The sequence below is a fragment of the Massilia yuzhufengensis genome (genome assembly GCF_900112225.1).
Classification (GTDB): Bacteria; Pseudomonadota; Gammaproteobacteria; order Burkholderiales; family Burkholderiaceae_D; genus Telluria; species Telluria yuzhufengensis.
Map to the genome: position 1 here is coordinate 1 of NZ_FOLD01000013.1, position 57,387 is coordinate 57,387.

A 57,387-nucleotide genomic window follows, 5' to 3' on the forward strand; every position below is an offset into this window, starting at 1 on the left:
ATCGACCCAAAGCCGACGTCCGCAGATAGGCAGAAGCCCATGAGCTCCGCCTGCCCCTAAGCTGCAGCTATTTGCCGCGACTAAGAGGGCGCCATGGTAGCCGCTGGCGTACGCCCCCTGATGCTGGACGGTGAGCGCCTGGTCAAGCGCCTTAGGACCTACCCGCAGATCGTCCGGGAAGTCTCATGAGCGAGTTGGTAACGGTCTACCGTGGTCAGACAGTCCGCACGGTACTGGAACTTGACCCGCCCACCGGGCGAAAATGGCGAACAAGCCTCGGATTGGTTCCCACTATGCATCTGAGCCGTCGAACGTCTCTAAGTGAATGTCCGCATGGTTGGCATCGATTCAAGTTAAGCCTCTCAAGTGAACAAAGCCGTCGCGAAATATTTCGTGCAGTGATAAATTAGCAATGTCATAATGCAAACACGAAATTTCACTTGAATATTGGGGACTAATCCGATGAAAGATCGACGCAATTTTTTGCTAGGTGCTACTGGTGCGATTGGCGCCGCAGCCGTTACTTCGGGGGCCGCATCCGCAGCGGCAAGAAACAAATCCCTTCCACAAATAAAAAGTGCAAAAGGCAGCGACTTTCGGACGATCCGTGAAGAATTGACTAAGTCTTTTGTTGAAGAGGATAAGGATCTCCGCAAGTGGCTACAAGTTTTTGATAAAGACGTGGCTAGTCTTTCTTCGATTGCGGTACGAACGGCTGGACAAAATTGGAACAAGATTGCAGCCAAAGGTGAACCAAAATTCGACCCGAGGCAAGTAGAGCAGAATTTGTCGATCGCCAGTTCGTTGCTTGACGACGCACTTAGATTTCGGAATGAGCTCGCCGCGTTAGAAATTGCGGCTGTGAATGAGGGCCTGCACTATCAGCAAGGACTGCAATCCTTGCAAGTAGCTGAATATGTCATCGCCAACAGCTCATCGGAACCGGCTGCTGAAGCTTTATCCGAAGCTTATCGAATCGCAGCGGGAGTGGAAAACAAAAAAACCGTCGAAAGTGAACGCACGCTAGCCGATGCCGATGCTGCAAAAAATTTCGCCAACTTCAACGCGGTACAACATGATGCTGCGTTGTCGAATATGGTTATCGCAAGGAATAGCTTAAGCGCGCACAAAGCTGAACTTCTCCAACAAGGAAGTGCGAAAAACTTTAAAGAACGTTACTTACGACTACTTCCGTACTACATGGAGAGCTTGGGTGAAGCGTACCAGCGTAGTTATGCTGCGTCCCTTGCATTTACCGAACTGTACGGCCCCAACTCGGAACTCGAACTATTTACTTCGGATACCACGGACGACACTATTCGGAAGTGGTCGGAGAAACAGTTTTTGCTATCACCCTACCGGGAAAAGATTCTTGCAGAATTCAGTCAAGAGCAGGTTACTGCAGGCGACGTCGTTGACGCGCTTGTCGCTTGGTGCAGGAATTCGATCGATTTGATGGAGGCGGCCGCGCAGCACGAGACGGAGTTCACCGTTCTTATACCTTTACGCCAAGAAATTCTTGCCAACCTCGACGGCACACGAAAACCGCTGGTGTCGGCCGCTCAATACACAACAGCCCTAGATGATGGATCGGGCATCTTTGAGTTTAAGCTTACTAAGGAAATGTTGTTCGAGGACTACGGAGGCGAGATATTGGACTTGGATCGCGTTCGGATGATTGGAGTCGGCTTGCTCGTCAGTATGGCCACACCTGGCGAGGAGGCCGTTTTGCAGGTGTATAGTGGAAGAATCACCGTCGCTTCGCTTTCAGTGGCGGGAGCTCCTATTTTTAAACGTCCCCCAGTCACAATCGGTCGCATCAAGCTGGCATCCCAGTCGGGACCAAGCAATGATAGTGACTTAGTATATTCGGACGCCATTCATAACCTTAAACCTGACACGCTATGGAAAATTCGAATTTCCCAAAGGAGTATTCGAGCCCGGCCCCAAGCTATTTTGGCCGCGGCAAAGCGCAGTAAGATTGACGAAGTGTTACTAGCAATTCGCATTCGTGCTTTCATTAAATCGATATAGGCCGGGAGCGAGATAATGAGAATGAAACGAATAATTCGTCCGGGCGGACCGTTGGCAACGGGCCTGTTCTTGGAGGGTGCGCGATCAGGGAATTCGACCGATCGAACGTTGCAAGGCCTCACTTCCATCGGCCTGGGATCCATCATGTTGATTGGAGGTTGCGTTGTGGTGGGGACTGCCACAGGCTTTCCTCTCATCTTGGGCGCAATCTCGCTTAGCGCATCAATGGTGCATATTTTTTCTGGAAATTTATATTTGTCGAATAATATTGGTCAAGAACAATTTGACAAGATCAGCTTTGCGCAGGACCTGATCACTGATCCGTTTTACTCGGCTGTATACGTTGGTTACCGGGCTTTTCGAAGAGAGCACCATCAGAGCCACGAAGCTGCCGAGTTCGTATCGCTCTTCATCAATGGCATATCAGTCGCGCGTAGCTGGCGAGAGTTACGGAATTCCGGTGAGGCGTTTTCGGTCGCGCAGGAATATGAACTAGGATCTTTTCTTGCTAAGTCAACGGCCGCGTTCGACCCGGCCCCACCAGTACAGAAGCAAATTAGCGTTGTGCGTACAAATGAACCGCGACCGGAATCTGATCAGCATCGTAGTTCAGCACGCCAGGCACAACAGGAGATGCTCAGCTCGCGGAGTCCTCCTGCTAGTGAAGCGCTTAGCGGGAGACAGCTTGGTGAACATAAAGCCGGTAAGGGAGAACTTGGCGCGCAAGATGGCAATCGCCGCAACGGCAAGGGAATTCCAGAGTATGATTCCTCTACTATGGGAAAGCTATTGAACGTCGGAAAGCCAAAGCTTAATTAGGAGAAACCTAACCCCTTCCTTGATGGAAATTCAAACGGCTGGCCGAAACCGGTCGTTGAGCTAAGCATAGCAGGTTGCCAGGGCCGAAAATCGCGGACTTTCACGAAGGACCGGATTCGACCCAAAGCCGACACAGTCAGCATTGCAAACTTTCAAGCGCTTCACCATAAGCTCAGCTTTCGACGGTCCAACTATGATAGGCGTCGTTTGTAACGTAGTACAGACGCGCGCAGATAGCCGCACTGAGTAGGACTCAGCGGTTATTACATTCTATCTTGCATCCCCTTCGCTACTATCCAAAACTCGAGCTGCCTACGTCTTTCACCGCGCACCTAGGGTCAGAAAAATGAAAGCTTAGTTGACAGGTGGGCAGCTGTATTTTAACTTTTTTAGCACCTTACTTAGGTCGTCGGGAGTAGCACAGTCCTTAACAGAAGGCGCCGTTAATAACTTGAATATCACCTGCCTGGCCATCTCTTGAATAGAAACGAGGTCCGTTCGCTCAACGTCGGTCTTGCCAGCATGCGCGATACTTGAGCGTATGTCGTAAAGCCGTTTAAACTCGCGTTCGCCACGGGCTCGGGACTCTTCATCTTTGCCAAGCAAAAGGGTTACATTTTCTGTAATTTGAAAAACGATTGAAGGAGCAAAACTACCTTTTTCAGGGGTAAATAGGACTTCTAAAGCAATAGCGGCTTTGATGAATGCGCTCGACGAAACTTTCTCAGCAATTGACTGCCCTACCCAGTCGACTGCTAGCAAAATCTTCTGCATAAGTTTGGTGTTTGACTTCGCCCCTAAATGAGCCCATATCCTGTCGAATCCAACGTCTGACTTGAGGAAATACGGATCATCTATGTCTAGATCGTTAGCAGCAGAATCGCTACCAATTGAAGACGACCACGTCGCCTTACTCATCACTATTGTTTTCTTTGCGATAGGTCCGGGTGATCCGAAGATTGTAGGAGCAAAGACACTTTCAGGCCCCAACATGCAGTAGATCGCGTTTTCAAACTGCTCATAGCGCGCATCTGCTAGTTCTAAAGCAATCAACTGGTCCCGAGCGTCTACAGTACAGCGAATGAGGTAGGGATCAGATGTATCCATTAAGGTGTCATCGATCGTCCCCCTTAGCGCTTCATTGAGCGCAGTCGCATCATTATCAATGTGGTAGATAACGTAACTTCCGAGCACTACCGGACCTGACTCCGCCCTTTTTATTATTCGGTGAATTGGCCGGAACACATCATGTGGAATGAATAGTCGGCCTTTAAGCTCCTGCAGAAACGCAGTCACAGCCTTCCTGTCGACTTGTTGCGATCCAATTACAAAGGGTGCGATAAACTTGATGACTTCTTTTTCAAAATTGATCGGCGAGTAAGTAGTGGTTATGGCTTTTTCACGTTGAAATAGATCGCGGACAGCTGCATAGTAGTCCTGGACATAATCTGGAGGAATAGATATACCGTGTGCATTCCGAGGAAACTTACGTGCTTTAGGAGGAATAAAGCCCTGAACCGCATATCCAATCATGCGGTTCACTAATTCTGCAACGTCAACTTGCTCATTCATGGTTAGCTCTAGCATTTGCAACCTAATAATTGTAAGGTCGTTAGCTAGCCTTAAATCAGCCTCAACGACCGGTCCTGGCCGATTGCGGACGTTATAACAGGTCTGCAATCGGCTGGAAACCACGTCAGAACCGGCCGCTTTACAGTCAAAGGTTGAGCCGCGGCCAGCCTCGTCATGGTCACTACCCTGTCGCGTCGGATCCATGGTTGTATTCGACCGTTTCTAGCTTATGCCCTGTCATTCCTGCTACCGCTTTGCTCGAGCAGCGCTACCAGCACGGTGGCTGCCATCCCCGATCCTGGCAGCCGGTTCCTTACCCAGTCCTGCCGTGCTCCGAAATCGAGCAGCGTGCGGTCACGCAGCAGCACCCCGGCAGCGCGAGCGGATTCGCTCTGCGGACATGCATCAAGCACCATTTCGGCAAGCTCGGCATTGGTTGCAGCATGGGCTTCGATCCACTGTATGGTGAACTCTGGATTGTGCTCCCACATCTGTGATGCAGCGAACCAGCCGATCGTTGTATCAAGCCATCGTACCAGGGACGCTACGGCCTCGCGACCGCAAGCTTTAAACAGCCTATCCGCGCTTTGTATGTCTTCCTCCAGCTCTTCAGGAGCAAGACTGTCGAGAAGCATGCGGCGTACCTTTGGCGGCATCAGCTGCGCATTGCGCACTGCGTAACGCCGTTCCTGCAGGCCAAGCCCCTTGACTGTTACCGCGGCGTCGAGCTGCTCAAGTATCGCGATGCGGACAGGCGAAAACATCGCCCTGATCTGGCCAGTTGAAATCGCTTCTGCCTCATGTGCAATAAGTGAAGGCCACACGTTCGTTGCGCCGGCGCTGCCGTGGTGTTTCAGCTGCGTGAGCAATATCTCTGTCATCGTCTCATCGGCGTGAACAGCTTCCCACCATACAGCCTGGGCTGGCCATGCGCCATAAATGCTGGCAGCCAGCAGAGCACCGTGCCACAGCGATGGCGGATCATCGACTAACACGGTCCGATGGCGGACGACTGCCTGGGCCGCTTTTAAGACACTGGTCCACGCGTCGATGTACGTACTGCCTTCGGAAGGCGGCGTCAGGCTGCGCAGCCAGAAAGGCGTTTCAGGCAGGTCATCGCACCACCCGGCAAAAAGCCAGCCTGCATAGCCGGCCAGTGCGGGCATCTCTGGTTTAGGGCTCAGGCTCCATGCCCAGCACACTGCCAACCATTCGCAGCACTCCGCTGGCATCGACAGCGGGCGAGTCCATGGACCTGGCAGCGTCCACCCATCCACGCCAAGTGGCAGATGCGGTACTACAGCGGATGCAAGCGCATGGACACCATCTGGCACTTGCCTGCCCTGTAACTTACGCCGCCCGACAGTACAGAAGAGCGCCTCTGCCGCAGCCAGCCCGGCAGCGCTCTGGAACCCTCTATGCAGCACGCCCTCGACTGCAGCAAGAAGATCGCCGTCATCGAGCGCATCGAGCGCAGCATCAACTGTGGCCCGCCGCTCCGGATCGAAACATGCCATCCCCCATTTGTCTACTCTACCGCTCGTCATTGTCACAAGAAGATGGTCGCGTACAGCCAGGTCTGCCAGTACCCGTGGCTCAAGGTCGAAACAGCCGTTGGAACTGCGCGCCAGCAGGCCAGCGCCTGACAACAGGCGCAGGCCTGCCGTATCCGGCTGCCTGGCCAGCCGGGTCACCTGCCTATAACGCTCATCCATGTCAGACTCCTCGGCGATCGCGAGCAGGTCGACGCGACTGGGGGGCGCGGGCGCGAGCCCCTCCCAAGCTGCGTAAGGCAGGGCATTGCGCCATGGCTGTGTGAAATCCTCCCATCGGGCACACGCCAGTCTGGCGAATAGTGCTTCCTCGCCCGGCCCCGACAAGGGCATCGCGGTTAGCAGCTGCTGCCCGGCGTTCCGCATGCCGCGGTCAGGAAGTCTTTTTTCCAGACCGTGGTGAGTGACCCGGCATAGCGCCATCAAGTCTGCCGGCGTACGGATCCATTCCTGCAACGGATCGAAACTGTCCAGCCACTCGCCCAGACTGGTGGATGAGAACAGGGTATCGCTGTCATGTCGGGACAGTCTCGCTTCGACCCAGTTCAATAACTTCTGGCGCCACCCGCTGTGAAGTTGCCATTGCACGGGCTGGATCGCGCTACGCAGGCTGCCCGGATTCGTCATGCCGAGAAGCTGGCGGTCCAGTTTTTCGCCTGTCATTCCTTCCCACGACCAGTCTTCGAGCGGATCGGCATCCCTGCGAGACGGGGCCGCGAACGGCGCAATAATCAGTGTTCCTGCATCCTCGGGGCGTCGTGCAAGCGCCAGGAGATCCAGCATGCCGCCATCTGCGCTAACAGCAATCACGATCGGTTCCGCTCCAGCAAGGAGTTCGCCGACGTCAGCCAGCGTATTTTTTACAAGTACCTCATAACGGCCAGTACTGGTCAAGGTAGCGAGCAGGACACTACGCCCGGTCCGGGGCGGAACGTGCAGCCAGACGGTAGACGTTGGCATCCGGTGCAGAGAGCGCGGCCGGTCCTCGAGCCAGAGATCCAGTTCAGCTCTGTCCCGATCCCGGGGCAGCGGGCCCGGGCCGGCGATGTCACAGAATCGTTCACGGCGTGCATCAAGCGGCGGTAGCTCCGGAAAGTCTGAGAACGCAAACAGTCCATCGAAAGCGTCTGGATGAATACCGACATCGGGACCAGAAAGCCCGAGCAAGTCAAGCAGCACTCGTAGCTGCTCCGGACGCTGTAGCCACCAGCCTGTCTTACCCTGGTCGAGCTGGCCAATTTTGGCCCCAAGCGAACGGTAACGCGGCCAGCCATCGCTTATCGGCGTTTCTGTCATCGCCTTCGCAAGTGCATCGAACGAGCTGAACCTGCCCCCGAGGGCTGTACGGATAGGCGTACGCATTTTGTCTCCAGTAAAGGTAGCAGTGTAGTGCAGGATCTGGTCTCTGCAACGCAAAATGCATTGGTGCATTGCGATGCAATTCTGTTGCCCTACATTCTTGTCGTCGCTATGCTGATCTGACGGTGAACCGATTCAAAAGCGGTCAACCCAACCATCTATGGTGCCCCATGTGTCATTTCCGCTGCCATTTCTGTCTGGCGACGCCGTGCAGCACTTTCGCAATGACACAACATTTTTATAGCCTTAACCCGTCAGGAAAGTTACATGCTCATATATTCGACTTCACCCACTCCTTTTCCAAACCCGGTTTCGGTTGACCTTCTTCGCGCTTGGGAACGGTCCGAGAAAAAGCCGGAAGGATGGACGCGGCAGGACGCTGCCCGTGCACTGGACCGGTACGAACGTTTTTTGCGCCTGGCCGCCATGTATCCCGGCGTACCGCATGCGCCCACCAGAGATATCGATGAGATGTGGCATCTGCATATGTTGTCGCCGAGGGCGTACCATGGCGACTGCCTGCGGCTGTTTGGGGAAATCCTTGACCACGACGGTGGCTTCGGCAAGGGCGAAGATGAAGCGGCGCAGCTCCAGGCTGCCTTTGAACAGACCGCACGCAAGTGGCAGGCAATGTATGGCGAACCCTATGCCACGCAAGCAGTGCATGGGTCGACCAACTGCTGGCACGACTGCGTGGGACGCTGCTGGCATGCGTGCTCCAGCAAGAAGGTCCAGCCTTCACTGGCCGCTTGAGTACGTCCGATATGGCCATCGACGGGTTACCCGACATCGCGGTTCGGCTGGCTGAATACGGTTTTGCCGTACTCAAGCCCGGCACAGCCGCAATGGCCGCCATTATCGCGAACCGGTTGGGAGCTGTGCTGGATATGACCGAGGTGCGGGTCGGTAACGGCCTTACCTACCTCAGCTCGGCCGGTAGTATTCCGCCGCATACCGATCATCCCGACGTCCGGTTGATTCTCTGGTTTTGTCACCAGCAGGACGGTAGCGGCGCCGGCGCAAATATACTGGTCGACACGCGGAGCGTCATCCACGCTCTTCACGCGCAGCTCGCAGCAGAACTGGCAGGCGTCGAGCTGCATTGCCCTGGCGTGCAAACTCTCGTGCCGACCGGTACCCATCCACTTTACGATTCGAAGCGAAAGCAAATTTTCTACGCGCCGTGGCTATGCATGCAACCGCGACCTGCATCAGTTCGCGCGTTTGAAGCCGAACTGGGCAAATCGCGTCATCAGCGGCGCATCCTGTTACATGCAGGAGAATCACTGCTCATTGATAACCGGCGCATGCTCCACTCGCGGGATGCCCTCCCAAGAGACAGCCATCGCTGGCTTACCCGGTATTGGATTGGGAAAAAGGAGCTCACCAGACCGCAACAGTGATGTACTGCTGACGGTAGACGTCCTGCCAGGTCCATCGGCAGATGGTTATTGCATGGATGCCTCATTCTGTGCAGACGCATCGGGGTTGTTCTGCTGCGCGAAAACAGCGTTATGACAACGCTCCAACCGGGCATATTGTAGAGTTGGCAATAACCTCCTTTGGCTGGCAACGGCCGCTTAGGGCGGATTGTGGTCGTTCGGCAGAGAATGCTTCTGGCTGATAGCTGACTGTAAGGATAGGTTGCTCCGGCAGAAACTATTCGTTTGTCAGGCATTCTAGATACCAGTATGATCGAACCGACTCTTACACAGGGGCAATTTTGAAAACGAATGACATGCGGATCGCCCTGCTGATCGATTGCGACAACGTGAGCAGTAGCGCCGTGGAGGGTGTGCTTGCCGAGCTCGCCAAGCATGGCACAGTTAACGTGCGGCATGCCCATGGCGACTGGAAGAGTACATACTTGAATGGCTGGGTGGAGAAGCTGCATGCGAACGCAATCCGGCCCCTGCAGCAGTTTGCGTATACGAGCGGAAAGAACGCCACTGACGCCGCGATGATCATTGACGCGATGGACCTACTGTACAGCAAGAACGTTGACGGCTTCGCCTTGATGACGAGCGACAGCGACTTCACCCCGTTGGTCATGCGAATCCTTGAGAGCGGCCTGCCGGTGTTTGGGTTCGGCGAAAGGAAAACACCCTCGGCGTTCGTGCACGCGTGTTCACAATTCATTTATATCGAGAACCTAGTCCCGGCGCCGGAGGTCGACCAGTCGCTGCCGGCCGCGCCTGCAGGCGACAGCTCGCTCATCGAAGACCATGCGCTGATGCAACTGCTGCGCAACGCCGTCGACCAGGTGTCCGAGATCGACGGGTGGTCACACTTGAGCAAGGTAGGGAAATATATTTCGAACACCAGTTCCTTTTCACCGATCAACTACGGTTACAAGAAACTGGGCGAGGTGCTCCGTGCGAGCGGGACGTTCGATATTGAAATGCGAAGCGATAACACCGCAATGTACGTCAAGCCACGTGCGCCGAGAGCAGCGCTTAAGGCTGCGAAGCCTGTCCAGAGACGTTAGTACAGATCAACGCCGCCTTTCTACCATGGGCCGTTGACGGGCAGAACATTACGCTCCTCTGAGGTTTAAGCTTCGATGTGTCTGCTTCTGGCCGATAGCAGACATTAGCAACGACTCAGTTTAACGCGTGATAGCACATAACATTTCACGTGTAGATAAAAAAAGCGGGCCGAAGCCCGCTCTCTATTGATACCGCTTCCCCTACGCGGGACGCTAACGATTAACGCTTATCAATCGCCGGCACATCACGTACTGGCGACCCCACGAACAGCTGACGTGGACGGCCAATCTTCTGCTCTGGATCGGCAATCATCTCATTCCACTGCGCGATCCAGCCGATGGTGCGGGCCATGGCGAAGATGCCGGTGAACAGCGAGACCGGGATGCCCAGTGCCGATTGCACGATGCCCGAGTAGAAGTCGACGTTCGGGTACAGCTTGCGCGAGACGAAGTATTCGTCTTCCAGCGCGATGCGTTCCAGTTCCATCGCCAGCTTGAACAGCGGGTCTTCCTGCAGGCCCAGCTCGGCCAAGACTTCGTGGCAGGTTTCGCGCATCAGTTTTGCACGCGGGTCGAAGTTCTTGTACACGCGGTGACCGAAGCCCATCAGCTTGACGCCCGAGTTCTTGTCCTTGACCTTCTCGATGAAGGCTGGGATGTTCTCGACCGAGCCGATTTCCTTCAGCATGGTCAGTGCGGCTTCGTTGGCGCCGCCGTGGGCAGGGCCCCACAGGCAGGCGATACCGGCAGCGATGCAGGCGAACGGGTTGGCGCCCGACGAACCGGCCAGGCGGACAGTCGAGGTCGATGCGTTCTGCTCGTGGTCGGCGTGCAGGATCAGGATGCGGTCCAGGGCGCGCACCAGCACGTCGTTGACCTTGTACTCTTCGCACGGGTTGGCGAACATCATGTGCATGAAGTTGGCGCTGTACGAGAGGTCGTTCTTCGGGTACATGAACGGCTGGCCGACCGAGTATTTATAGGCCATTGCGACCAGGGTCGGCAGCTTGGCGATCAGGCGGATCGCCGAGATCTCGCGCTGCTTGGCGTCGTTGATGTCGAGCGAGTCGTGGTAGAACGAGGCCAGCGCGCCGACGGTGCCGACCAGCACCGACATCGGGTGCGCGTCGCGGCGGAAGCCGCGGAAGAAGAAGTTCATCTGCTCGTGGATCATCGTGTGCTTGGTCACGGTGTCGTCGAACGTCTTCTTCTGTTCGGCGTTCGGCAGTTCGCCGTTCAGCAGCAGGAAGCAGGTTTCCAGGAAGTCGCAGTTCTCGGCCAGCTGCTCGATCGGGTAGCCGCGGTACAGCAGTTCGCCCTTGTCGCCGTCGATGTAGGTGATGCTCGAGTTACACGCCGCGGTCGACATGAAGCCCGGGTCGTAGGTGAACTTGCCGGTCTGGCCGTACAGCTTGCGGATGTCGATGACGTCTGGGCCGATCGTGCCCTTGTAGATTGGCATGTCGACCGACGGGCTGCCGTCGGAGAACGACAGGGTGGCTTTGGTATCAGAAATATTCATGGCACTTCCTTCTGTGGGAGTGGATCTATAAACAAAAAACGAAAACTTGGCTGACCTACGCCTGTCGCAGGCGCGCCAGCAGGGCGCGCACTTGCGGCTGGTCGACCTCGCCTTCAGGCTCGGTTCGTCCCAGCAACAGGTCCATCAGCGGGTTGTCCGCCAGGTCCAGCAAGCGGGTCAGCGCATCGACGTCCTCGTCGCTCAATTCTTCTTCATGCGCATCGAGGAAGCGCGTGAGGATCAAATCGTTCTCGAGCAGGCCGCGGCGGGAACGCCAGCGCAGGCGGGCGCGGTTCGCAGGGTCGGATTGATGCGTTTTCACTAGAGTCCGTTGTTGGGTCAACATCATACTCCGTAGGCCGGGATTCGGCAGTACGGTACTTTTACTGTATTGGCGGCATCTTCGCAGACGAATGCGGCAAGATGCGTGCGGTTGTTGGACGCGCGCTCGGGGGACCCGACCACCCTAGGTAGGATGTTCGGCTACGCCGGACGTGCGTTCAACTCCCGCCCGAACAGACGGGAAAAACTTAAATCGCCCGACGAACCAGCAATTCCTTGATCTTGCCAATCGCCTTGTTCGGATTCAGGCCCTTCGGGCACACGTCCGTGCAATTCATGATCGAGTGGCAGCGGAACAGGCGGTACGGGTCTTCCAGGTTGTCCAGGCGCTCGTTGGTGGCTTCGTCGCGCGAGTCGGCGATGAAGCGGTAGGCCTGCAGCAGGCCGGCCGGGCCGACGAACTTGTCCGGGTTCCACCAGAACGACGGGCACGAGGTCGAGCAGCAGGCGCACAGGATGCACTCGTACAGGCCGTCGAGCTCTTCGCGCTCTTCCGGCGACTGCAGGCGTTCCTTCTCCGGCTTGATCGAGTCGTTGATCAGGAACGGCTTGATCGAGTGGTACTGCTTGAAGAAGTTGGTCATGTCGACGATCAGGTCGCGCACCACCGGCAGGCCTGGGAGCGGACGCAACACGATCGGCTGGGTCAGTTCGTTCAGGTTGGTGGTGCAGGCCAGGCCGTTCTTGCCATTGATGTTCATGGCGTCCGAACCGCACACGCCTTCGCGGCACGAGCGGCGCAGGCTCAGGGTATCGTCGACGTCCGACTTGATGCGCTGGAGCGCGTCGAGCAGCATCTTGTCGGTGTCTTGCAGCTCGACGGTGACGTCTTGCATGTAAGGCTTCGCATCCTTGTCAGGATCGTAGCGGTAAATCTTCAGTTGGACGGTACGTGCCATTATTTTTACCTGTTCTGGTCAGGCCGGGGCAGATGTCCCGGCCTAGTAAATTACTGGATATTAGAAAGTCCGTGCCTTCGGCTTGAAGGTGTCGACGGTCAGCGGCTTCTGGACCACGGCCTTGTATTCGAGGCGGTTGCTGTCCGAGAACCACAGGGTGTGCTTCATCCAGTTGTCGTCGTCGCGCTTCTCGTAGTCGCTGTGGGCGTGGGCGCCGCGCGATTCCTTGCGGGCGGCGGCCGACACGATGGTCGCCTTCGCGGTCTCGATCAGGTTGTCCAGCTCCAGCGCTTCCACGCGGGCGGTGTTGAACACCTTCGACTTGTCGGTGAACGACACGTGCTTGCGGCGCTCGTCGAGCTTCATGATCTCGGTCACGCCCTGGTTCAGCAGCGCATCGGTACGGAACACGCCGCAGTACTTCTGCATCGTGGCGCGGATGTCGTTGGCGACGTGCTGGACCTTCTCGCCGCCGGTCGAGGTCTCGAGGCGGTTCAGGCGGGCCAGTGCGGCGTCGGCGGCGTCGGCCGGCAGCGGCTTGTTCAGCTTCTGCTTCAGGTTCGACGCGACCACGTGGTTGCCGGCCGCGCGGCCGAACACCAGCAGGTCGAGCAGCGAGTTGGTGCCCAGGCGGTTGGCGCCGTGCACCGACACGCAGGCGCATTCGCCGATCGCGTACAGGCCATTGACGATCTTTTGACCGCCGGTGCCGTCAGGTGCGACCACCTGGCCGTGGATATTGGTCGGGATGCCGCCCATCTGGTAGTGGATGGTCGGGACGACAGGAATCGCTTCCTTGGTCGCGTCGACGTTGGCGAACTTGTGGCCGATTTCCAGGATCGAAGGCAGGCGCTTCTTGATGGTGTCGGCGCCGATGTGGCGCAGGTCCAGCAGCACGTGGTCCTTGTTCGGACCGCAGCCGCGGCCTTCCTTGATTTCCTGGTCCATCGAACGCGACACGAAGTCGCGCGGCGCCAGGTCTTTCAGGGTTGGCGCGTAGCGCTCCATGAAGCGTTCGCCGTCCGAGTTGATCAGGATACCGCCCTCGCCGCGCACACCTTCGGTGATCAGCACGCCCGCGCCGGACACGCCGGTCGGGTGGAACTGCCAGAACTCCATGTCTTGCAGCGGCAGGCCGGCACGCGCCGCCATGCCCATGCCGTCGCCGGTATTGATGAAGGCGTTGGTCGATGCGGCGAAGATGCGGCCGGCGCCGCCAGTGGCGAAGATGGTGGTCTTCGCTTCCAGGATCATGGTGTCGCCGGTTTCCATTTCCAGGGCCAGCACGCCGACCACGTCGCCGTCGGCGTCGCGGATCAGGTCCAGCGCCATCCACTCAACGAAGAAGTGGGTACGGGCGCGCACGTTACGCTGGTACAGCGTGTGCAGCAGCGCGTGGCCGGTGCGGTCGGCCGCGGCGCAGGCGCGCTGGACCGGCTTTTCGCCGAAGTTCGCGGTGTGGCCGCCGAACGGGCGCTGGTAAATGGTGCCGTCGGGATTACGGTCGAACGGCATGCCGAAGTGTTCGAGTTCGTACACGACTTTCGGCGCTTCGCGGCACATGAATTCGATCGCATCCTGGTCGCCCAGGTAATCGCCGCCCTTGACGGTGTCGAACATGTGCCAGTACCAGTCGTCTTCGCTCATGTTGCCGAGCGAGGCGCCGATGCCGCCCTGCGCTGCGACGGTGTGCGAACGGGTCGGGAAGACCTTCGACAGGACCGCGACGTTCAGGCCGGCTTCAGCCAGCTGCAGCGAAGCGCGCATGCCGGAACCGCCGGCGCCAACGATGACCGCGTCAAAACGACGGGTAGGGATTGCAGTTTTGATTGCTGCCACGATTACACGCTCCAGAGAATTTGCACAGTCCACGCGGCGCAGCCGACCAGGAAGAAAATGGTCAACAGTTGCAGCAGCAGGCGCAGGCCGGCCGATTTGACGTAGTCCATCCAGATGTCACGGATGCCGACCCACGCGTGGTAGAACAGGCCGAGGAAGGTCACCAGCGAGAACAGCTTGAACCACTGTTTCGCGAACAGGCCTGCCCAGCCTTCGTAGCTGAAGTCCTGCGCGGTCAGGAAGGAGACCAGCAGCACGATGGTGTAGACGGCCATGACGATGGCGGTGACGCGCTGCGCCAGCCAGTCTTTCACGCCGTAGTGGGCGCCGACGACGAGGCGGCGCGGTCCGATATTATTCTTGGTTGCCATAATTAAAACACTCCGAACATTTTCAGGCCGACCAGCGCGGTCAGCACCAGGCCGATGACCAGCACCCAGCGTGCGGTCTTTTGTGCGGCGTCCTTGTCCAGGGCAAAGTGGTTGTCCATGAACAGGTGGCGCACGCCGGCGGTGAAGTGGTGCAGGTAAGCCCACGACAGGCCCAGCAGGATGATCTTGACGAACACGTTATCGACGATGCCCGCGAAGTGGGCAAACGAGATCTCGGAGCGCAGGCTCTCTTGCAGCAGGTACAGCAGGAACGGCAGCATCAGGAACAATGCGGCGCCGCTGATGCGGTGCAGGATCGACACGATGGCCGATGGTGGCATGCGATATTTACCGGTAATATCGCCAATGCCAATGTTGCGGAACTCCGGCCGCCCTTTTTTTGCAGCTTCTCTCACGGCTTCGGACATGGTACACCTCCCCTTTAAGACACAATTTTTTAATGAACCCTTCATTTTCGCCGATTTTGTGACTGACACCAAACCCCGGTGAAGGATTCCTGCGTCGGGCGGCGAACCGGGTAGTGTTCGGCGCTTTCTCAAAACCAACATATTTTAATCGCTTCATGCGATTGCTGCAGGGCCCTGATCGGTCCGCCACAATGGCGTTGGATCGTCAACGCCGTGTTTTTCTTACGATAATTCGTTCTGGTAATGGTGGCGCAGCGTCGAATAAATACCCCGGCGCAACTCCACCGCCTTGTCGCCATAGGTGTACGACACCCGCTCCGAACACAGCAGCGGCGTGCCGGGCGCCACCTGCAGGTGCTCGCTGGCCGCAGCATCGGCCCCGACCGCGCGGATCTTCTCGGTCGCCCGGATCATGCGGGTGCCGAATTCCGATTCGAACAGGCCGTACATCGGGCCCTTGTATTCCACCAGCCGCTCGGAAGTCAGGCCCTTGAACAGCTGCCCCGGCAGCCACAGCTCCTCGAGGATGGTCGGCTGGCCATCGAAGGATTGCACCCGCTTGATGTACACCACCGCGTCGCCCGATTTCAAATCGAGCAGGCGCGCGACTTCGGCCGGGGCGCGCATGCGCCGCACGTCGAGGAAGCGGTTGTCGGGATGATGAGGAATGCCTTCGTCGGGCATCAGGCGCAGGAAGCGGAAGTGGGCGCGCTCCTCGGCGTGGGTGGCGACAAACGTACCCTTGCCCTGGCGGCGCACCACCAGGTTCTCGGCGGCCAGTTCGTCGATGGCCTTGCGCACCGTGCCCTGGCTGACCTTGAAGCGCCCGGCCAGCTCCACTTCGCTCGGCATCAGCTCGCCCGGCTTCCATTCGCCCGACTGCAGGCTCTGCGTGATGAGGGCCTTGATCTGCTGGTACAGGGGGCGGAACGAAGGCGACTGGCCGGCGTGTGCGGCAGTTGCGGCATCGCTGGCCTGGTTGGGCGGGACGGGGTTCATAGACCACGATTTCACCATAAATGTGCAACTACGTCCAGTGCATACCCCTCAACACATGTGTCTTATATAAGACATATGATATGAATTGACAGATGGAATAGGCGAGGAATAAACTCGCGGTCGGCTGGACCTCCGTGCGTTCTCTCAGACACGCGCGCGATATCCATTTGACAGGGTGCCGCATTTGGTATCATTGCTGTTTTCCCGAATTCGCATCCTCTGCTCGACCGTTTTCTTTCCCACTTTGGAGATTCATCATGGCTAAAACCCCAATGCGCGTCGCCGTCACCGGCGCGGCCGGCCAGATCGGCTATTCCCTGCTGTTCCGCATCGCCAACGGCGACATGCTGGGCAAGGACCAGCCGGTCATCCTTCAGCTGCTCGAAATCGACAACGAAAAAGCACAGAAGGCGCTCAAGGGCGTCATGATGGAAATCGACGACTGCGCATTCCCGCTGCTGGCCGGCATGACCGCGCACAGCGACCCGATGACCGCCTTCAAGGATGTCGACTTCGCCCTGCTGGTCGGCGCACGTCCACGCGGCCCTGGCATGGAACGCAAGGACCTGCTGGAAGCCAACGCCCAGATCTTCACCGTGCAGGGCAAGGCCCTCGACGCCGTCGCTTCGCGCAACGTCAAGGTGCTGGTGGTCGGCAACCCGGCCAACACCAACGCCTACATCGCCATGAAGTCCGCGCCTTCGCTGCCGGCCAAGAACTTCACCGCCATGCTGCGCCTGGACCACAACCGCGCCCTGTCGCAAGTGGCCGCCAAGACCGGCAAGCCGGTGTCGTCGATCGAGAAACTGGCCGTGTGGGGCAACCACTCGCCAACCATGTACGCCGACTACCGCTTCGCCACCATCGACGGCGCATCGGTCAAGGACATGATCAACGACGACGCCTGGAACCGCGACACCTTCCTGCCGACCGTCGGCAAGCGCGGCGCCGCCATCATCGAAGCACGCGGCCTGTCGTCGGCGGCATCGGCTGCCAACGCCGCCATCGACCACATGCACGACTGGCACGTCGGCACCGGCGGCAAGTGGACCACCATGGGCATCCCGTCGGATGGTTCGTACGGCATCCCGCAAGACACCATGTTCGGCTTCCCTGTCACCGTTGAAAACGGCGAATACAAGATCGTCCAGGGCCTGGAGATCGACGAGTTCTCGCAAGAGCGCATCAACCTCACCCTCAAGGAACTGACTGAAGAGCGTGACGGCGTGGCGCACCTGCTGGCCTAAGTTCCACGCGGCAGATGGAGCCTGAACAGCCTCCCGTCCGCCGCACGCGCCGTGCCGCCACCCCCGGCGGCGCGGCTGCATCTGCTTCGAGCGACAAACACATGCATCCTTCCGAGGTTTTATTCCAGGGCAAACGCCAGCCACTCCTCCTCCCCTCCTGCGATCACTACGCCGGTTCGGAGAAGCTGATGCGCAAATCGATGGCCCTGCAACAAGAGCTTGGCCCCCTGTTCGACATCACCTTCGACTGCGAAGACGGCGCCGCCGCAGGCAGCGAAGCCGCGCACGCGGCGCTGGTGGCCATGCTGGTCAACAGCGACGATAACCGCTACAACCGCATCGGCGTGCGCCTGCACGACAGCGGCAGCGAGCACTTCGCCGCCGATGTCGCCACCATCGTCGGCTCGGCCGCCGCGCGCCTGGCCTATGTGGTGCTGCCGAAGGTGGAAAGCGCCGCCGAAGTCATCCGCGCGATCGACCTGATCAACCAGCACGCGGCGCAGTCCGGCCGCACCGACTTGCCGGTGCACGTGCTGGTCGAAACCCACGGCGCCCTGCGCGAAGCCTACGACATCGCCGCCCTGCCCCAGGTCGAATGCCTGTCCTTCGGCATCATGGACTTTGTCTCCGCCCACTATGGCGCGGTGCCGGCCAGCGCCATGCGCACCCCGGGCCAGTTCACCCACCCGCTGGTGGTGCGCGCCAAGCTCGAGATGGTCGCCGCCTGCCACGCGCACGGCAAGGTGGCCTCGCACAACGTCACCACCGACATCAAGGACAGCGCCGTGGTGGCCAACGATGCCCAGCGCGCCGGCGCCGAATTCGGCTTCACCCGCATGTGGAGCATCCACCCTGACCAGATCAAACCCATCCTGAAGGCTTTCACGCCGCGCCTGTCGGAAGTGAACGAAGCCACCAACATCCTGCTCGAAGCGATGACGGCCGGATGGGGACCGATCGCCCAGCATGGCCGCCTGCACGACCGCGCCAGCTACCGTTATTACTGGACGGTGCTGCAGCGTGCGAAGCTGGCCGGCCTCGCGCTGCCGGAAGCCGCGGCGGCAATCGTCAACCAAACGGATTCCAACTGATGTCCCATTACCTCTCCAAATTCCTGGCGGCCGGTGCGTTCGCGCTCGCCGCCGGCAGCATGTGCGCACCCGTGCATGCCGCGCCCGAAACCAAGCACCCGAAAGCCGAAGCCGTCGTCAAGGCCAAGGCCAAGGCCGACGCCAAGGCGAAAAAGTCGGCCAAGCCGGCCAAGGGCGCTGCCGCTGCCGATGCATCGGTGCGCGCCGCCGCCGCTTTCGATGCCGCCGAAGAAACCGAACCGGACATCACCGACACCATCACCACCGAGTACGCCTGCGAGCTCAATAACAAGGTCACGATCTACACCAACGAGAAAGACCCTGCCAACATCGCGCTGCGCTGGAAGAAGCGGGTGCACCGGCTCACCCGCGTCGGCACCACCACCGGCGCGCTGCGCTTCGAGAACCCGTACTGGGGCCTGATCTGGATCGGCATCCCGTCCAAGGGCATCCTGCTCGATTCGCGCCTGAACCGCCAGCTGGCCAACGAATGCAAGAACGCCGTGCAGGCAGCGCCGGTTACGGCTGCCCTGCCGGAAGAAAAGAAAAGCTGATCCACGGCCTACTGCCCTGGATCGCCTGTTTTTATGGCTGCAACAACGGTATTGAATAACAATATCCCACTGAAGGAGAGCATATGTCTCGCAACACCCTGAACACTCTGAAGGAATTCCCGGCCGGCGCCGGCCAGACCGGCCAGTACTACTCGCTGCCAGCCCTGGGTGAAGCCCTCGGTGTGAACCTGTCGCGCCTGCCGGTGTCGATCCGTATCGTCCTCGAGGCCGTGCTGCGCAACTGCGACGGCAAGAAGGTCACCGAAGAGCACATCAAGCAGCTCGCCAACTGGGGCCCGACCGCCGAACGCACCGACGAGATTCCGTTCGTCGTGGCGCGCGTCGTGCTGCAGGACTTCACCGGCGTGCCGCTGCTGGCCGACCTGGCCGCGATGCGCAACGTCGCCGCCCGCAACGGCGCCGATCCGAAGAAGATCGAGCCGCTGGTGCCGGTCGACCTGGTGGTCGACCACTCGGTCACCATCGACCACTTCCGCGAGCCAAATGCACTCGACCTGAACATGAAGCTGGAATTCTCGCGCAATAACGAGCGCTACCAGTTCATGAAGTGGGGCATGCAAGCCTTCGACACCTTCGGCGTCGTGCCGCCGGGCTTCGGCATCGTCCACCAGGTCAACCTGGAATACCTGGCGCGCGGCGTCATGAAGCAGGGCGACGTGTACTACCCTGACACCCTGGTGGGCACCGACTCGCACACCACCATGATCAACGGCGTGGGCGTCGTCGGCTGGGGCGTGGGCGGTATCGAAGCCGAAGCCGGCATGCTGGGACAGCCGGTCTACTTCCTGACCCCGGACGTCATCGGCGTCAACCTGAAAGGCAAGCTGCGCGAAGGCTGCACCGCGACCGACCTGGTGCTGACCGTCACCGAACTGCTGCGCCGCGAAAAAGTCGTGGGCAAGTTCGTCGAGTTCTTCGGCGAAGGCACCCGCTCGCTGTCGACCACCGACCGCGCCACCATCGGCAACATGGCGCCTGAATACGGCGCGACCATGGGCTTCTTCCCAGTGGACGAAGCCACCGTCGACTACTTCCGCGGCACCGGCCGTACCGAAGAAGAACTGGCTGCCTTCGAAGCCTACTACAAGGCGCAGGGCATGTTCGGCGTGCCGCAGGAAGGCGAGATCGACTTCACCCGCGTCGTCGAACTCGACCTGTCGACCGTGACGCCATCGCTGGCTGGTCCGAAGCGCCCGCAAGACCGTATTGAACTGGGCCACGTGAAGAACACCTTCGCCGACCTGTTCAGCAAGCCAACCACCCAGAACGGCTTCAACAAGAACCCGGACGACCTGAACAAGGTCTACGAGACCACCAACGGCGTGCGCGTGAAGAACGGCGACGTCCTGATCGCCGCCATCACCTCGTGCACCAACACCTCGAACCCGAGCGTGCTGCTGGCTGCCGGCCTGCTGGCCAAGAAAGCCGTCGAGCGCGGCCTGACGGTGGCCCCGCACATCAAGTCCTCGCTGGCCCCTGGCTCGCGCGTGGTCACCGAGTACCTGACCGCCGCCGGCCTGCTGCCTTACCTGGACAAGCTGGGCTTCGGCGTGACCGCCTACGGCTGCACCACCTGCATCGGCAATGCCGGCGACCTGACCCCGGAACTGAACGCCGCGATCACCGAGAACGACATCGTCGCCTCGGCTGTCCTGTCGGGCAACCGTAACTTCGAAGCGCGTATTCACCCGAACATCCGCTCGAACTTCCTGGCTTCGCCACCGCTGGTCGTCGCCTACGCGATCGCCGGCAACATGACGCGCGACCTGATGACCGAGCCAGTGGGCAAGGACACCAACGGTGTCGACGTCTACCTGGGCGACATCTGGCCAACCTCGCAGGAAATCGGCGAACTGATGCGCTTCGCGATGAACTCGGAAGTCTTCAAGAAGAACTACGCCGACGTCAAGGGCAACCCGGGCGAACTGTGGGAGCGCGTGACCACCACCGAAGGCCAGGTCTACAACTGGCCTGAATCGACCTACATCGCCGAGCCGCCGTTCTTCGCCGACTTCACGATGACCCCGAAGGCAGCTGCTACCGGCATCCAGGGCGCGCGCGCACTGGGCGTGTTCGGCGACTCGATCACCACCGACCACATCTCGCCGGCCGGTTCGATCAAGGAAGACGGTCCTGCGGGCCAGTGGCTCAAGGCGCACGGCGTCCTGAAGGCCGACTTCAACTCGTACGGCTCGCGCCGCGGCAACCACGAGATCATGATGCGCGGCACCTTCGCCAACGTGCGTATCAAGAACCGCATGATCCCGGCCAAGGCCGACGGTTCGGCAGTCGAGGGTGGCATCACCCTGCACCAGCCGACCGGCGAACAGCTGTCGATCTATGACGCGGCCATGAAGTACGTGGCAGCGGGCACCCCGACCATGATCTTCGGCGGCGAAGAATACGGCACCGGCTCGTCGCGCGACTGGGCGGCCAAGGGCACCCAGCTGCTGGGCGTGAAGGCCGTGATCGTGCGCTCGTTCGAGCGCATCCACCGCTCGAACCTGGTGGGCATGGGCGTGCTGCCGCTGCAGTTCATCGGCAACGACAGCGTCGATTCGCTCGGCATCACCGGCCGTGAAACCTACGACCTGAAAGGCCTGGAAGGCGAGATCAAGCCGCAACAACTGGCCACCCTCGTGATCCACCGTGAAGACGGCACGTCGCAGGACGTGCAGGTGCTGCTGCGTATCGACACCCCGATCGAAGTCGACTACTACAAGCATGGCGGCATCCTGCCGTTCGTGCTGCGCCAGCTGCTGGCTGCGTAATCGTGCCCGGCCCGCTCAGGCGGGCTGGTAGCGAATAAAAGGCCGGGCCCCTCGCGGGGCCCGGCCTTTTGCTTTGGTACGGCCAACTATGCGACGAGCTAATTGCAATGTCGGTAAGATTATAGGAACAACATCACTTCCAAGGACACACCATGTCATCCGCAGTCACGGCCAACCCGCCCTACCGCAACGCGCCGGGGGTACTTCATACGATCCTGCTCGCAGGGAGCGTCTCCCTATTCCTGGGTGCATTGCTCAGCGATGTCGCCTACTACAACACCCAGCAAATCCAGTGGAGTAATTTCGCTTCCTGGCTGATCGCCGGCGCCATGGTGTTCTGCGGGCTGGCGCTGGTGTTCGCGCTGGTGAACCTGGTCCGCGCCAAGCGCAAGGCAGGTCATCCCCTCTCCTACTTCCTGGCGCTGCTTCTCACCTTCGTGCTGGGCCTGGTCAACGCCTTCACGCATGCCAAGGACGCCTGGGCCGCCATGCCGGCCGGCCTGATCCTGTCGGTCATCGTCTTCGTCCTGATCCTGGTCTCGGCCTGGTTGGGCCTGGGTCCACGTTCCGGAGGTGCCGCATGAAACAGATCAGCACACTGACCATCCTTGGCGCGGCCCTGCTGCTGGGCGCCTGCTCCGAAAAAGGGGCCCCTACCCAGGACCGCGGCGCCGATCCCAAGCTTCCGGCGCCACAAGGCAGCCTGCTGCCGAGCATGAAGATCGCCGAGCCGACCGCCTGGGGCACGCAAAAGCCCACCGTGCCGGAAGGCTTCACAGTGTCCGCGATCGCCACCGACCTCGCGATCCCGCGCCAGACCCTGGTGCTGCCGAACGGCGACATCCTGGTGGCCGAAGGCCGTGGCGGCAGCGCCGCCAAGCTCAAGCCGAAGGATGTCATCGCCGGCTACATCAAGGCCAAGGGCAATACCAAGGTCAAGGGCGGCAACCGCCTGACCCTGCTGCGCGACGCCGACGGCGACGGCGTGTACGAACTCAAGACCGTGTTCGCGGAAAACCTGAATGCGCCTTATGGCCTGGCCTTTGCCGACAACAAGCTGTATGTGGCCAACCAGGATGAACTGGTCAGCTTCGACTACCAGGAAGGCCAGACCAAGGCCGCCGGCAAGCCGGCCAGCGTGGCCAAGCTGCCGTCGGCCATCAACCACCACTGGACCAAGGCGCTGACGATCAGCGCGGACGGGCGCTTCGCCTATGTCGGCATCGGCTCGAACAGCAACATCACCGAGCGCGGCATGGAAGCGGAAGTCGACCGCGCCATGGTGTGGCAGATCGACGTGAAGACCGGCGCCTATAAACCGTATGCCACCGGCCTGCGCAACCCGACGGCGCTGGCGATGCAGCCGGAGACCGGCACCCTGTATGCGGTCGTGAACGAGCGCGACGAACTGGGGCCGGACCTGGTGCCGGACTACCTGACCTCGGTGCGCGAAGGCGGCTTCTACGGCTGGCCGTACAGCTACTGGGGCCAGAACGCCGACCCGCGCGTCAAGCCGCAAGACCCGGCCAAGGTCGCCGCCGCCATCAAGCCCGACTACAGCCTGGGCTCGCACGTCGCCGCGCTGGGGCTGGATTTCTCGCGGCCGGCCATGGGTGACAAGTTCGCCAATGGGGTCTTCGTCGGCGAGCATGGCAGCTGGAACCGCCCGAATCCGGTCGGCTACAAGGTGATCTTCGTGCCCTTCGCGAATGGGAAACCGTCCGGCGAGCCGGTGGACTTCGCGACCGGCTTCCGGGATACCGAAGGCAAGACCCGTGGGCGGCCGGTGGGCGTGACAGTGGATCCACGCGGGGCGCTGATCATTGCCGATGACCTGGCCAATACGATCTGGCGCGTGGTGCGCACCAAGTAGTTATCAATAAAATAAGCGTTTAGGTACGACAACGCACGGAAGAGACTGGTAGCAAGGAGGATGATGGATTCATCGGGAGAGCAAACAGCACACCAGGTTTGCAGCTCCCCCACCAAAGTGGAAGGTCACATCATGTTATATACCATTGCTATCATTCTCCTCGTCCTGTGGCTGCTGGGTATGGTCACTTCCTTCGCCGCCGGCGGCCTGATCCACATCCTGCTGGTGGTTGCGATCGTCGTGATCCTGATCCGCGTGTTCAGCGGGCGAAAAGTGCTCTGACGAAGGCCAGTTCATAATTGAAAGGCCGGAACCCTGAGGGTTCCGGCCTTTTGTTTTGGTATTTGCACGTGGTGAGGGGCGTCGGCGGCTGCGACACCGCTAGCATCAGCCCGTCGTACCGGCGAAGGCCGGTACGACGGGGATGTGCGAGGATTTCAGGCCACGGGCTTGTGAGCCTCGAAATGCAAGCGGTCATACCACACGCCCCCCAGCTCGAAACTCCGGCGCGAGTGCCCGAACTGCACGAACCCGTTACGCAATAACACCCGCGCCGACGCCACATTATCAACCCGACAGTCCGCCTCGATCCGCACCAGCCCCAGCTTCCCGAACGCGATCTCCAGCATCTGCCGCACCGCCTCGCTCGCGTAGCCCTTGCCGCAGGCCGCCTGCCCGATCCGGTAGCCCAGCACCGCGCTGTGATAATGCGCCCGCTTCACCACACTCAAATTCACGCGCCCGGCGATCTCCCCTGCCCCGTCCAGCACCACATACTGGAAGCCCGTGCCCGCAAACACGTCCGCCATCGCCTGCCCCACCGCCAGCCCCACGCCCTCCAGCGAATAGTAAGACGCCGGCCGCGCATTGATCGTGGCTTCGAAAAACGCGCGATTCGCCAGCTCGAACCCAAGCAGCGCGGCGATGTGGCCGTGCGAAGGCGGTACCAGCGTGATCACATCTCCACCCACATCCGCAGCAGGTTGTGATAATGCCCGGTGATGCCGACGGTCGCCTCGTTCTCGCCGTGCGCGGCGCGCAGTTTCTGGATGTTGGTGTCGAGCTCGAACAGCATGGCGCGCTTGGCGTCGTCGCGCACCATGCTCTGGGTCCACAGGAAGGACGCGACCCGCTCGCCGCGCGTCACCGGCAGCACCTGGTGCAGGCTCCCCGATGGGTACACGATGGCGTCGCCGGCCGGCAGCTTGACCTCGTGGGTGCCGTAGGCATCGACCACCACCAGTTCGCCGCCGTCGTAGTCTTCGGGATCGCTCAAGAAAACAGTGGTCGACACGTCCGCCCGCACCGGCGGCAGGCCGCCGCGCTGGGCGCGCACGGCGCCGTCGATGTGCAGGCCGTAGTGCTCTCCCCCGCCGTAGGCGTTGAAGTAGGGCGCCAGCACGCGCAGCGGCAGCACGCTGGAGAAGAACAGCGGGTTCGCCATCAGGGCGGCGCTCACCTGCTGCCCCAGTTCCACCGCCAGCGGCGAGCCTTCCTTGAGCTGGCGGTTGCGCTTGACCTGGGCGCCTTGTGGGCCCACGCTCTCGCGGCCGTCCACCCATTCGGGCGCGCCTTCCATGCACGCGCGGATGCTTGCGACCTGTTCGCGCGTCAGCACACCGGGGATATGCAGCATCATGGTTCGTTTCCCTTCTCGACGAAAAAAACCCTCCTGATCATATCAGGAGGGTGAATCCGGTTGCCCGGCGGGGGTGGTACCCGGTGAATCAGAACTTGAGGTTGGCCATCAACGACGCCGAGCGGCCCGCGCCCACGCCCGCGTAGTGCGGCGAGGAGACGCGATCGAAGTAGAGCTTGTCGGTCAGGTTCTGGATGTTGAGCTGGAACGATACGCTCGGGTTGAGCGTATAGCTCGCCATCGCGTCGAAGCGCGTGTAGCTTGGCGAATACTTGGTGTTGTTCACGTTGGCGAACTGGCGATCCACGAAGTTGGCGCCGGCACCAAAAGTGAAAGCCTTGTTGAGCGCGTAGGTGCTCCACAGCGAGGCGCTGTGCTTCGGCGTGGTCGGGAAGGCGTTGCCATTGAACGGGGACGCGGTCCAGCGCGGCGCGGTTGCGGTGCCGGTGTTGACGAAGCCGTTGTCGGCGATCACGCCATGCAGGTAGGTGTAGCCACCGAACACGGTCCATGCGTTCGTGATGCGGCCCGACAGGCCGAACTCGACGCCTTCGAGCTCCTTGCGGCCCACGTTCTGGGTGCTGCCGTCCGGCGCGGTGACGCGGGCGTTGTCCATGTCGCTCTTGAACACGGCGGCGCTGGCCGACAGGCGCCCGCCCGGCAGCACTTCCCACTTGGTGCCCAGCTCGATGCTGCGGCTGGTCTGCGGCTGCAGGTTCTGGATCGCCACGGTGAGCGCGTCCAGGCCGTCGCCGCCGTCGTTGCCCGGCGGCGTCGCTGAAGTGGCCCACGAGACGTAGATGCTGCCGTTGGCTTTCGGCTTGTACACCAGGCCGGCCTGGTAGGTGTCGAACTTCGATTCCACGCGGGCACGGACGGTGGCGACGCTCCCCACCGCCGGGGTCACCAAGGTGCTCGAGAAATCGTCCCAGCGCGCGCCGATGTTCAGCAGCCACTGCGGGGTGAACTCGATGGTGTCGAAGCCGTACACGGCGCGGGTGCGGGTCTCGACCGTGGTGAGGGTTGGCGACTGGCTGCGGGTGGTGACCCACGGGTCGTTCGGGTTCGGGTTGACCAGGGTGGTGCAGTTGTACAGGGTGGCCGCGCCCGCGGTCGGGCAGGTGAAGGTGCCGGTGAGCGGGTTGTTGGTGCCCGGGCTGAACACGAAGCTGCCGCGGTCGGTGTCCTCGCGCGAGAACTCCACGCCCACGTTGAAGCTGTGCTTGATGCCGGCGGTATTCCAGTTGCCGCTCAAGCTGGTGGAGTTGGCCAGGGTCCTGGTGTCGACCACGCGGGTATTGGCGCGGCGCCACACGGTGCCGTACAGGACCGAGTTGCCCTTGGAGTCGTCGGGCTGGGTGTAGATGTAGTCCTGGCCGGTCTTGCCCCAGCGGGTCGCGTTGCGGATGGCCAGGTTCGGGCTGAACTCGTGGCGCAGGTCGACGGTGGCGACATCGGTCTGGGTGTCGCGGAAATCGCGGTTCTTCAGGCCGTAGAAGGCTTCGCGGTCGACGGTGAAGGGGGTGCCGCCGCCGTTTTTGGCGACATTCGCGCCGGTGGTGATCGGGTTGTTGAACGGGATGCCGGTGTCCGGGATCTCGCTGCTTTTCAGGTGGTAATAGCTCAGGATCGCGCTGGTCGGGCGGTTCAGGCCGAAGGTGATGCTCGGCGCGATGCCCCAGCGCTCGCCGCCCACCACGTCGCGTCCGGCCACGTCGTTGTTGTGCACCATCGTGTTGAGCCGGAAGGCGGTGTTCTCGCCGATCACGCGGTTGATGTCGGTGGTGACGCGCGCGTACTTGTCGGTGCCCAGGCCCGCCGTGGCGTTGCTGAAGTTGGTGTCGCGCGCGGTCTTGGTGACGATATTGATGCCGCCGCCGGCCGACGAGCGGCCGCCCAGCGCCGAATTCGGGCCCTTGACCACTTCGATCTGCTCGATCGCGAAGATTTCGCGCGACTGCGAGCCCGAATCGCGGATGCCGTCGATATAGGTGTCGGTCTGGGCGTTATAGCCGCGGATGAACAGGTTGTCGCCCACCGGGTTGCCGCCTTCGGAAGCGCCGATGGTGATGCCCGGCACGGTGCGCAGCGCATCGGTCAGCGACACGGCGCCGGTTTGCGAAATGGTTTCCGAAGTCACCACGGTGACTGATTTCGGGGTGTCGAGCAGCGGTGCGGTGAATTTGTCCGAAGCCGAGCGGACCGGACCCTGCACGGCGCGGTCGGGGCCGGCATTGATGACCACTTTCGGCAACTGGGCGCCTTCGGCCAGTTCCGGCGCGGCATCGGCAGCACCCGCGGCGTAGGCCATCGGCATGGCCAGCGAGGCCAGCACGGCCAGGGCCGGGGCCGACAGGGCGGGCGCGGAAGGACGTGCGTGTTTCTTGCTCTTGATGAAGGTGCTGCCTGGCTGCGCGGTGATCGTGGTCATATTCTTCTTGGTGGGGGGAAGGCCAGCTTGCTGCTGTCAATCTGAATTTTAATGAGAACGATTCGCATTATGGTTTCTATTCAGGTTTTTTGCAAGTCTCATCCATTCCCTCCTCCGCCAGGGCCGCCTTGTGCTCATGGCATGTGGCCGAATCAACTACAATACCGGCGATAAGGGTTTATCATGACCCTGATCCACTATTTGAACAAAGAGCCCCCAGCGCCATGCGTCGTCCTACCAAAGATTCAACTCCCAAACTCTCCGCCGAAAGCCAGCGCCTCGTCAGCATTGCGCAAGCCATCATGCAGGCCGCCAGCCGCGTCGAGGAAAGGACCTGGGAGCGCCAGCTGGATACGCAACTGCAAAAACTGCTCAAGACCAACCACCAGGACAGCATCGACAGCGCGCTGAACGCCCTCTTCAAGGACGATCTCGCCGCCTACGACGTGCTGATGGATGGCGTCGAGGCCGTGAGCGAATCTGCCACCATGGTGGAGCAGCAGGACGGCGCCGAAGTCACTTGGCAGGCGCTGCTGGTCGCCGCGCCGGTGCTGGCCTGGACCCGTTTCAATATCGCCTCTGGCACCATCCCGGCCGACGTGCTGACGACGCTGCAGGCGCACTTCTCGGCCCACCTGCTGGCCGACGGCACCCGCATCTCGATGGCGCCCACCCTGTATTCGATCGACCAGCTGCCGCGCACCCATGCCGAAACTTACGCGCTGACCCACAAGCTGGCCGCGGCCGCGCACAAGGGCGGCTCGGTGAAGCCGGCTGCGCGCGTGGAAGAAACCGCGCCCTTCCTGGCCGACACGCGTTACCTGCTGGTGGCCATCGTCGCCCCGGTCGGCGCGCCCATGTTCCGCTGGCAGGAACCGCAGCACCACATCCACTTCGCCGAAGAGCGCAACCGCGCCCTCGAGCAGTGGCGCGCGCAAGGCACCGCCAACATCGCGCGCATGATGCCGGGCTGCGGCGTCGAGCTGCTGCTGCCGGAAGCGTATTACGTGGCCTGCCGCGAAGCCGATAAGCTGATCCGCCCGATCTCGATCCGCGCCGCCGTCCACTACCTCACCCACACGCTGGGTGTGGAACCGTCCGACCTGCGCGCCGTCATCGCCGGCTTCGGCGAGGAATCGGCCGACATCCAGATCGACGAATACCGCGTGTCGTTCACGATGCGCCAGGACAGCGACGTGTTCTATGGCATCGTCTGGCCGCTGTACGGCCAGGAAGACGAAAACGGCACGCCGATGGAAGGCCCGTTCGCCACCGCGCCGGCGCCGCTCACGCCCATCAACGAGATCGTCGCCCACCTGAACGAAGCCGGCGTCGCGCACATCAAGCGCATCGGCGAGCGCTACCCGGCCGAATACTGCGACGACTGCGGCTCGCCGCTGTTCGCCGACCCGACCGGCGAACTGGTGCACGCTGAAATGCCGGAAGACACGCCGACCGGCACCGAGCACTTCCACTAAAGCGCCAACGCAGGCGATTGAACCGTCGTCCCGGCGGTTTAAACGCGGCCAGCGCGCCGGCCGCCCAACAAAAACGCCGGCGCGAGGCCGGCGTTTTCCATGGCGTTTCAGCTCGCTTTAGAAGCGGAAGTTGGCCGTGAGGCTGGCCGAACGCGGCGCGCCCGGGGTGTAGCGGTAGCCGCTCTTGTTGATGCTGGCGACATAGTGCTCGTCGGCGATGTTGTAGACGTTCAGGCGCAGGTCGACGTTCGGGCTGATGCGGTACGACGCCATCGCATCGAACACCCAGTACGATTCGGTGTACTTCGGCGTGCCGATGGCGCCGTCGGTACCGCGCTTGAGCTCGTCGCTGAAGCGGGCCCCGCCGCCAATCTTGAAGCTGCTGTTCACGTCATACGCCGTCCACAGCGTGAACGAGGACTTCGGCGTGTAGGTCAGGCTGTTCTCGCCGGAGGCCGTGATCATCCTGCCTTCGTCGACGCTGGTGTCCATGTACAGGTAGCCCGCGCTCACCAGCCAGTTGCTGGCCAGTGCGCCGGTCACGCCCAGCTCGACGCCCTGCACTTTCTTGCGGCCGGTCTGGTACCACTGCAGGTCCACCGGATCCTGTTCGACCTCGTTCTTCACTTCGGTACGGAACAAGGCTGCCGACAGCGCCAGCTTCTGGCGCAGCAAGTCGAGCTTGCCGCCGATCTCGGCGGTCGTCGATTCCTGCGGATCGTAGGACGGGTTCTGGGCGCTGTTGGCGTTGCCCGAGACGGCGAAGCTGGCGCCCGGCGGCTGCTTCGAGCTGGCCACCATCGCATACACGCTGCTGTCCTTGGTCGGCTTGTACAGGATCGACGCCTTGCCGTTGACCAGGGTCTTGCCGACATTGAAGCGGGTCGGGACCAGCACGTTATTGGTCAGCGCCACCACGTTGTAGGCGCCGCGGAAGCGGTCCACGCGCACGCCGCCATTGAAGATCCAGCGCTCGCCGAGCTTGATGGTGTCGAAGGCGTACAGGCTCTGGGTGTCGACCTCGCCCTCGTTGTAGGCGCCGGTGCGGGCCATGGTCTGGCCGGTGACAGGGTCGGCCGGGTTCGGACGGTACAGGTTGGCCGCCGGCATGGTGCCCAGGCCGGTGCGTCCATAGGTGACCTGGGTCTCGTTGACGAATTCCAGGCCGGTGACCAGGGTGTGCGACAGCGCACCGGTCTCGAAGTCGGCGGTGAGGGTGGTCTGGTTGGTCAGGATCTTGTTTTCCTGGTCCTTGACGGTACGGGTGCTGCGCGCCACGGTCCAGGTGGAAGGATCGGCTACCACCGGGGTGCGGAAGTTGGCGGCGCTTGTCAGCCAGGCCGTCAGCAGGTAGTCCTGCTTGGTGCGGCCATAGCGGCTGATGTTGGACAGGCGCAGGTTTGGGGCGAAGGCATGCTCGATGCGCGCAGTGGCCATGTCGGCCTTGATCTTGTCGTAGTCGCTGTTCGAACCGTAGAAATTCTTCGGGTCGACCGCCGCAGCGCCGGCCAGGAACGGACGGGAGGCGTCGGGGCTGGTGTAGCCGGGCAGGCCGATGGTCGGCACGCCGCCGTCGGGCACGTTGTCCTGGTCCACGTGCAGGTAGTCGACGTGCACGCGGGTCGGGCCGTTCAGGCCGAAGCCCAGGCTTGGCGCCACCGCCCAGCGCTGGTGATTCACCACGTCGCGGCCCGGGTTGCCGGCATCCTGCGCCATCACGTTCAGGCGCAGCGCGATGCCGCGCTCGGCGTTCAGTACCGTGTTCAGGTCGCCAGTGACGCGTTTTTGCGAGGCGCTGCCGCCGGTAAGCGCGGCCGATGCCGCCTGGCCCATGTGCGCTGTCTTGCTCACCAGGTTGACCGAGCCGGTCGGCGAACCGCGGCCGTTGTCGGTGCCCGCCGGGCCTTTCACGACATCGATTTGTTCGAGATTGAAAACGTCGCGCGAGATCGAGCCGACGTCGCGGGCGCCGTCCACGAAGATGCTGCCCGAGGTGTCGAAGCCGCGCATGAAGATCGCGTCGCCGGTATTGGTGTTGCCGTTCTCGCCCAGGAAGAAGGCGCCGACACCCGGGGTGTTGCGCAAGGCTTCGGTCAGGGTCAGGGCGCCCTGCTGCTCGAACAATTCCTTCTTGATGACCTGCACGGTCTGCGCGGTATCGACCAGCTTCTCGGTGTACTTCGGCGACGAGGCATGCTCGGCCTTGAATGCGTTTTCCGCCTTGCCGACAATCTCGACCTTCGACGCGGGAGGCGCGTCCCCTGCCGCGTTGTCCACCTCGTTCGCATGCGCTGCGAAGGGCAGCAGGACGGTGGCCAAGGCGGCGCCCATCAGTTGCGATTGCGTGTGTTTACGGCTTGTTATTGTTTTCATACGAAGCTGGTCCTTGATAGTCAGAAAGTTGGGGCAGGTCCTCAATGAAAATTATTGTAAAGAAAACCTTCAGACATGTAAACAAGAATCATTCTTATTCGCGTTAACATTCGCATTGACAATGCGGCCTGCTCACGCAGGGCGCGACGCGGCAGCCGGTAGCGGCAAGCCCGGCGTGGGAGGGGTTTTGAGGAGATGAAATGCGCGCGGCAACCGATGCTGCCGCCGCGCCGACGGCCTGCGAGCGCAGGCCGGATTGCCTTAGCGGCGGATGCTGGCGATAACTTTGGTGGCGAACTCGGCAGCGTTGCCGGCATGCCAGCGCCACACGATGACCAGGTCGTGATCGGGCGAAACGACGATGGTATTGTTGCCGGCGCCCAGGGCCGCATAGGCATTGCTTGGGAGCCCAGGCAAATTCTTGCCCTTGGTATTGAGCCACCACAGGTAACCGTAGTCCGGCCCGTTGGCGCTCGGGCTCAAGGCGGCCTTGACGTAGGACGGCGGCAGCAGCTGCTTGCCGTTCCACGCCCCGCCCTGCAGCCACAGGTAGCCGAAGCGCGCCATGTCCCAGGAGTTGATCCACATACCGCCGCCCCAGCGCGTGCCGCCGCTGACCGACGGCAGCTGCTTGCCGTTCAGTTCCACGTAACTGTTATGGTAGGGCACCCACTTCCAGCTGTTCGAAGCGCCGATCGGGTTCATCACCTGTTGCTGGAACACCTCCGGCACCGACTGGCCGAACACGTGGGTGAGCGACAGCGCGAAGCGGTTGATGCGCACGTCGTTGTATTCGTAGAAGCTGCCCGGTTTCTGCAGCGCGCGCGGCTTGCGCTGGCCCGCGCCGAAGGCCGCCTTGCCGATGAAGTCGGCGTTCTTGCCCCACATGCTGCCTTCCCACTCCGACTCCTGCTGCAGGTGCTGCTGCCAGGTGATGGCGGCATTCTGGGGCGAGGCGTAGCCGCCGTCGGTGACGCGCCTGCCAACCGGCTCGTCGACCGCGAAGCGGCCATCGCGCACGGCCACGCCGGCCACCGTGGCCAGGATGCTCTTGGCCACCGAATAGGTCGGGTCGACAAAGGCGGTATCGCCGAATTCAGCCACCACGTAACCCTTGTAGATCACCAGCCCGTTGGTGCGCGCGCGCTGGGTCGGCATCGAGCCCAGGCGGCTGCCGAAGGTGGCTTCCTGGTCCGAGAAATCGACCGCGCGGGTGGTTTCGCGCGACTGGGCGAACTGCACGGCGGCGCTCAGGGCCGCAGGGTCGAGGCCAAGTTCGGCGGGCGACTTGCGGGCCCAGTCGCCTTGCGGCGGGAAGTAGGTGGCAGGCTGGGCGGCGATGGCGGCCGCCGGCGCCAGGATGGACAGGCACAGGGCCAGCACGCTGCGGCGCGAAACAAGGGTCATGGAGTGGTCCACTGTGAATACGGCAAACGGATCAGGCTGGAGTTGTAGTAGCGCTTCTCGCCGGTGACTTCCTGGCCGATCCAGTCGGGCTTCTGGAAGGCGGCATCTTCGGACGGCAGCTCGATCTCGGCCACCACCAGGCCCGCGTTCTCGCCCAGGAATTCATCGACTTCCCAAATAAAGCCGGCGTGCTCGATGCGGCGGCGGTATTTCTCGACCAGCGGACGCTCGCACAGGCCGTCCAGCAGTTCCTCGGCCTCCTGCAGCGGGATCGGGTATTCCCATTCGCCGCGGGTGGCCCCGGTGTTCTTGCCCTTGATGGTGAGCACGCCGGCGCCGCCCTCGATGCGCACGCGCACCGTGCGCGCCGGGTCGGCGTTCAGGTAGCCCTGGCGCAGCAGGACCGGCGCGCCGAGCGCGCGCCAGCCCTCGCCTGCCAGCAGGAATTTACGCTCGATCTCGACGCCCACCTGCGCGCCTCAATCGAGCGACTGCAGGATCGGCTGCAGGATCGCCGCGCCCAGCGCCGCGCTCCTCGCACCATTCCAGCCGGCGTGCGGGTCGGGCAGGTTGGCGTTGTCCTTGAACGGCATTTCCAGGGTCAGCGCCAGGCACTTGAAGGTGTGCCCGATGTACTTCGAGGCCAGGGTCAGCAGTTCTTCGTTGTACTTGCTGGCCGCGTAGCCGTAGACGTTCTGGAAGTCCGGGCTGGCCGCCATGTACTGCGCAATGAAGGCGCCCTGGCGGGCCTGGCGCTGCGGCGTGAAGTCGGCCAGCATCTCGTTGCCGGCCACGAAGTTGTAGGGCAGCGCTTCATCGCCGTGGATGTCGAAGAACATGTCGACGCCGGTCTCGTGGATCTTTTCCTTCACGCACAGCACTTCCGGGCTGCGCTCGGGCGACGGCGTCATCCACTCGCGGTTCAGGTTGGCGCCGGCCGCGTTGGTGCGCAGGTTGCCGCGCACCGAGCCGTCCGGATTCATGTTCGGCACGATGTAGAACACCGCGCGGTTCAAGAGCTTGCGCGCGACCGGGTTGGCGCTGTCGAGCAGCGCATCCATCATGCCCTCGACGAACCACTCAGCCATGGTCTCGCCCGGGTGCTGGCGGGCGATCACCCAGATTTTCTTTTCCGCCTGCGGGTTGCCAATCACGACCAGGTTCATGTCGCGGCCGTCGACCGTGCTGCCGATGTCGTGCACGCGCGCGATCGGGTTCTCGGCCACTTCGCCCAGCAGGCGCAGGTGGCGCTCCCAGGTGTAGGGCTCGAAGTAGGCGTAGTAGATGCTGTCGAGTTCAGGCGTGTGGGTCACCGTCATGACCTGGCCATCGAAGCTGGTCGGCACGCGGAACCAGTTCTCGGTATCGTAGCTGGCGGCGACCTGGTAGTCCTCGAAGCCCTTCGGGTAGGTGGCCTGCCCGGCGTTGAGGAAGCGGATGGTGCAGGCTCGGCCGCGCGCGCCCTGCAGGCGGAAATGGAACCATTGGTGGATGTCGGCGTGCGAATCCTTGCGCAGGTTCAGGTCGATCTGCTTGGGGCTGCTCGCGGCGACCACGTCGATGGCGCCGGAATCGAAGCACTGGCTGATTTTGATGGGCATGGCGGATCCTTGTTGGCCGGTCAGGAAAAAAATGGTCCGGACCAGGCCCTGCCCGCCCCGGCATTGCGCGCTTGCTTATTCTGCGTCGAGGTCGATCAGGTCCTTGGCGTACATGGCCATGACCTGGCGCATCAGCTCCACATTGCTGCGGTCGAGGACGACGGTCAGGTCCTCTTTGCTGTCGAGGGCAAAGCTCATGCGGATCGCGCCCTTGAGTTCCTTGCACTTCACGTATTCGGCGCGCGGGGTGTAGGGATTGTCCCAATCCTGCTGGGTGATCTCCGGTGGGGCCGGCGGGGCCTGCAGCTGCGGATCGCGGTTGACCGGCAGGTGGCGCAGCAGCCAGAACACGATGAAGGCCGGGACGTAGATGCACAGGTCGCTGGCGCCCTGGTTGGAAAACTTGACCAGCAACAGGTTACCGACCCGGTCGCACGACATGGACAAGCTCTTGACTTGACGAATTACCGCTGGTTTCACGACGATGATCCTAGGGAAAAAAGGTTGAAAAAGGCGCAGCGATTCTACCGCATCCCACCGCCCAGTTGTACGGTATCAAAAACAAAACGGGAAGCCCAAGGCTTCCCGTGCATACACGCAACGGCGCCTCCCGGCCTGCAGGAGGCGCTATTCGACGATGCCAGTGGCTTGCCGTGGCGGCCCGCCCTGGCGGATTACTCCTTGGCGCCGCGCTCGGTCTTGCTCGATGCGCGCGATGGGCCGCCCGACCCTGCGCTGGCGGACTGGCGGTTACCGTGGCTCATGCTGCCGGCCCGGCGGGCTTCTTCCGACGTGAATTCGTGGGCGGTACCCTTGGCGTGGGCGGCCTTGCCGCCCTGGCTGGCGATTTCACGCTGGCGTGCAGGATCCATCGAGGCAAAGCCCCGGTTGCGGGTGCCGCTGCTCTGGCTGTTTCCGCCCTGGGCGTTGCTTTGTTTATTCCCTTGATTGCTTGAGGCCATGATCATCTTCTCCCTTGTACCCTTGTGAACCACCGCGTCCTGCGGCAGGCTGCTACCAATCACCCTCGATGCCCGATGAGTGACCTGCAAAGGCATAGTAGGTAGCGCTGTTGAATGCCGGTATAGGACGCTATCAGATGACTTTGTAGGACTTCACGCGACAGAAAATGCACTTACGAAATTTTACTTCCGGTAGTCAATAAAACTTGCTGGAACCCGTCCTACACGCGCTCCCTACGTCTTCCTATACTGGGTACTGCAGGGCGCACGCATCATGGCAATATCAGGCGGTGCTTGCGCCGCTGTCCCGTACCAGCATGTGAGAGGAGTCGATCATGGATGCGAACCAACGCAGCGAAGTCAACAACCAGAACAATAACGGCGCGAACGAAAAAGGCAGGCCCGGCGCGCAGGGCATCACCGGCAGCGGCCCGCTGGACCATACCTATCCGAAAGGGGCCGGCTCGCAGCAGGCCGGCCGTGGCGAGGATGGCCTGCAGGGGGCGCAGGATCCGTCGCGCATGGGCCGGCAGCAGGTGGCGGCGGAAGACGGCGGCCAGGCCGGGATGGAAGCGGGCCTGGCGCATCCGGTCGGGTCCGACCTGCCGGGTGGCTCGATGCAGAGCCAGCAGACCGGCGGTTCCGGGCCGCAGCAGGGCATCACCGACAGCCACCAGCGCCAGATGGAACAGCATTCCGGCGCCTGGGGCCTGCTGGAGCAGCCGGTCGGCCGCCGCGACCGCCACTCCGGCACCGACGTCCATACGCTCCCGCCCAGCCAGCAGGGTAATAGCCAGGCTGCAAGGACGCTGAACCCGCAGGATCCGCGCCACCCTGAACTGCAAGCCGCCGAGGGCAACCGGCAACGCCTTGCGCCCGACGGCCAGGGTACCGGCATGGCCATCGGCCCCACCAGCAAACAGGAGAAACCATGAACGAACAGAAAAGTACCGACCGCAGCGGCTCGCAGACCGACCCGGCCGCGCGCGACACCGGCAGCCAGGACATCCACCAGTCGAACGACGTGGCCGGCGGCCTGCCGCGCAGCCCGGGCGGCAGCGGCCCGCGCTCCGAAGGCCAGGAGTGGACGCCGGGTCAAAGCGTGAAGGACGACAAGAACCCGGTGCACGAATCGAATGACGTGGCGGGTGGATTGCCGAAGAGCCCGGCCGGCGCGAACAAGCTGGCGGGGGACCGCAAGATGGATGACGATACCGGCTTCTCGCGCGGGTAGCTGCAATGAATGACACCTAGGGCGGGCGGGTCTTCCCGCCCGCGCGTTCACATCCCGTATGAATTGACGCGCCGCGATCGTGCCGATGTTGCTTGAACGCGCGGCCGGCAAAGCCGGCCAACCTACTTGATCCATCTCCAAGCCGCAGCACCTCAACGGAACCCATCCGTTCCCGCCCTACTCCAACCGCACTGAACACGGCCGTTTTCCGCACTTCGCGGAGACGCCGTTGCAGAAGCGGAGGCGGGTATGCCAGCAACTACGGATGAGGCAAAGCTCTTGGTATCGGTGGTGGTGCCGGCCTGTGGCCGCATGGATCTGCTCGACCGCAGCCTGGACGCGCTGGTGCGCCAGCATCTGGAACCGCAGCAGTTCGAGATCATCGTCGTCGACGACGAGCCCAACCACAATACCCTGCACCTGGTGGCCGGCTGGCGCACCCGCACACTGGAACGCGGGCCGCGCCTGTCCTACGTCGCCAACCCGGGGCCGAGCGGCCCGGCCTCGGCCCGCAACCGCGGCTGGCGCGCGGCGCGCGCTCCCATCGTCGCCTTCACCAGCGACGACGCCGTGCCCGAACCAGGCTGGCTGGCGGCCGGCCTGGCGGCCTTCCGCGACGATACCGACGTGGTGTGCGGCCCCATCCTCACGCCGGTCCCGGCCCGCCCTACCGAGCACCAGCGCAGCGCGCGCGGGCACGAGGCGGCCGACTTCACCAGCGCCAACTGTTTCTTCCGCAAGCCGGTGCTGGAGCGGCTCGACGGCTTCGACGAGCGCTTCAGCGTGCCGCGCGGCACCGACGCCGACATGCACTTCCGGCTGCTCGAACACGGCGTGCCCATCGCCAGGGCGCCGCAGGCGCTGGTGGTGCACCCGGTGCGGCCGGCGCCCTGGGGCGCCAGCCTGCTGCAGATCCGCCACGCCGTGTTCGACGCGCTCCTGTACAAGAAGCATCCGGCCCTGTACCGGCAAAAGGTCGAGCCCCATCCGCGCCGCGACCACTACCTGATCGTCGGCGTGCTGCTGCTCACGCTGGCGGCGCTGCTCGCTGGCCAGCCCATCGTGGCCGGCCTGGGATGCGCCGCCTGGCTGCTGCTCACGGCGCGCCTGTGCGCGCACCGGCTGCGCGGCGCCGCCCACACCCCCGCGCACGTGGCCGACATGGTCGTCACCTCGGCCCTGCTGCCGCCGCTCACCGTGTTCTGGCGCCTGGCCGGGGCGGTGCGCTACCGCGTCCGCTTCGCGTAAAACGCCCATGTGCATCGCCACCCAGGAGCGGCCATGAAACTCGACCAGGCAGCCGGCGCCGGCCCCTTCCCGCCCGCGCCCGGGGCGGCCGCGGGCGCGCCTGGCCTGGCCGCCATCGGCGCGTCCCGCATCGTGCGCACCGGCGGCCGGCACCGCCGCATCGCCATCATCAGCGACCACGCATCGCCGCTGGCCGCGCCCGGCTACGGCGACAGCGGCGGCCAGAACGTCTACGTGGCCCAGCTCGCCCGCGAACTGGCGCGCGCCGGGCACCTGGTCGACGTCTTCACGCGCCGCGACGCGCCCGAGCAGCGCCAGGTCCTGCCCTGGATCGACCGCATCCGCGTCATCCACGTGCCGGCCGGGCCGCCGTGCTACGTGCCGCGCGAGGACATGCTCCCTTACGTCGACGATTTCGCCCGCTTCGTCGCGCGCTTCGCGCGGCGCCAGTGCGCCCCCTACGATATCGCGCACGCCAATTTCTTCACCTCCGGCATGGTGGCCCGGCACCTGAAGGGCGCGCTGGGCCTGCCCTTCGTGCTCACCTTCCACGCGCTGGGCCGGGTGCGCCGGCTGGCGCAGGGCGCGGCCGACACCTTCCCCATCGCCCGCATGCGCATCGAAGCCTCCCTCATGCGCGCGGCCGACCGCATCATTGCCGAATGCCCGCAAGACCGCTACGACATGGAACGCCTGTATGGGGCGCCGCTGTCGCGCATCGCCATCGCGCCCTGCGGCTTCGCCCCCGACGAACTATGGCCGGTGCCGATGCGCGAGGCGCGCGCCCGCATCGGCGTCCAGCACGCCCGCTTCGTCGTGCTCCAGCTCGGCCGCATGGCGCCGCGCAAGGGAGTCGACACCGTCATCCAGGGCGTGGCCGTGCTGCGCCACCGCCATGGCGTCGACGCCCAGCTGCTGGTGGTGGGCGGCGACGCCAGCGGCACGGTGCCGAACGACGGCCTTGAGCTGGCGCGGCTGCGCAGCGTGGCGGCCGACCTTGGCGTGGGCGCGCACGTGCGCTTCACCGGCCAGCAGCCGCGCGCCGTGCTGCGCGACTACTACAGCGCCGCCAACGTGTTCGCCAGCACGCCGTGGTACGAGCCCTTCGGCATCACGCCGGTCGAGGCCATGGCCTGCGCCCGGCCCGTCGTCGGCGCCGAAGTGGGCGGCATCAAGAGCACCGTCCACGACAGCGTCACCGGCTTCCTGATCCCGTCGCGCGACCCGGAAGCGCTGGCCGAGCGCCTCGCACGCCTGCACCGCCACCCGGAACTGGCGCGCGCCATGGGCGAGGCCGGGCGCCGCCGCGCCTGCGAACACTTTACGTGGCGCCAGGTCGCCACGCAGCTGGCCGCCATCTACGCCGACGTCCTGAACGCGGCCCCGGCCGCGCCCCACCCCGTCGTCGTTTCCACCTGAGGAGCCCATGCGCACCGCCATCCTGAACCGCCGCCGTGGTCAGCACCGCTGTCCGGCGCCTGCGCGCACGCCCCGGGCGCCGGCATGAAAGCGATCTTCCTCGACAAGGACGGCACCCTGGTCGACGACCTGCCCTACAACGTCGAACCGCGCCGCATCCGGCTGGTGAGCGGCGCCGGCGCCGCGCTGCGCCTGCTGGCCAGGCTCGACTACCGCTTCTTCGTCATCAGCAACCAGTCCGGCATCGCCCATGGCTGCTTCGGCGAAGACGCCATGGGACCGGTCGCGGACCGGCTGGCCGACCTGCTGTTCCGCGAAAACCTGGCGCTGGACGGCTTCTACTATTGCCCGCACCACCCGCTCGGCACGATCGGCACCTACGCCATGGTCTGCGCCTGCCGCAAGCCCTCGCCCGGAATGCTGATCAAGGCCGCGCATGAGCACGACATCAACCTGCGCGATTCCTGGATGATCGGCGACATCCTGCACGACGTCGAAGCCGGCAACCGCGCGGGCTGCCGCACCCTGCTGATCGACAACGGCAACGAAACCGAATGGCGCCTGGGCCCGCGCCGCGTCCCCACCCGCATGGCGCCCGACCTGTACGCCGCCGCGGTGCTCATTGCCGCCCATGCGGAAATGCGTTGACGACGTGTTCGCGCGCTGGCCGGCCTGGGCCGGAACGCCCACGGCGTGTGCCGCGACACGCCGGCGTCGTGCCAGCGGTGGATGCCGCGCTGCCGCGTTCACGGCATGCGCGATCGCAAAACTAGATGCAAATCTATAACAAAAACCCAAGTTTCCGTACGAGCTCTGATATAATTCCGGGCTAGTCGGGGCGTAGCGCAGCCTGGTAGCGTACGTGCATGGGGTGCACGGGGTCGGAGGTTCGAATCCTCTCGCCCCGACCAACAGAAAAGCATGAGTAGAGGGAGGTTGGGAGCGAAAGCTCTCAACCTCTTTTTATTCGTGCTTCAGGCGGCTCGACCGGCCTCATTTCACAGGGCTATGATTCTGTCGGTTTCGAGACAGTTTCGTGATGCGCGCGCCTGCCTCCCTTGTCCTGGATGGACACTGGCCTAGACTGAATTACCGCGAGGGCAATGCCGGCCTTGCGGCGTCCGACGCCCGCCATGTGGCTGATCCGGCGTGACGCCCGACCAAAGTTGACTGCTTTGTGAAGGAAGGATCATGCGACCACTATCTCTCCTGGTTTGCGCATCGCTGCTCGTGCTTGGCGCTGGCGCCGGTGCGCAGACCCAACCCTATCCCCGGCCCGATACCGCGCCGCTCTCGACCGTGACGGTGACGGCGCCAGCCAAGGCGATCCGGCTCAAGCCCGACGAAGTCAAGCAGATCGCCGGAACCTACGGCCTGGCCAACGGCTGGCAACTGGAAGTACGCGGCAAGCCGGATTACATCGACGCGACCATCGACACCGAAAAACCGATGCGGCTCAAGGCAGTGTCGAAGAATAAGTTTGTTTCCGGCGACGGCAACGTGACCATGGAATTCAACCAGGGCATGGGGACGGATATGAAGCTCAGCTATGTCCCCGACCCCAGCAAGCCATCGATGGTATCGATCCCCGCGCAAAAGGCCAAGCGCTGACAGCGCCGCGCATCGAGCACGGCAACTGGAGCGCCAACCGCCGGTTGGCGTGCTCGCCTGCTTCCCATCACCTGGCGGCGAGGCGCCGCTGCAGCAGCTCCTGTGCCATCGCGAGCGCCTTGTCCTGCGTTGCCGGGATATCAGGCTGGACGCCCACCCCTTCCCAGTTGGTATGGGTGATCGGACTGATCGAACGCGCACTCGGTATCCAGGCCATGAAGTATTCGCTCAGGCGGAAAGGTCGGCTGGGGTGGGCGCCGCCCCAGGTCGGCGCGCCGATCAGCGTGGCGCGTTTCATTGCCTGCATCGTATAGGCGAAATCTTCGCCGGCCGATTTCGTGTCCGGGCCAACCAGGATGACGACGGGCTTCTTGCCGCCATACAGTTTGCCCTCAAGCTTTTCGCTCGTCCACTGCTGCGTCGTGACGCCGGAAGTACGATCCCACAGGTCGTTGACGCGCGTGCGCTGGTCGACGAAGTAACTGACCAGCAGGGCCACCGTTGCCGGCGAGCCGCCGCGATTGTCGCGCAAGTCCACGATGAGGCCGTCGGTGTCGGCGAGCTTGTCCATCGCCGCCGGGTAGCGGTCGGCCATGATGAAAGGCGGAGGAAATTCGCGCAGCTGGAGATAACCAATGTTGGCCTCAAGGTGATCGACCTTTACCGCACCAATTTTCCCCATCGCCAGACCAAGGTTCAGCAGCATGCGCCTGGCAAACGGCGTGCGCTGTTCCCACTCCACTTTGGAGGCCGGAGGTGGCGGCATTGCGCGGTCGTAGGGCACCGGTTCCGGGCTCGATCGCACGGCCATGTGCAGGTCCCGGCTCACCTGCCGCAAGTCTTCGGTGAGCTGCTTCGCGAACGTTTCCCCATCCGTGATCCCATCGTACTTGCCATCACGCAGGTGCTGCAGCAAAGCAGTTTCCATCTGCTTTGCCTTTTCAGGAAAAACATAGTTCGCGTTCAATTGGGCCACCAGGGTAGTGATGACCTCCTTGCGGGTTCCCTTATCGATGACAAGCTCTACCTCTGGCTTGAGATCTTGAAGGAAGGGAATCCAGGTATCCATCGTGTAGACGGCGCCGAATAGCGTGGAAACCAGTAACAGGGGGATGACAATCCATTTTCTTATCATTTGTCTCTCTCATCGCGGCGCGTGGTTTATGTCTCGAAGCAACCATCTCCTCATTGATCAAGCAATGAAGTGGATTGATGGTAGCACGACAATTACCATGTAATAGCAATTTTTCTTGCTAACTATTACCCAGCGCGTATGAGAGAGGGAGGCGCAGCGTACGCCCCTACTTCCAGTCCCCCCGCAAGGCCAGCACCTGCTGCTGCAGGTACTCTGGCGAAGCCACGTCCGGCGCCACCGGCTGCCCTACCGCCAGCGCCAGCTTCGAGCGGATCCCGCGCGCAAACGAGCGCTCGAACACGTTCGTCTTGTCGCGCGTGAACACGCTGCCCCACAGCCCGCGCAGGGCCATCGGGATCACCGGCACCTTGCTGCGTTCGACGATTTTCGAAATGCCGTTGCGGAACTCGTTGATCTCGCCGGTATGGGTCAGTTTCCCTTCCGGGAAGATGCATACCAGCTCCCCCTCATGCAGGGCCTGGGCGATGTCGACGAAGGCGCGCTCCATCAGGAACGGGTCTTCCTTGGCCGGCGCGATCGGGATCGCCTTGGCGGCGCGGAAGATCCAGCCCAGGAAAGGCGTCTTGAAGATGCGGTGGTCCATCACGAAGCGGATCGGGCGCGGGCTGGCCGCACCGATGACCAGGGCGTCCACATAGCTCACGTGGTTGCAGACCAGCACCGCCGGCCCCTGCTCGGGAATGCGGTCGGCGTCGATGGTGCGTACGCGGTAGCCGGTATGGATCAGCATCCAGGCCAGGAAGCGCATCAGGAATTCCGGCACCAGCGAGAAGATGTACACGGCCACGCAGGCGTTGAGCAGCGCCGTGACCAGGAACAGTTCAGGGATCGTAAAGCCCTGGCCCAGCAGCAGGATTGCCACGCCGGCCGCCGCCACCATGAAGATCGCATTCAGGATGTTCATGCCGGCGATGGTGCGCGAGACATGTTTCTGGTCGCAGCGGGTCTGGATCAGGGCGAACAGCGGCACGATGAACAAGCCGCCGAACACGCCGATCAGCACCAGGTCGCCCAGGATGCGCCAGACGCCCGGCAAGGACACCAGGGCGAACGCATCCACCACGGCCGTGTTCGAATACGCCATGCTGGCGAAGTACAGGTCGACGCCGAACACCGACAAGCCGATCGAGCCGAATGGTACCAGGCCGATCTCCACCTTGTGGCCCGACAGCTTTTCGCACAGCAGCGAGCCGGCGCCGATGCCGAGCGAGAACACGGTCAGCAGCAGCACGAAGACGCTGTGGTCGCCGTGCAGGTAATCCTTGGCATACACGGGGAATTGCGACAGCACCAGGGCGCCGTAGAACCAGAACCAGGAATTGCCCAGCATCGACAGGAACACCGTGCGGTTCTGGCTGGAGAACTTCAGGTTGCGCACCGATTCGGCGAACGGGTTGCGGCTGATTTTGAGTTCCGGCGCCGGCGCCGGCGACGGTGGGATGCGCATGCTGGTCAGCAGGCCCAGCACCGCGCAGAACAGGGTCCCGCCCGCCACGAGGTGGATGCCCCAGGGCTGGTAGGCCACCAGCAGCGCGCCCGCCACCTCGCCCAGCAGGATCCCGACAAAGGTCCCCATTTCGATCACACCATTGCCGCCCACCAGTTCCTCCGGCTTGAGCTGCTGTGGCAGGTAGGCATATTTCACCGGGCCGAACAGGGTCGAATGCAGGCCCATGCCCACCACCGCAGCAATCAGGAGCCACAGTGTATGGGTCATCCAGCCGATACCCGCCACGAGCATGATCACGATCTCGAGCAATTTGACGAACCTTGCCAGGCGGGCCTTGTCGAACTTGTCTGCGATCTGGCCCGCGGTCGCGGAAAACAGCACGAAGGGCAGGATGAACAGGCCGGGAATCAGGTTGTTCAGCAGCCCCGGTTCAATCGTCGTCCAGCTCAGCGCATCGTAGGTCAGGATGACCAGCAGCGCGGTCTTGAACAGGTTGTCGTTGAATGCGCCAAGAAACTGGGTCCAGAAAAAGGGGCCGAAGCGGCGTTGCGTCAGCAGGGAAAACTGGCTCGGTTGGCTCGGTTGGCTCATTGCGGTTTGGCTCGTGAACAGGAAGAAGTCGTCATCTATAACAGTAAACGCAAGCGGCACAAAGCCAATTGCCCTCTCTCATCATTGCGTCGCCGATATTAATCCGTAAAGTCGCAGCTGGCGATACCGAATGGGTAAAAGGCATAGACTGCCGCGCCGTTCAAGCGGCATGCCCTGTCAACCGGAAGCATTGATAATCTTGATTGAAGCGGCTCAAGCACCTGTCCAACCAGGTGGTATGGTGCAGCGCAGCGCAGGTAGAATCCCCGGATGACTTCTACTGACTTCCTCCTCCGATACGCCAGCGTCACCACCTCGCTGTTCGACCACATCGAACACGACATGCTGGACCTGTCCTCCGCCTTCATCGACGACGATGATCCTGCCCCCATCCTGCTGCACGATCCCGTGCTGCTGCATGCGCCCTTGCCGCTGGATATCCCGCTGAGTTGACGGCCGCACGGCGCCAGCCCCGCGCGCCCAAAAAAAAATGATTCGAATTCGCGGCAATGGCCGGCAAATTCGAATCATATCGGGCGCCGCAGGCGTGGCAGCTCAGCTCAGGGTTTCGAGGCGGATCCGGGTCACCTTGCCGATCACGGCTGGCAGCGCCTCGATCTTGGTGATCGCCGCATCGATGTTCTTTTCGCGGGTCTGGTGCGTGAGCATGATGATGTCGAGGTTCACCTGGTTGCCCGGCTCCTTCTGCAGCACGGCGTCGATCGAGATGCCGCCGTCGGCCAGGATGCGGGTCAGGTCGGCCATCACGCCGAGCTGGTCCTTCACATACACGCGCAGGTAGTAGCTGGTGGTGATCTCGGCCATCGGCACGATGGCGACATCGGTCATTTCGTTCGGCTGGAAGGCCAGGTGCGGCACCCGGCAGTACGGGTCGACGGTGGCCAGGCGGGTGACGTCGACCAGGTCGGCGATCACCGCCGAGGCGGTCGGTTCCGAGCCGGCACCCTTGCCGTAGTACAGCGACGCGCCGACCGCATCAGCCTGCACCAGCACCGCGTTCATCGCGCCTTCGACGTTGGCGATCAGGCGCGCGGTCGGGATCAGGGTCGGGTGCACGCGCAGCTCGATGCCCTCGCCGCTTTCGGTCTGGGTGCGGCGCGTGATGCCGAGCAGCTTGATGCGGTAGCCCAGTTGTTCGGCGTAACGGATATCGACCGCCTGCAGCTGGCTGATGCCCTCGATATACGCCTTGTCGAATTGCACCGGGATGCCGAAGGCAATCGCCGACATGATGGTGAGCTTGTGCGCGGCGTCCACGCCTTCGATATCGAAGGTCGGGTCGGCCTCGGCATAGCCGAGTTCCTGCGCCTGCTTCAGCACGGTGGCGAAATCCAGGCCCTTGTCGCGCATTTCGGACAGGATGAAGTTGGTGGTGCCGTTGATGATGCCGGCCACCGACTCGATGCGGTTGGCGGTCAGGCCTTCGCGCAGCGCCTTGATGATCGGCACGCCGCCGGCGACGGCCGCCTCGAAGGCCACCATCACGCCCTTTTCCTGGGCCGCGGCGAAGATCTCGTTGCCGTGCAGCGCCAGCAGCGCCTTGTTGGCCGTGACCACGTGCTTGCCGTTGGCAATCGCCTTGAGCACCAGCTCGCGCGGCAGCTCATAGCCGCCGATCAGTTCCACGACAATATCGATGCTCGGATCGTTCACCACCGCGAACGGGTCGGTCACGACGTCCACCTGGCCGCCGGTCAGCTGGCGCGCGCGCTCGGTATTGCGCGCCGCCACCATCACAATCTCGATGCCGCGGCCGGCGCGGCGGCGGATGTCTTCCTGGTTGCGTTGCAGGACGTTGAAGGTGCCGGCACCGACGGTGCCGATGCCCAGGAGGCCAACTCGGATGGGTTTCATGTGGTTCTCGTTCTCTTGAATGTCTGGCCGTCAGCGCGCGTGGCGCCGCCGGTAGCCGTCGAGGAAGCGCGCGATGCGGCCGCAGGCGTCCGTCAGGTCGTCGGAATTAGGCAGGAACACCAGCCGGAAATGGTCCGGGGCGATCCAGTTAAAGCCGGTGCCTTGCACCAGCAGCACTTTTTCCTCGGCCAGCAGTTCGCAGATGAACTGCTGGTCGTCCGTGATCGGGTACATCTTCGGATCGAGGCGCGGGAACATGTACAGCGCCGCTTTTGGCTTGACGCAGGACACACCCGGAATATCGGTAAGCAGTTTGTGCGCGAGGTCGCGCTGCCTCAACAGGCGCCCGCCAGGCCCCACCAGGTCGGCGATGCTCTGGTAGCCGCCCAGCGCGGTCTGAATCGCGTACTGGCCCGGCGCATTGGCGCACAGGCGCATCGAGGCCAGCATGTTCAGGCCCTCGATGTAATCTTTTGCATGGCGCTTCTCGCCCGACACCACCATCCAGCCGGCACGGTAGCCGCAGGAACGGTAGTTCTTCGACAGCCCGTTCAGCGTGACGAACAGCACGTCGTCGGCCAGCGAGGCCAGCGACACGTGTTCTTCGCCGTCGTACAGGGTCTTGTCGTAGATTTCGTCGGCGTAAACGATCAGCTGGTGCTGGCGCGCCAGCTCGATGATTTCCAGCAGCACGTCGCGCGAGTACAGCGCGCCGGTCGGGTTGTTCGGGTTGATGACGACGATCGCGCGCGTGTTCGGCGTGATCTTGCGGCGCATGTCCTCGATGTCGGGCAGCCAGCCGGCGGCTTCGTCGCATACATAGTGGACCGGCGCGCCGCCGGCCAGGCTGACGGCCGCGGTCCAGAGCGGATAATCCGGCGCCGGCACCAGCACCTGGTCGCCGGTATTGAGCAGGCCCTGCATGGCCATGACGATCAGCTCCGACGCGCCATTACCCAGGTAAATGTCGTCGATGCCGACCCCGGCGATGCCCTTGCCCTGGGTGTAGTGCATCACCGCCTTGCGCGGTGCAAACATGCCCTTGGAGTCGGTATAGCCGGCCGCGCCATGCATGTTGCGGATCATGTCGTGCACGATCTCGTCAGGCGGATCGAAGCCGAACACGGCGAGGTTGCCGATGTTGAGCTTGATGATCTTCTGGCCGTCCTCTTCCATGGCGCGGGCCTTTTCCAGGGCCGGCCCACGGATTTCGTAGCAAACGTCGTCCAGCTTGTTCGATTTCAGGATCGGTCGCAAAGTATCCCCTGGTTGGTGCGATGGCAAGTACGGCGATGGTGCGCCCTGCTTTGTTGCAGTGCGAAAAATACCATTCTGCCGAAAGCGTCCAAATTAAGCAACCTCGCCGCTCCGGTTACAATATCCCTGCCCCGACCGACCAACCCTGCCGTTTTTGCGGCTGACCATCTCGCGACACGATGAAGCTCCATTCCGACAATAACCAGCAATACCAGACCGTCACCGGCTACGACGCCAGTGGCGTCGAGATCAATGCCAAGCGCTTCGATTTCAGCCTGACCGTCATGCCCGAGGTCGCGCCGCGACCCTGGAACGTGGCCCGTTTCGAGGACCTCACCGCCGAGCACTTCGAGGAGATCGCGAAAGATGTCCCGGACGTGGTCGTGCTCGGCACCGGCGAGCGCCAGCGTTTCGTGCACCCGAAGCTCGTTGCCAGCCTCTCGAGCAAGCGCATCGGGGTCGACTGCATGGACAGCCACGCCGCCTGCCGCACCTACAACATCCTGATGGGGGAAGGCCGCAAGGTCACGCTGGCCCTGATCATCGAAGGCGCGCCCGGGGCTTGACCGGGGGCACCAGCACATGAATCCTTCGGCATTTGCCTTCATCATCAGCGGCGTCATCCTGAACGCCGCCGCCCAGCTCCTGCTCAAGGCCGGCACCAATGCCCTCGGCGGCGCCATCCACCTGACCCGCGACAACTGGTTCGCGACCGGCCTGAAGGTCGCCACCCAGTGGCCGATCGTGGTCGGCATGCTGTGCTACGGCATTTCGCTGGTGGTCTGGATCATTGGCCTGTCGCGCACCGACGTCACCCTAGCCTACCCGATGCTGTCGCTGGGCTATGTCATCGGGGCCTTTGGCGCCTGGATGTTCCTGGGCGAAGTCATTTCGCCGCAGCGCATGCTGGCGATCGGCGTGATCATGCTCGGTGTGCTGCTGCTGGCGCGCAGCTGATTTCCTACTTATTTCTGTTCTGCATCTTGTAGAATTGCAAACCCGCACCATCTTGCGCCTTATCACCCTGGCCACACGGCACTAGCAAGAGGGCGCGGCGCCGATTATCATTCCGGTATCCGCTCCCTGCCGCGCCAGGGACCCCGGTGGCAGCCGCCGCCCAGACACCGCCAGGAGAGCCCCGTGGCCGACAGCACTACCGCCGCAAGCGTCGAGAATTTTTCCGCCCCCATGACGGGAGGCCTGACTTTCGAGCTGGCCGGCCGTCCGGCGAAGTACACCGTGCTGTACTTTTATCCGAAGGACAACACGCCCGGTTGCACCACCGAGAGCATCGCCTTCCGCGAAGCCTTCCCGGAATTCCAGGCCCTGAACACGGAAATCTACGGCATCAGCCGCGACTCGCTGCGTTCGCACGAGGGCTTCAAGGGCAAGCTCGGCCTGCCCTTCGAACTGATCTCCGACCCGGAAGAAGCCGTCTGCAGCCAGTTCGGTGTCATGAAGATGAAAAACATGTATGGCAAACAGGTGCGGGGGATTGAGCGCAGTACGTTTATCATTGACGCTCAAGGCCGATTGGTGAAAGAATGGCGTGGCGTGAAAGTCAATGACCACGTGACCGAAGTGCTGGAATTTTTGAAGAGCCAGCCCTGAAAACGGATGGCTCCAGCACACCTGGCCTAGTACCAGGCGTGTTTAACTTTGCTGGAAACCTGCCGCTATTTTGAGTCACACCGCATCCCATCCGCATTACCCCCATTCGGCTGACTGCCGGACCGGCATCCTCCGGCTGCAGCCCCTGCCTTGGCAACACCAGCGGCAACCCCCCCAAGTAGCATCGATCCCGCGCAGCAGCGCGCCAGCATTGGCGCCCCTGCGCGGTCTTCCAGACCTTTTTAGAACGAGAACCTGATGCCACTGCCAAAAATGCCCACCAAGCCAGCGACCATGCTGCTGGCAAAAGATTACCCGCAAGCCGAACCAGGCAAGTCGCCCGTTCGCCCGGCGTCCGCCAAGACCGACGCCGACCTCGAAGACCTGATCAGCGGCCAGGCCGTCCCGACGCCAAAGGCCACGAAGGCACGCAAGGCGAAGGCGGCCAACGAACCCGCACCGGTGCAGGCCGTGGCGCCCGCCGAAGCCCGCGACGCCGATGCGCCGCTGGCCAGGGGCCCGTCGCGCAAGCCGAAGCAAGGCCCGATCGCTCCGGCGCCCGCCGCCCGCCTGCTCGAACCCGATGCCGACCAGCCGCATCCGGCCAAGCACAAGCCGGTCGAGGTCAACGTCAAGTCCTCCACCAGCCGCAAGGCCGACCGCAGCGGCACCACCAAGGTGTTCGTGCTCGATACCAATGTGCTGATGCATGACCCGACATCGCTGTTCCGTTTCGAAGAGCACGACGTCTACTTGCCGATGATGACGCTGGAAGAGCTCGACAACCACAAGAAGGGCATGTCGGAAGTCGCGCGCAACGCCCGCCAGGTCTCGCGCACGCTCGACGCCCTGATCGCCAACATCGACGACGACGCCATCGAAGCCGGCATCCCGCTGGCCAAGCTCGGCAACAAGGACGCCAAGGGCCGCCTGTTCTTCCAGACTAAGCTGGATGCGGCGCCGCTGCCGGAAGGCCTGCCATCGGGCAAGGCGGACAACCAGATCCTGGGCGTGGTGCGCGCACTCGAAGAACAGATGGGCGGCCGCGCCATCGTGCTGGTGTCGAAAGACATCAACATGCGCATCAAGGCGCGCGCCCTGGGCCTGCCGGCCGAAGACTACTTCAACGACCATGTGCTGGAAGACACCGACCTGCTGTACTCGGGCATCGTCCAGCTGCCGGACGACTTCTGGACCAAGCACGGCAAGGACATGGAGTCGTGGCAGGAAAACAAGAACGGCAACTCGGCCACCTATTACCGCATGACGGGTCCCCTGATCCCGACCTTGCTGGTGAACCAGTTCGTGTTCATGGAACCGAAGAATGGCGAGTCGCCCTTCTATGGGCAGGTGAAGCAGATCACCGGCAAGACCGCCGTGTTCCAGACCCTGCGCGACTATAGCCACAACAAGAACAATGTGTGGGGCATCACCGCGCGCAACCGCGAGCAGAATTTCGCGCTGAACCTGCTCATGAACCCGGAATGCGATTTCGTCAGCCTGCTGGGCCAGGCCGGTACCGGCAAGACCCTGCTGGCGCTGGCTGCGGGCCTGGCGCAGGTGCTGGAGACCAAGCAGTACAACGAGATCATCGTCACCCGCGTCACGGTGCCGGTGGGCGAAGACATCGGCTTCCTGCCGGGCACCGAGGAAGAGAAGATGTCGCCATGGATGGGCGCGTTCGACGACAACCTGGAAGTGCTGATGAAGGGCGACGGCGATGCCGGCGACTGGGGCCGTGCGGCGACGCAAGACCTGATCCGTTCGCGCATCAAGATCAAGTCGCTGAACTTCATGCGTGGCCGTACGTTTGTCAACAAGTTCCTCATCATCGACGAAGCGCAGAACCTGACGCCGAAGCAGATGAAGACCCTGGTCACGCGCGCCGGTCCCGGCACCAAGATCCTGTGCCTGGGTAACATCGCCCAGATCGACACGCCTTACCTCACCGAAGGCTCGAGCGGCCTGACCTATGTGGTCGACCGCTTCAAGGGCTGGAGCCATGGCGGCCACGTCACCCTGGCGCGCGGCGAACGCTCGCGCCTGGCGGACCACGCCAGCGAGGTGCTGTAAGCGTGCCTGAAACGCTTCGCCCGTCACTGACCTGACAGGCGCTTTCCCAAAACGCTCGCTGAATCCAGCGGGCGTTTTTCATTTCCACCCTCTATTCATCCTGCATGCCCGACTTTCTTCCCCTGCTGCTCCTGAAGCTGCTGCTGGTTCCGATCCTGATCGCCCTGGTCACCCTGGCCGGGCGCCGCTGGGGGCCCGGCATCGCCGGCTGGCTGTCGGCCTTTCCCATCGTCTCGGGCCCGATCCTGCTGGTCATCGCGCTCGAACAGGGCGCCGACTTCGCCGCCACTGCCGCGGCCAATACCCTGCTGGCCGTGTTCGCCATCCTGGTGTTCAGCATCGCCTACGCGCGCTGCGCTCACCTCGGCATGCCGCGCGCCATGACGGCCGCACTGCTCGCCTACGCGGGCGCGGTGCTGTTGCTGCAGTCGGTGACGCTGCCGCTGTGGGCCGGCTTCGCGTTCATCGTCGGGGCGCTGGCGGGCGCGCCTGCGCTGTTCGGGCGCATGCCGGCGCAGGCGGCGGCGGGCAAGCCGGCGCGCGACCTGCCCTGGCGCATGCTGGCCGGCGCCCTGCTGGCGCTGGGCGTCACCTGCGCCGCCGCCACGCTGGGCGCGCGCCTGAGCGGGCTGTTCGCCATGTTCCCGGTGATGAGCACGGTGCTGGTGGGCTTCTCGCACCGCGCCAGCGGGCCGGGCTTCGCAGTCGCGCTGCTGCGCGGCATGGTGAACGGCTATTACGCGTTCGCCGTGTTCTGCGTGGTGCTGTCGCTGCTGCTGCGGGCGCAGCCGATTGGGGTGGCCTTCCTGGTGGCGACGGGTAACGCGCTGGTGGTGCAGCTGGCGGTGAAACACTTCGTCCAGCGCGCAGCCGTTTGGCGCGCCGCAGCGTGCCGTCCGGCGCGACGCGGCTTAGAATAGCCAGGTTCACACCGACCGGAGAGCCCTCATGCCGCACATGCTGTTGATCCACGAACCGACCGGCCAGCGCGCCACCCGCAGCGTGGCCGAAGGCCGCGCCGTCTACGACCGCATGCTGCGCTTCGGCGAGGACCTGCGCAGCCGGGGCCTGCTGCTGGCGGCGGAGTCGCTGGCCTCGCAGGACAGCGCTGCACGCGTGACGGTTGCGGGTGGCGCCAGGGCGCGCGTCGTGGATGGGCCGTTTGCGGAGGCCAAGGAGATGGTGGGGGGCTTCTTTCTGGTGAATGTAGATTCGCGCGAGGAGGCGATTGCGCTGGCGCAGGCGTGTCCGGCGGCGGAGTGGGCGACGGTGGAAGTGCGGGGGCTTGCGCCTTGTTTTGATCGGTAGCGGGTTGCGAGCAAAATTGGGTTCCGGAGAAGGCGGGAATGGTGCCACTGGCATCGTTCCCGCCAAGTTCGTACGCACCCACTAAAATAAATGTGAATCCCCATGTCGATCCGCCACAAGCGCATTCGTCGTATGTAATGGAAGCCCTCAAAAGCTCCCACCCCACGACAAGGAGACCCGACATGCGCTTCATGATCATCGTCAAGGCTACTACCGACACCGAAGCCGGCGTCCTGCCCGGCGAGCCGCTGTTTGCCGCGATGGCCGCCTACCACCAGGAGCTGGCCCGGGCCGGCGTGCTGCTCGACGCCAACGGCCTGCGTCCCAGCAGCGACGGCTGGCGCATCGGCTACCGCGAAGGCCGGCGCAGCGTCGTCGACGGCCCCTTCGCCGAAACCAAGGAACTGATCGCCGGCTACACCCTGATCCAGGTGCGCAGCCGGGAAGAAGCGATGGAATGGGCGCGCCGCTTCCCCGCCCCGCACGGCGAAATGGCGGACGCCGAGATCGAAGTACGCCAGCTCTACGAACCGCACGACCTCCCCTGACGACAAAGGACAGCGCCATGAACCAGCAAATCTACGTCAACCTCCCGGTCAAGGACCTCGAACGCAGCAAGGCCTTTTTTGCGGCGCTCGGCTTCGGCTTCAACCCGCAGTTCAGCAACCAGGACGGCGCCTGCATGATCGTTTCCAACGATATCTACGTCATGCTGCTGGCCGAGCCCTTCTTCCAGACCTTCACCAAGAAACCCATCAGCGACGCGCGCGGCGCCACCGAAGTGCTGCTGTGCCTGTCGTGCGACAGCCGCGCCGCGGTCGACGACATGGCGGGCAAGGCGAAGGCCGCCGGCGGCGCCTGGCCGTTCGAGCCGAAGGACCATGGCTTCATGTACCAGCACGGCTTCGAAGACCCGGACGGCCACATGTGGGAGCTGGTGTACATGGAAAGCATGCCCGAGCAGGCCGCCATGGCCGACGCCCAGGCCTGATGGACGCACAGGTCGAGCGCAGCATCGCCGCCGTCTGGCGCATCGAGTCGGCGAAGATCGTCGCCACGGTGGCGCGGATGGTGCGCGACGTCGGCCTGGCCGAGGAGCTGGCCCAGGATGCGCTGGTGGCCGCCCTCGAGCACTGGCCGCGCGACGGCATCCCGGACAATCCGGCCGCCTGGCTGGTTACCACGGCCAAACACGCCGCGCTCGACCGGCTGCGGCGCGACCGCGTGCTGCAGCAAAAGCTCGTACAGATCGGCCTCGACCTCGAAGCCCAGGAGGCGCTCATCGTGCCCGATTTCGTCGACAGCCTCGATGCGGCGCGCAACGACGTCTTCCAGGACGACCTGCTGCGCCTGATGTTCACCGCCTGCCACCCGGTGCTCTCGCTCGACGCCCGCCTGGCGCTCACGCTCAAGCTGCTCGGCGGCCTGTCGACGCAGGAGATCGCGCGCGCCTTCCTTGTGCCCGAAGCGACCATGGCCCAGCGCATCGTGCGCGCCAAGCGGACCTTGGGCGAAGCCAGGGTGCCCTTCGAGCTGCCGCCCCCGCAGGAACTGGGCGAGCGCCTGGGCGCGGTGCTGGAAGCGGTCTACCTGGTCTTCAACGAAGGCTATACCGCCACCGCCGGCGACGACTGGATGCGCCCGGCCCTGGTGGACGAGGCCCTGCGCCTGGGCCGCATGCTGGCGCAGCTGGCCCCGAACGAGCCGGAGGCCCTCGGCTTGGTCGCGCTGATGGAACTGCAGGCTTCGCGCATGGGCGCGCGGACCGACCCTGAAGGCCGGCCGGTGCTGCTGCTCGACCAGGACCGCGCGCGCTGGGACGGCGTGCTGCTGCGGCGCGGGCTGTCGGCACTGGCGCGCGCCGAAGCGCTTGCCTTGCCGCGCAGCTCCTACCTGCTGCAGGCCGCGATCGCCGCCTGCCACGCGCGCGCGCACGGCTGCGGAAACGGACTGGCGCGCCATCGCCACGCTGTACGCCGAACTGGCGGCGGTGTCGCCTTCACCGGTGGTGGAACTCAATCGCGCGGTGGCGGTGGGCATGGCCGACGGCCCCGCGGCCGGGCTGGCGCTGGCCGACCTGCTGGCGCAGGACGGCAAGCTGCAGGGCTACCACTGGCTGCCCAGCGTGCGCGCCGACCTGCTGGCCAAGCTGGGGCGGCGCGAAGAAGCGCGCCTCGAATTCGAACGCGCCGCCGCCATGACCGCCAACGGCCGCGAACGCGCACTGCTGCTGGAACGGGCGCGCGCCCAGCGCTCATGAGAACAGCCTGCCGGGTGCAGGCTGGGCTCAGCGGACGATGCAATCCACCGTGTCCGGCCGTCCCTCGGGGCCCTGGCTGGCCAGCGGGCCGCCCGGGTTGACGTTGAAGGCGGGCGGCGGCGTGAAGATCAGGCCCGGATTGCTCGGCACCAGTACCGGCGGCCGGCTCGGGTTGGGCACGAAGCCGAACTGGCCGGCCTGGAAGCCCAGCGAGCCGCCGGCGTTGCTGACGACGATCGCGCCGTCGCTGACCTGCACGTACAGCCCCGGCGCCATGACCGGTGCGGCCGGCGGGCCGCCGACAGGCGTTTTCGGCGACGCCGGTCCCGGCGCCGGCACGTACTGCGCCACGAAGGTGGTGCCGCGGATGCCGATGGTGGCGTTCGGGGTCTTGAGCAAGAACTTCTCCTTGTTGCGCTTGCCCATCAGGCCCGTGATCGAGCGCAGGCCGCCCTTGACCAGGCTGTAGCTGGCGTCGTCCCCTTCCGGCTTGCCTTCGTCATAGGCGAAGTTCTCGACCTTGAAGGTGGTGCCGGGGCGCAGCGTGATCTCGCTGTTGTCGACGAACTTGATCTGGGCATAGGTGTTCTTTTCCGAGATCAGCGTATCGCCGCTCTCGACCTCGGAACGCAGGGCCAATACCTTGACGCTGCCGTCGGCCTTCTTGACCATCAGCGGCCCGCTCAGGCGCGCGACCATGCCGGCCACCTGCGCGGCCCAGGCGGGGTTGCCCGCCATGAGCAGCGCCGCGAACAGCAGCGCGCCCGCGACGCCGCGCGGCGGCTTAGTTGCAGTACATTTTTGCGGCTGGTTTTTCATTCTTGACTCCGGTGTTCGTGCTCGTCGCAGGGCCGGCCTTAGACTCGGCCTTGTCCGGCGCGGCGGCGCCGCCCTCGCTGCTGCTGTTGCTGGTACTGCTGGTGCCGCCGCTGCTGGTGGCGGCGGTGCTGGCGCCGGTTGCGGCAGGCGCCGGCGCCGCTGCATTGATCAGCTTCACGGTGGCCTGCTGCGCCTGCGCCACCGGCGCGTTAGACTGCCCGCCATCCTGCACCGGGGCCGGGTTGAACACCACGCACGACTGGTCGAGCGGGTGGGTCGCGCAGAAATCCGGCTTGGGCAGCACGGCCGCGCAGCCTGCGAGCTGCGGATTGGCCGCGCACTGCGACAGTGTCGGCAGCTGCACCGAGCAGCCCTGCAGGGTCGGGCTGCCGATGCACTGCGCCAGCGTCGGCAGCACGGCCTGGCAGCCGGCAGCGCCCTTGTCGGCCACGCACTGCGACAGCGTCGGCAGCTGCGCCGAGCAGCCAGGCGTCGCCGGATTGACGATGCACTGCGCCAGCGTCGGCAGCACGGCCTGGCAACCGGCGGCGCCCTTGTCGGCCACGCACTGCGACAGCGACGGCAGCTGCACGGAGCAGCCGCTCAGCGCCGGGTTTGCGATGCACTGCGACAGGGTCGGCAACTGCACCGAGCAGCCGGCCAGCGCCGGGTTGACGACGCACTGCGCCAGCGTCGGCAGCACGGCCTGGCAGCCGGGCGCGCCCTTGTCGGCCACGCACTGCGGCAGCGATGGCAGCTGCACCGAGCAGCCCGCCAGCGCCGGACTGGCGATGCATTGCGCCAGGGTCGGCAACACCACCTGGCAGCCAGCGGCGGCTTTGTCCATCACGCACTGCGACAGCGTCGGCAAGATGCCGGCGCAGGACGCGTCGCGCGGGTTGACCAGGCAAGCGTTGAAGCTCAGCTGCAGCACCTGGGCGCAGCCTTCGACGCCAGGACTGGCCTTGCAGATCGACAGGGCCGGAAGGCGCGCGGCGCAGCCGGGAGCGCTTGGGTTGACCAAGCAGGCGTCGAATTCGGCGCGCGCCAGCACGGGTGCGCATCCCGGCACGCCGGCGTTGACGCGGCATTCGGCCAGCGGCGGCAGGACCGCGCCGCAGCCCGGTGCTGTCGGGTTGGCGATACAGGCGTCGAGTGCTTCGCGCTCGGCGATCACCGGGGCGCAGCCGTAGGTCGACGGCGCCGTGGTGCACACCGCCAGTGGCGGCAGCGTGGCGGCGCAGCCGGCGCCTTTCGGGTTGGCGATACAGGCGTTGATGGCCTCGCGCTCGGCGATGACCGGCGCGCAGCCCAGCTTCGACGGCGCGGCGGCGCAGGCCTCGTAGCTCGGCAGGGTGGTGCTGCAGCCAGGCGCTTTCGGATTGGCGACGCACTGCAGGATCGCGTTGCGTTCCAGCACCTGGGCGCATTGCGGCCCAGCCGGGTTGGCGGTACAGGTGCGCGTCGCGGTATCGAGCACCGCCGTGCAGCCGGCTGCGCCCGGGTTGGCGATACAGGTACGCGTCGCCGCTTCCAGCACGCCACTGCAGCCCGATGCGCCCGGATTGCTCAGGCAGGTATTCAGCGGCGGCACCGGGTCCGGCCGCGGATCCACGGGCGCGCTGGTGTTCGTGACCGACAGCTTGTCCGGGCCGGAGACCACGATGCTGCCGGCCGGGTAGCTGATGCTGCCGGCGGTGAGGCTGACGTTGCCCGAGGCCGTGGCTACCTGGCCGCCGCTTGCAATGGTCAGTGCGCCGTTGTTCTCGGCGCGCAGGACGATGTTGCCGCTGTTGCTGGAC

The 57,387-nt window shown here is 63.3% G+C and carries 52 protein-coding genes, 1 tRNA gene and 1 pseudogene (1 of these 54 only partly in view); 30 read left to right on the top strand and 24 right to left on the bottom strand.

Annotation, left to right across the window (positions count from 1 at the left end; translation table 11 throughout):
- Positions 1 to 462 precede the first annotated feature (462 nt).
- Both BM031_RS25065 and BM031_RS25070 read left to right on the top strand, forming a co-directional pair.
- A complete protein-coding gene (locus BM031_RS25065; RefSeq protein WP_143084506.1) occupies positions 463 to 2,034 on the top strand; it encodes a hypothetical protein in 1,572 nt (523 codons plus the stop codon).
- 15 nt (positions 2,035 to 2,049) lie between these two features.
- The gene (locus tag BM031_RS25070) at positions 2,050 to 2,853 is read left to right on the top strand and encodes a hypothetical protein (protein ID WP_143084505.1); all 804 of its coding nucleotides are present in this window, start codon (positions 2,050 to 2,052) and stop codon (positions 2,851 to 2,853) included.
- Between the two features lie 354 nt (positions 2,854 to 3,207).
- On the opposite strand, the gene BM031_RS25075 is transcribed toward BM031_RS25070, so the two are convergent.
- Positions 3,208 to 4,425 carry a HEPN domain-containing protein gene (locus BM031_RS25075; RefSeq protein WP_143084576.1) on the bottom strand — a complete coding sequence of 406 codons (1,218 nt, stop codon included), beginning with the start codon at positions 4,423 to 4,425 and terminating at the stop codon, positions 3,208 to 3,210.
- A 227-nt stretch (positions 4,426 to 4,652) separates the two neighbouring features.
- The gene (locus BM031_RS12410) at positions 4,653 to 7,340 is read right to left on the bottom strand and encodes a hypothetical protein (protein ID WP_143084577.1); all 2,688 of its coding nucleotides are present in this window, start codon (positions 7,338 to 7,340) and stop codon (positions 4,653 to 4,655) included.
- 264 nt (positions 7,341 to 7,604) lie between these two features.
- Here BM031_RS12410 and BM031_RS12415 point away from each other — a divergent pair, with 264 nt between their 5' ends.
- The 3 genes from BM031_RS12415 (at position 7,605) to BM031_RS12425 (ending at position 9,825) form a co-directional block, all read left to right on the top strand.
- Complete coding sequence (locus BM031_RS12415; protein WP_091874891.1) at positions 7,605 to 8,090, top strand: glycine-rich domain-containing protein; 486 nt, start codon at positions 7,605 to 7,607, stop codon at positions 8,088 to 8,090.
- A gap of 11 nt (positions 8,091 to 8,101) precedes the next feature.
- Entirely contained in the window at positions 8,102 to 8,740 is a 639-nt protein-coding gene (locus BM031_RS12420; protein WP_091874892.1) for a TauD/TfdA family dioxygenase, read from the top strand.
- A gap of 335 nt (positions 8,741 to 9,075) precedes the next feature.
- The gene (locus BM031_RS12425) at positions 9,076 to 9,825 is read left to right on the top strand and encodes an NYN domain-containing protein (protein WP_091874893.1); all 750 of its coding nucleotides are present in this window, start codon (positions 9,076 to 9,078) and stop codon (positions 9,823 to 9,825) included.
- Between the two features lie 220 nt (positions 9,826 to 10,045).
- Here BM031_RS12425 and gltA read toward each other — a convergent pair whose 3' ends face one another.
- From gltA to BM031_RS12460, 7 genes are all read right to left on the bottom strand, one after another.
- The gene (gene gltA, locus BM031_RS12430) at positions 10,046 to 11,347 is read right to left on the bottom strand and encodes a citrate synthase (RefSeq protein ID WP_091874894.1); all 1,302 of its coding nucleotides are present in this window, start codon (positions 11,345 to 11,347) and stop codon (positions 10,046 to 10,048) included.
- A gap of 55 nt (positions 11,348 to 11,402) precedes the next feature.
- Positions 11,403 to 11,693, bottom strand: a complete 291-nt coding sequence (locus tag BM031_RS12435; RefSeq protein ID WP_091874988.1) for an FAD assembly factor SdhE — start codon at positions 11,691 to 11,693, stop codon at positions 11,403 to 11,405.
- Positions 11,694 to 11,877: 184 nt separating this feature from the next.
- On the bottom strand, positions 11,878 to 12,588 hold the full coding sequence (locus tag BM031_RS12440; protein ID WP_091874895.1) for a succinate dehydrogenase iron-sulfur subunit: 711 nt from the start codon (positions 12,586 to 12,588) through the stop codon (positions 11,878 to 11,880).
- Between the two features lie 60 nt (positions 12,589 to 12,648).
- Positions 12,649 to 14,427 carry a succinate dehydrogenase flavoprotein subunit gene (sdhA, locus tag BM031_RS12445; RefSeq protein ID WP_091874896.1) on the bottom strand — a complete coding sequence of 593 codons (1,779 nt, stop codon included), beginning with the start codon at positions 14,425 to 14,427 and terminating at the stop codon, positions 12,649 to 12,651.
- Positions 14,428 to 14,429: 2 nt separating this feature from the next.
- Positions 14,430 to 14,798 carry a succinate dehydrogenase, hydrophobic membrane anchor protein gene (sdhD, locus tag BM031_RS12450; RefSeq protein ID WP_091874897.1) on the bottom strand — a complete coding sequence of 123 codons (369 nt, stop codon included), beginning with the start codon at positions 14,796 to 14,798 and terminating at the stop codon, positions 14,430 to 14,432.
- Positions 14,799 to 14,800: 2 nt separating this feature from the next.
- The gene (sdhC, locus tag BM031_RS12455; RefSeq protein WP_091874989.1) at positions 14,801 to 15,214 is read right to left on the bottom strand and encodes a succinate dehydrogenase, cytochrome b556 subunit; all 414 of its coding nucleotides are present in this window, start codon (positions 15,212 to 15,214) and stop codon (positions 14,801 to 14,803) included.
- Positions 15,215 to 15,448: 234 nt separating this feature from the next.
- Positions 15,449 to 16,225: a GntR family transcriptional regulator gene (locus BM031_RS12460; RefSeq protein ID WP_091874898.1), complete on the bottom strand. Its 777-nt coding sequence runs from the start codon at positions 16,223 to 16,225 to the stop codon at positions 15,449 to 15,451.
- A 257-nt stretch (positions 16,226 to 16,482) separates the two neighbouring features.
- Between BM031_RS12460 and BM031_RS12465 the strand changes: the two genes are divergently transcribed.
- The 7 genes from BM031_RS12465 (at position 16,483) to BM031_RS12495 (ending at position 24,064) form a co-directional block, all read left to right on the top strand.
- Complete coding sequence (locus tag BM031_RS12465) at positions 16,483 to 17,472, top strand: malate dehydrogenase (protein ID WP_091874899.1); 990 nt, start codon at positions 16,483 to 16,485, stop codon at positions 17,470 to 17,472.
- A gap of 101 nt (positions 17,473 to 17,573) precedes the next feature.
- On the top strand, positions 17,574 to 18,563 hold the full coding sequence (locus tag BM031_RS12470) for an HpcH/HpaI aldolase/citrate lyase family protein (RefSeq protein WP_091874900.1): 990 nt from the start codon (positions 17,574 to 17,576) through the stop codon (positions 18,561 to 18,563).
- On the top strand, positions 18,563 to 19,117 hold the full coding sequence (locus tag BM031_RS12475; protein ID WP_091874901.1) for a hypothetical protein: 555 nt from the start codon (positions 18,563 to 18,565) through the stop codon (positions 19,115 to 19,117). The genes BM031_RS12470 and BM031_RS12475 overlap by 1 nt, the downstream gene beginning before the upstream one ends.
- A gap of 83 nt (positions 19,118 to 19,200) precedes the next feature.
- A complete protein-coding gene (gene acnA, locus BM031_RS12480; protein ID WP_091874902.1) occupies positions 19,201 to 21,909 on the top strand; it encodes an aconitate hydratase AcnA in 2,709 nt (902 codons plus the stop codon).
- Positions 21,910 to 22,061: 152 nt separating this feature from the next.
- Positions 22,062 to 22,493, top strand: a complete 432-nt coding sequence (locus BM031_RS12485) for a DUF2231 domain-containing protein (protein ID WP_091874903.1) — start codon at positions 22,062 to 22,064, stop codon at positions 22,491 to 22,493.
- A complete protein-coding gene (locus BM031_RS12490; protein ID WP_091874904.1) occupies positions 22,490 to 23,782 on the top strand; it encodes a PQQ-dependent sugar dehydrogenase in 1,293 nt (430 codons plus the stop codon). The genes BM031_RS12485 and BM031_RS12490 overlap by 4 nt, the downstream gene beginning before the upstream one ends.
- A gap of 132 nt (positions 23,783 to 23,914) precedes the next feature.
- Positions 23,915 to 24,064, top strand: coding sequence for a lmo0937 family membrane protein (locus BM031_RS12495; RefSeq protein ID WP_143084579.1), 150 nt, complete (start codon positions 23,915 to 23,917; stop codon positions 24,062 to 24,064).
- 155 nt (positions 24,065 to 24,219) lie between these two features.
- On the opposite strand, the gene BM031_RS12500 is transcribed toward BM031_RS12495, so the two are convergent.
- From BM031_RS12500 to BM031_RS12510, 3 genes are all read right to left on the bottom strand, one after another.
- Positions 24,220 to 24,741 (bottom strand): GNAT family N-acetyltransferase, encoded by a 522-nt coding sequence (locus tag BM031_RS12500; RefSeq protein WP_091874906.1) that lies wholly within the window; start codon positions 24,739 to 24,741, stop codon positions 24,220 to 24,222.
- Complete coding sequence (locus tag BM031_RS12505) at positions 24,738 to 25,421, bottom strand: Fe2+-dependent dioxygenase (RefSeq protein WP_091874907.1); 684 nt, start codon at positions 25,419 to 25,421, stop codon at positions 24,738 to 24,740. Before BM031_RS12505 ends, BM031_RS12500 begins: the two co-directional genes overlap by 4 nt.
- 88 nt (positions 25,422 to 25,509) lie before the next feature.
- Complete coding sequence (locus tag BM031_RS12510; protein WP_177207743.1) at positions 25,510 to 27,852, bottom strand: TonB-dependent receptor; 2,343 nt, start codon at positions 27,850 to 27,852, stop codon at positions 25,510 to 25,512.
- Between the two features lie 224 nt (positions 27,853 to 28,076).
- Between BM031_RS12510 and BM031_RS12515 the strand changes: the two genes are divergently transcribed.
- Positions 28,077 to 29,330, top strand: coding sequence for a DUF2863 family protein (locus BM031_RS12515; RefSeq protein ID WP_091874908.1), 1,254 nt, complete (start codon positions 28,077 to 28,079; stop codon positions 29,328 to 29,330).
- 117 nt (positions 29,331 to 29,447) lie between these two features.
- On the opposite strand, the gene BM031_RS12520 is transcribed toward BM031_RS12515, so the two are convergent.
- The 6 genes from BM031_RS12520 to BM031_RS12545 form a co-directional block, all read right to left on the bottom strand.
- Entirely contained in the window at positions 29,448 to 31,703 is a 2,256-nt protein-coding gene (locus tag BM031_RS12520) for a catecholate siderophore receptor Fiu (protein ID WP_091874909.1), read from the bottom strand.
- 261 nt (positions 31,704 to 31,964) lie between these two features.
- Entirely contained in the window at positions 31,965 to 33,110 is a 1,146-nt protein-coding gene (locus BM031_RS12525; RefSeq protein ID WP_091874910.1) for a serine hydrolase domain-containing protein, read from the bottom strand.
- The gene (locus BM031_RS12530; RefSeq protein WP_091874911.1) at positions 33,107 to 33,580 is read right to left on the bottom strand and encodes a CYTH domain-containing protein; all 474 of its coding nucleotides are present in this window, start codon (positions 33,578 to 33,580) and stop codon (positions 33,107 to 33,109) included. The genes BM031_RS12525 and BM031_RS12530 overlap by 4 nt, the downstream gene beginning before the upstream one ends.
- 9 nt (positions 33,581 to 33,589) lie before the next feature.
- On the bottom strand, positions 33,590 to 34,711 hold the full coding sequence (locus tag BM031_RS12535) for a M14 family metallopeptidase (protein ID WP_091874912.1): 1,122 nt from the start codon (positions 34,709 to 34,711) through the stop codon (positions 33,590 to 33,592).
- A 75-nt stretch (positions 34,712 to 34,786) separates the two neighbouring features.
- Positions 34,787 to 35,152: a hypothetical protein gene (locus BM031_RS12540; RefSeq protein WP_091874913.1), complete on the bottom strand. Its 366-nt coding sequence runs from the start codon at positions 35,150 to 35,152 to the stop codon at positions 34,787 to 34,789.
- A gap of 233 nt (positions 35,153 to 35,385) precedes the next feature.
- Positions 35,386 to 35,673: a KGG domain-containing protein gene (locus BM031_RS12545; RefSeq protein WP_091874991.1), complete on the bottom strand. Its 288-nt coding sequence runs from the start codon at positions 35,671 to 35,673 to the stop codon at positions 35,386 to 35,388.
- 335 nt (positions 35,674 to 36,008) lie between these two features.
- Between BM031_RS12545 and BM031_RS12550 the strand changes: the two genes are divergently transcribed.
- The 7 genes from BM031_RS12550 (at position 36,009) to BM031_RS12580 (ending at position 41,185) form a co-directional block, all read left to right on the top strand.
- A complete protein-coding gene (locus tag BM031_RS12550) occupies positions 36,009 to 36,608 on the top strand; it encodes a hypothetical protein (RefSeq protein WP_091874914.1) in 600 nt (199 codons plus the stop codon).
- A complete protein-coding gene (locus BM031_RS12555) occupies positions 36,605 to 36,907 on the top strand; it encodes a hypothetical protein (protein WP_091874915.1) in 303 nt (100 codons plus the stop codon). Before BM031_RS12550 ends, BM031_RS12555 begins: the two co-directional genes overlap by 4 nt.
- Positions 36,908 to 37,156: 249 nt before the next feature.
- Positions 37,157 to 38,155, top strand: coding sequence for a glycosyltransferase family 2 protein (locus BM031_RS12560; RefSeq protein ID WP_091874916.1), 999 nt, complete (start codon positions 37,157 to 37,159; stop codon positions 38,153 to 38,155).
- A gap of 33 nt (positions 38,156 to 38,188) precedes the next feature.
- Positions 38,189 to 39,574 (top strand): glycosyltransferase, encoded by a 1,386-nt coding sequence (locus BM031_RS12565; RefSeq protein ID WP_091874917.1) that lies wholly within the window; start codon positions 38,189 to 38,191, stop codon positions 39,572 to 39,574.
- 84 nt (positions 39,575 to 39,658) lie between these two features.
- Positions 39,659 to 40,222, top strand: coding sequence for a D-glycero-alpha-D-manno-heptose-1,7-bisphosphate 7-phosphatase (locus BM031_RS12570; protein WP_091874918.1), 564 nt, complete (start codon positions 39,659 to 39,661; stop codon positions 40,220 to 40,222).
- A 186-nt stretch (positions 40,223 to 40,408) separates the two neighbouring features.
- A tRNA-Pro gene (locus BM031_RS12575) sits at positions 40,409 to 40,485 on the top strand.
- A gap of 280 nt (positions 40,486 to 40,765) precedes the next feature.
- Positions 40,766 to 41,185, top strand: a complete 420-nt coding sequence (locus BM031_RS12580) for a hypothetical protein (protein WP_143084580.1) — start codon at positions 40,766 to 40,768, stop codon at positions 41,183 to 41,185.
- A 67-nt stretch (positions 41,186 to 41,252) separates the two neighbouring features.
- Here BM031_RS12580 and BM031_RS12585 read toward each other — a convergent pair whose 3' ends face one another.
- Entirely contained in the window at positions 41,253 to 42,320 is a 1,068-nt protein-coding gene (locus tag BM031_RS12585; protein ID WP_091874920.1) for a S41 family peptidase, read from the bottom strand.
- A 166-nt stretch (positions 42,321 to 42,486) separates the two neighbouring features.
- A complete protein-coding gene (locus tag BM031_RS12590) occupies positions 42,487 to 44,382 on the bottom strand; it encodes an MFS transporter (RefSeq protein ID WP_091874921.1) in 1,896 nt (631 codons plus the stop codon).
- A gap of 270 nt (positions 44,383 to 44,652) precedes the next feature.
- On the opposite strand from BM031_RS12590, the gene BM031_RS12595 reads away from it, so the two are divergent.
- Positions 44,653 to 44,835, top strand: coding sequence for a hypothetical protein (locus BM031_RS12595; protein WP_091874922.1), 183 nt, complete (start codon positions 44,653 to 44,655; stop codon positions 44,833 to 44,835).
- Between the two features lie 102 nt (positions 44,836 to 44,937).
- Here the strand turns inward: BM031_RS12595 and BM031_RS12600 are convergent, their stop codons facing one another.
- Positions 44,938 to 46,257, bottom strand: coding sequence for a homoserine dehydrogenase (locus tag BM031_RS12600; protein ID WP_091874923.1), 1,320 nt, complete (start codon positions 46,255 to 46,257; stop codon positions 44,938 to 44,940).
- A 30-nt stretch (positions 46,258 to 46,287) separates the two neighbouring features.
- The gene (locus BM031_RS12605) at positions 46,288 to 47,514 is read right to left on the bottom strand and encodes a pyridoxal phosphate-dependent aminotransferase (protein ID WP_091874924.1); all 1,227 of its coding nucleotides are present in this window, start codon (positions 47,512 to 47,514) and stop codon (positions 46,288 to 46,290) included.
- Positions 47,515 to 47,693: 179 nt separating this feature from the next.
- Between BM031_RS12605 and BM031_RS12610 the strand changes: the two genes are divergently transcribed.
- The 9 genes and pseudogenes from BM031_RS12610 (at position 47,694) to BM031_RS12650 (ending at position 54,766) form a co-directional block, all read left to right on the top strand.
- A complete protein-coding gene (locus BM031_RS12610) occupies positions 47,694 to 48,080 on the top strand; it encodes an Mth938-like domain-containing protein (protein ID WP_091874925.1) in 387 nt (128 codons plus the stop codon).
- A 16-nt stretch (positions 48,081 to 48,096) separates the two neighbouring features.
- Positions 48,097 to 48,471, top strand: coding sequence for an EamA family transporter (locus tag BM031_RS12615; protein WP_091874926.1), 375 nt, complete (start codon positions 48,097 to 48,099; stop codon positions 48,469 to 48,471).
- 183 nt (positions 48,472 to 48,654) lie between these two features.
- Positions 48,655 to 49,125: a peroxiredoxin gene (locus tag BM031_RS12620; RefSeq protein WP_091874927.1), complete on the top strand. Its 471-nt coding sequence runs from the start codon at positions 48,655 to 48,657 to the stop codon at positions 49,123 to 49,125.
- 258 nt (positions 49,126 to 49,383) lie between these two features.
- Entirely contained in the window at positions 49,384 to 51,198 is a 1,815-nt protein-coding gene (locus tag BM031_RS12625; protein ID WP_091874928.1) for a PhoH family protein, read from the top strand.
- Between the two features lie 104 nt (positions 51,199 to 51,302).
- A complete protein-coding gene (locus tag BM031_RS12630; RefSeq protein WP_091874929.1) occupies positions 51,303 to 52,118 on the top strand; it encodes a hypothetical protein in 816 nt (271 codons plus the stop codon).
- A 28-nt stretch (positions 52,119 to 52,146) separates the two neighbouring features.
- A complete protein-coding gene (locus tag BM031_RS12635) occupies positions 52,147 to 52,506 on the top strand; it encodes a YciI family protein (RefSeq protein ID WP_091874930.1) in 360 nt (119 codons plus the stop codon).
- A gap of 182 nt (positions 52,507 to 52,688) precedes the next feature.
- A complete protein-coding gene (locus BM031_RS12640) occupies positions 52,689 to 53,054 on the top strand; it encodes a YciI family protein (protein ID WP_091874931.1) in 366 nt (121 codons plus the stop codon).
- A 17-nt stretch (positions 53,055 to 53,071) separates the two neighbouring features.
- The gene (locus tag BM031_RS12645) at positions 53,072 to 53,497 is read left to right on the top strand and encodes a VOC family protein (protein WP_091874932.1); all 426 of its coding nucleotides are present in this window, start codon (positions 53,072 to 53,074) and stop codon (positions 53,495 to 53,497) included.
- Positions 53,494 to 54,766, top strand: a pseudogene (locus BM031_RS12650) (RNA polymerase sigma factor). Before BM031_RS12645 ends, BM031_RS12650 begins: the two are co-directional and overlap by 4 nt.
- Positions 54,767 to 54,793: 27 nt before the next feature.
- Here BM031_RS12650 and BM031_RS12655 read toward each other — a convergent pair.
- Both BM031_RS12655 and BM031_RS12660 read right to left on the bottom strand, forming a co-directional pair.
- A complete protein-coding gene (locus BM031_RS12655) occupies positions 54,794 to 55,585 on the bottom strand; it encodes a FecR family protein (protein WP_229408846.1) in 792 nt (263 codons plus the stop codon).
- Positions 55,551 to 57,387, bottom strand: partial view of a two-partner secretion domain-containing protein gene (locus BM031_RS12660; RefSeq protein ID WP_091874933.1) — the final stretch only. The gene runs 2,663 nt beyond the window's last position; the window shows 1,837 of its 4,500 coding nt (coding positions 2,664-4,500); its start codon lies off the right edge, out of view; the stop codon is at positions 55,551 to 55,553. The genes BM031_RS12655 and BM031_RS12660 overlap by 35 nt, the downstream gene beginning before the upstream one ends.

Coding starts and splice junctions, on each gene's coding strand:
- BM031_RS25065 (WP_143084506.1), top strand. CDS start 463: ATGAAAGATCGACGCAATTTTTTGCTAGGTGCTACTGGTGCGATTGGC.
- BM031_RS25070 (WP_143084505.1), top strand. CDS start 2,050: ATGAGAATGAAACGAATAATTCGTCCGGGCGGACCGTTGGCAACGGGC.
- BM031_RS25075 (WP_143084576.1), bottom strand. CDS start 4,425: ATGAATGAGCAAGTTGACGTTGCAGAATTAGTGAACCGCATGATTGGA.
- BM031_RS12410 (WP_143084577.1), bottom strand. CDS start 7,340: ATGCGTACGCCTATCCGTACAGCCCTCGGGGGCAGGTTCAGCTCGTTC.
- BM031_RS12415 (WP_091874891.1), top strand. CDS start 7,605: ATGCTCATATATTCGACTTCACCCACTCCTTTTCCAAACCCGGTTTCG.
- BM031_RS12420 (WP_091874892.1), top strand. CDS start 8,102: ATGGCCATCGACGGGTTACCCGACATCGCGGTTCGGCTGGCTGAATAC.
- BM031_RS12425 (WP_091874893.1), top strand. CDS start 9,076: ATGCGGATCGCCCTGCTGATCGATTGCGACAACGTGAGCAGTAGCGCC.
- gltA (WP_091874894.1), bottom strand. CDS start 11,347: ATGAATATTTCTGATACCAAAGCCACCCTGTCGTTCTCCGACGGCAGC.
- BM031_RS12435 (WP_091874988.1), bottom strand. CDS start 11,693: ATGTTGACCCAACAACGGACTCTAGTGAAAACGCATCAATCCGACCCT.
- BM031_RS12440 (WP_091874895.1), bottom strand. CDS start 12,588: ATGGCACGTACCGTCCAACTGAAGATTTACCGCTACGATCCTGACAAG.
- sdhD (WP_091874897.1), bottom strand. CDS start 14,798: ATGGCAACCAAGAATAATATCGGACCGCGCCGCCTCGTCGTCGGCGCC.
- BM031_RS12460 (WP_091874898.1), bottom strand. CDS start 16,225: ATGAACCCCGTCCCGCCCAACCAGGCCAGCGATGCCGCAACTGCCGCA.
- BM031_RS12465 (WP_091874899.1), top strand. CDS start 16,483: ATGGCTAAAACCCCAATGCGCGTCGCCGTCACCGGCGCGGCCGGCCAG.
- BM031_RS12470 (WP_091874900.1), top strand. CDS start 17,574: ATGCATCCTTCCGAGGTTTTATTCCAGGGCAAACGCCAGCCACTCCTC.
- BM031_RS12475 (WP_091874901.1), top strand. CDS start 18,563: ATGTCCCATTACCTCTCCAAATTCCTGGCGGCCGGTGCGTTCGCGCTC.
- acnA (WP_091874902.1), top strand. CDS start 19,201: ATGTCTCGCAACACCCTGAACACTCTGAAGGAATTCCCGGCCGGCGCC.
- BM031_RS12485 (WP_091874903.1), top strand. CDS start 22,062: ATGTCATCCGCAGTCACGGCCAACCCGCCCTACCGCAACGCGCCGGGG.
- BM031_RS12490 (WP_091874904.1), top strand. CDS start 22,490: ATGAAACAGATCAGCACACTGACCATCCTTGGCGCGGCCCTGCTGCTG.
- BM031_RS12495 (WP_143084579.1), top strand. CDS start 23,915: ATGTTATATACCATTGCTATCATTCTCCTCGTCCTGTGGCTGCTGGGT.
- BM031_RS12505 (WP_091874907.1), bottom strand. CDS start 25,421: ATGATGCTGCATATCCCCGGTGTGCTGACGCGCGAACAGGTCGCAAGC.
- BM031_RS12510 (WP_177207743.1), bottom strand. CDS start 27,852: ATGACCACGATCACCGCGCAGCCAGGCAGCACCTTCATCAAGAGCAAG.
- BM031_RS12515 (WP_091874908.1), top strand. CDS start 28,077: ATGCGTCGTCCTACCAAAGATTCAACTCCCAAACTCTCCGCCGAAAGC.
- BM031_RS12520 (WP_091874909.1), bottom strand. CDS start 31,703: ATGAAAACAATAACAAGCCGTAAACACACGCAATCGCAACTGATGGGC.
- BM031_RS12525 (WP_091874910.1), bottom strand. CDS start 33,110: ATGACCCTTGTTTCGCGCCGCAGCGTGCTGGCCCTGTGCCTGTCCATC.
- BM031_RS12535 (WP_091874912.1), bottom strand. CDS start 34,711: ATGCCCATCAAAATCAGCCAGTGCTTCGATTCCGGCGCCATCGACGTG.
- BM031_RS12540 (WP_091874913.1), bottom strand. CDS start 35,152: ATGTCGTGCGACCGGGTCGGTAACCTGTTGCTGGTCAAGTTTTCCAAC.
- BM031_RS12545 (WP_091874991.1), bottom strand. CDS start 35,673: ATGGCCTCAAGCAATCAAGGGAATAAACAAAGCAACGCCCAGGGCGGA.
- BM031_RS12550 (WP_091874914.1), top strand. CDS start 36,009: ATGGATGCGAACCAACGCAGCGAAGTCAACAACCAGAACAATAACGGC.
- BM031_RS12555 (WP_091874915.1), top strand. CDS start 36,605: ATGAACGAACAGAAAAGTACCGACCGCAGCGGCTCGCAGACCGACCCG.
- BM031_RS12560 (WP_091874916.1), top strand. CDS start 37,157: ATGCCAGCAACTACGGATGAGGCAAAGCTCTTGGTATCGGTGGTGGTG.
- BM031_RS12565 (WP_091874917.1), top strand. CDS start 38,189: ATGAAACTCGACCAGGCAGCCGGCGCCGGCCCCTTCCCGCCCGCGCCC.
- BM031_RS12570 (WP_091874918.1), top strand. CDS start 39,659: ATGAAAGCGATCTTCCTCGACAAGGACGGCACCCTGGTCGACGACCTG.
- BM031_RS12580 (WP_143084580.1), top strand. CDS start 40,766: ATGCGACCACTATCTCTCCTGGTTTGCGCATCGCTGCTCGTGCTTGGC.
- BM031_RS12585 (WP_091874920.1), bottom strand. CDS start 42,320: ATGATAAGAAAATGGATTGTCATCCCCCTGTTACTGGTTTCCACGCTA.
- BM031_RS12590 (WP_091874921.1), bottom strand. CDS start 44,382: ATGAGCCAACCGAGCCAACCGAGCCAGTTTTCCCTGCTGACGCAACGC.
- BM031_RS12595 (WP_091874922.1), top strand. CDS start 44,653: ATGACTTCTACTGACTTCCTCCTCCGATACGCCAGCGTCACCACCTCG.
- BM031_RS12600 (WP_091874923.1), bottom strand. CDS start 46,257: ATGAAACCCATCCGAGTTGGCCTCCTGGGCATCGGCACCGTCGGTGCC.
- BM031_RS12610 (WP_091874925.1), top strand. CDS start 47,694: ATGAAGCTCCATTCCGACAATAACCAGCAATACCAGACCGTCACCGGC.
- BM031_RS12615 (WP_091874926.1), top strand. CDS start 48,097: ATGAATCCTTCGGCATTTGCCTTCATCATCAGCGGCGTCATCCTGAAC.
- BM031_RS12625 (WP_091874928.1), top strand. CDS start 49,384: ATGCCACTGCCAAAAATGCCCACCAAGCCAGCGACCATGCTGCTGGCA.
- BM031_RS12630 (WP_091874929.1), top strand. CDS start 51,303: ATGCCCGACTTTCTTCCCCTGCTGCTCCTGAAGCTGCTGCTGGTTCCG.
- BM031_RS12635 (WP_091874930.1), top strand. CDS start 52,147: ATGCCGCACATGCTGTTGATCCACGAACCGACCGGCCAGCGCGCCACC.
- BM031_RS12640 (WP_091874931.1), top strand. CDS start 52,689: ATGCGCTTCATGATCATCGTCAAGGCTACTACCGACACCGAAGCCGGC.
- BM031_RS12645 (WP_091874932.1), top strand. CDS start 53,072: ATGAACCAGCAAATCTACGTCAACCTCCCGGTCAAGGACCTCGAACGC.
- BM031_RS12655 (WP_229408846.1), bottom strand. CDS start 55,585: ATGAAAAACCAGCCGCAAAAATGTACTGCAACTAAGCCGCCGCGCGGC.